Genomic DNA, 56,642 nt, shown 5'->3' with positions numbered 1-56,642 from the left:
CTCGGTGCTCCAGCGCGCCCACTTCGACGCGCTGCTCGCCCAGTTCGTCGAGCGGTCCCGCTCCGGCCTGGTCGGGGCCGAGATGGACCGCATCGCGGAGGCCGGCGGGGTGGAGAACCTCCACTTCGCCTGGGCCGGCGGCACCACGCTGGACAAGCCGCACTACTTCCGAATCCAGGGCCCGGTCACCCTCGTCGAGTTCGACAACGCCGAGGACGACGCCAACCACGTGCACAGCGTCTGGCGCGACCCGTCCAACGACTTCGGCGCCGACCTCCTGATCGAGCACCTCCTCGATCACGACCACGGAGGCGCGTCGGCGGAGGGCCCCGTGTAACCCGGGATGCCCGGCTTTCGCACGTCAGCAGTCAAGGAACAGCGCCCGCGGGCCGAGCACCGCGGGACACGAAAGGACACCAATGAAGATCGTGGGCGTCAGGCGACCGCACCCGCACTCCGGCGTGGAGGTCGCAGCCCTGACCGGACCGGGTGACGAAAGCGTCACCGTCATCGCGTCGGTCGAGGACTTCTGGGCCGACCCGGCGGGATGGCTCTCCCGGCCGCCCGCCGGTCCGACGCTCGCCACGGCGTCGGTCGAGCGAGTTCCTCCCGTACTTCCCGACGCCCGGGTGTTCTGCATCGGCCTCAACTACCTGAAGCACGCGGCGGAAGGCAGCTTCCGCGACCAGGAACTGCCCGCGTACCCGAGCCTGTTCGGCCGGTGGCCGCAGTCCCTCACGGTGGACGGGGCGCAGGTTCCGGTGCCCGCCAACGAGGCGGGGCTGGACTGGGAGGGCGAGGTCGTCGCCTGGGTCGGGGAGACCCTTGTCGACGCCTCTCCGGAGGAGGCCCTCGCTGCGGTCGTCGGGTACTCCGCGTTCAACGACCTCACCTCGCGCAAGGCGCAGAAACTGACCTCCCAGTGGACTCTGGGCAAGAACGGGGACAAGTCGGGGCCGCTCGGCCCGCTCGTTCCCGCCGCCGAGGTCGGCGACCTGCGGCAGGGGCTGCGGCTGCAGACCCGAGTCAATGGCGAGATCATGCAGGACGACACCACCGATCAGATGGTTTACACCGTCGGGGACACCCTGTCCTTGGTGTCGCACACCCTCACCCTGCGCCCCGGAGACCTCCTGGCCACCGGAACGCCGGCAGGCGTCGGCTACAGCCGTACGCCCCCCGTGCTGCTTCAGCCGGGAGACACCGTCGAGGTCGAGGTCGAGGGTCTGGGTGTGGTGCGCAATACCGTGGTGGGCAATGCCAACCGGTCGACCGGCACTTCTGCGAACCACCACCGCCAGCCCGAAGAGGCCGAGGCTGATCTGGCCGCGAGGCTCTGAAACAACACCGAGTGGGACAGATGTCGACATCGGGCCGACGCTTCCCCCGCGCCACGACCGCCGAGGTTCGGGCGGTCGCGGCGGCGCGGACACACCCGTCCCGATGAGGTGAGCAGACCCATCACGCAGTGCGGCAGACCATCATGCGCGGCAATCTACGGACCGACACCCCGCTGTCCCGGGTCACACTCGTCCGTCGGCTCGGGGTAGGCCGCAGGCCGCTGTGCGAAGCGCTCCGGAACCTCCGGCGGGAGGGGCTCGCACAGCAGGAATCCCAGCATCGCGATCGCGCCCGGGTCGCGAGGTTCGCCGCGTAGCCGTCCGGGTTCCCGGAGCGGCTACGGAGTACCGAAGCCTCAGACGCCGACCGGCTCCGGCTGGACGGCGGTCACACGCTCGGGAGACGTGGCGAGCGCCTTCCTCCCCCGCTGGTCGGCACGCAGGACGAGGGCGACCCCGAAGACGACCCAGGCCGAGGACGGCCAGGGCCAGCTTGCGCCGCATACCCGGCTGAGTGGCGTACTGGGTCATGGTGAAACTTTCTGAGCAGTGTGCCGCGCGGGGCGGACGACGGGGGAACGCGGAGCATGGGGCGGGCGGGAGAGGAGAAACGCAGAGCGCACGTCCGTCGTTCAGCGACGCGTACGTCGTCCAGGGCGCAGGCCCCGTGACGACCTGTCGGTCGGACGCCCGGTCGCCCGGCGTCCGACCGGGGGGTTCAGGCGCGGGCGGACGCGGCGGCGACGATCCAGTTCCGGAACTCGACGGCGTAGTGCCGCAGGTGGTGGTCCAGGACCTCGTCCGGGCAGGTGACGGGGAAGTAGACCGTCAGGTTCGAGGTGAAGCCGTCGGCGGTGTCGCCGAACTGGATCAGCGCCCGCCCGACGACGGTGCCGTCGGCCAGGAAGAGGTTCGAGGACATCTTGCGCGGGAACTCCGCCTCCGGGAGGAGCTCGGGCGCGTCCTTGGCCCAGTCCAGCGCGTCGGTTCCCCAGCCGCCCATGTAGAAGGAGGCGACGTGGGGGCCGATGTTCTCCACGACGCGCGCTCCGATCTCGTCGGTGCCCATCACGTAGTGCTCGGGGTGCGCCGCGAGAAGATCGCGCTCGTCACCCGCGAACGCCTGGTCCATCCACGCGAGAAAAGCGCCCGAGGTGAGGCCCTTCGTCGCGAGCACGGTGGTGCCCGCCTTGAAGCGGCCGTCGGAGGTGCGGGCGCTTTCACGCAGGAAGGCGTTGCCCGCCTCGATGTCAGCGGCCAGAAGGTCGAGGAGTCCCTGGCGACCCAACAGCGTTCGGAAGCGGTCCAGGGCGCGGCGGGCGTAGAAGAGCTCGAAGTCGTCGATGCTCCCGGCCCCCGCAGGTCCGGCCTCAAGTGTCACAGTCACGGGCGGCGAAGTCTGATTGTCGGTCATGGTCGAACCTCCAGTATTATGCGAATGTAAATTCACATTCGCATCGCGAGGGTACGCCGAGGACTGCACCAGTTGTCAAAACGACCTGATGAGAGGGCCACCGATACCATGCGGGACATGACGAAAGAGCCGCAGCGTCCGGCGGCCTACCGGGAGCCCCAGCAGGCCCGCAGCGCCGCCACCCTGGCCCGCGTGCTGCGGGCGGCCGAGGAGATCGCCTCCTCCTCCGGCCTGGAGGAGATGACGATCACCGGTGTCGCCACGCGCGCCGGTGTCTCCGTCGGCACCATCTACCGCCGCTTCGAGGACAAGGATCAGCTGGTCACCGCCCTGTCCGAGCGCATGCTGGAACGCCGCGAGGAGTACGTTGCCGAGCAGCTGCGCACGGCCGAGCCCTCACTCAGCGGCGTCATGGACGCATACGCACACGCCCTGCTGCAGTCCTTCGCCGACAGCAGCAACCTCCTCCCCGAACTGCTGCGCGCTCGCGGGACCAGGCCATTGGACCGCGGAGCCCGCACCATCACCGAACTCCACCGCCTCCTTCTCGAAGCAGCAGCCCCCTACACTCACCAGATCCGCCGCTCCCCACCCCAGCAGGCACTCGACACCGCTGCCCGCGCCCTCCTCGGCGCCTGCTTCCACAACTCCGTACGCCCCGACGGCTCCACCGGCGAAACAGAAAGGCTCCGGTACGCCGATGAGCTCAGCGACATGGCGACCGCCTTCCTCCTGACCCCCGAACGTGGCCGCAGCACCGACACCTGAGCCGAACGCGCCGCTCTCACACAGCAGCGGCCTCCTGCCTCTTCGTCCGTTCGTGCGTACACGCCGGTACCAAAGCCCTCCCCACCAGCGCGGGGGGACTCAGCGAGCGGGACACGGAGCCCGCTTCCCCACGCCACCGGGCCACCGGGCCACCGGGCCACCGGGCCACCGGGCCACCGGGCCACCGCGAACCCTTCAATGAAGATTCAGCATCATGATTTCTGCAGGTCGGAGGGGGTGGTATGGGTTCGGGCCGTGAACTCGGGCTGATCCGGGATGAGACCGCTACCAGGTGATCGTCGGGCAGGGGCCGGTTCGGCGGGATCCCGTCGCTCAGGGTGGCTTCTTCTCTACCGTTCGGCAGACGGATCCGGATCGGGAGGGGCTGGTCGTGCCGGACGTGGTGACGTGGACGATGGAGCGGCGGATGCTGCTGGCGGAACGCGCTGGGCTGCTGCGGAAGGAGCTCGCGGAGATCGAGGTCGAGGTGGCCAGGCTGGAGGCAGCCGCGATCGTGTACGGGCAGTGGGCCGCTACGGCCCGCTATGACGCCGGCACCCGGTCGCGGCCTGTGGCTGCGGACGGGCCGATTCCTGCAGTAACGCGAGGGCTACCGGCGGGTGTTGGGGCTTCTGAGACAAAGGACCAGCCCGCCGAGGGCGCTCAGCATGCCGTCTGTACGTCGATGAGGAGGGGGATGTGCTGGCCCCTCCGACGGAGGGCGCCCGGGGCGACCTTGCGCCACCGGGTGCCCAGCCGTCGGCGGCGGGCGAGTCGATGAACGCGGCGAACGTGTCAGTCCCGACCCGACTCAGGTACCCGAGCTATGACCACGCGTGAGGACGTCCAGATGTCATCTCGACAACTGCGGCTTCCTGCACCCACGGCGCAATCCCCCGCTGTCCGGACACAGGGGGACTTTGACACAGGGGGACTTCAGAACCGTTGGAGCGGTGAGGTTGACGGAGTGCAGCGTTCCCCTCATCGGCCGTGGGACCACGCCACGACGCTCCCTCAAGCAGCCATCGCAAATGACCAGGTCAGAGGGATCTCAAGTGATCTGACACGCTGCGACAGCGGGTCAGTACCGCACGGTGCTCGCTAGTACCGCACGGCAAACAGCCGCGAGATCCACGTTTCCGCAGGTCAGAACGTTTCCGCAGGGTAAAACTGGTGGGGCGGGTGGGACTCGAACTCAAACCGGTGACGCGTCTCACCTGCGGTTATCTCAAGGAGTCCGACATACCCACCTGTTTCCATCCGGCTGCATCCTGCTCGATCCGACTCCAGCGGGTCGCGGTGCAGCGTTCGCTGCACCGACCCGAGAGGCACATGAGGCCGCATCCGGGCCGTCCGATCACGTCCCTCTCAACCGCACTGAGCGGAAGTCTCGCTTCCGGCCGGCAGGCCGACCAGAGAATCTGAGACATCGGCCAGCCGAACGTTCGGCATAACCATCAGTAACGGTTCGTCGAACGCCACCGAAGACTGCCGCAGGCGCGGGTCGAGGAGCACGCCGCCCAACTGGGCCCGCCTCGAACGCCGCCAACTCCGCGCAGGCGAAGTCCGCAACCACCATGTCCGTAAGTGATCATTCCCGAGTTCGCGACGATCACGCTCATGGAGCGGGTCGACCGCGAAAACGACGAGGTAACCACACCAACTGAGCCGCCCGACGGGCTCTGCCACACCCCAATGTCACCGAAGGCTGAACCGCGTGGCCGTCCGGAGGCGGAGCGCGATCAGCCGCACGGGGATCTGCTCTGTACGTTATCGTGTACGTCATGAAGACGATGAGTGTCACCGAGCTACGCGCGGGCATCGCCGACGCCCTCGACGCGGTGGAGAACGACGCCGAGGAGCTGGTCATCACCCGGACTGGCCATGAGCCGATGGTCGTCGTCTCGCTCGCCGAGTACGAGGCACTGAAAGAGACCGACTACCTGCTGCGGTCGCCCGCCATGGCCGAGCGCCTGCGCAGGTCCATCGAGCAGGACCGGGCCGGCCAGAGCGCACTTCGCGAGCTGGTGGATCCCGATGACGAGGCCGGGCGGGGCGCCGCGTGAAGGTGCTGTTCGTCGACGACGGCTGGAACGATTACCTGTGGTGGCAGGGGAACGACCGCAAAATACTGAAGCGCATCAACCAGCTGATCGCCGACATCGACCGGGGCGGCCACGAAGGAGTCGGCAAGCCCGAACCACTGCGGAACGACCTCTCCGGCTACTGGTCGCGGCGCATCAACTCCGAACACCGACTGGTGTACCGCATCGATGAGAACGCCATCATCCACGTGGTGGCGTGCCGCTTCCACTACGAACGGTGAACCAGGCGCATACCCACGGGCCATGCCTCGGCTCTTGACAGCGCCCGTCAGCCTTCGCAGGACGCAGGCACGGGCTCACGATCCACGTGACCAGGGCGCGACCGTTTACTCGGGGGCGTATCGGACGCTGAGCATGGTCGTGATCCCCTGCTCCATGAAGACCTCGCGGGCATCCGCTCCTGGGAGCGAGCATCACCCCTACCCACCGCGGGGATCAGGAATTCAGGCGACGCGCGCTCAGCCAGGCGACCAACTCCGGGTCGCGGTGGTCGAAGAAGAGCTACGCGCCGGCTTCCGGGGTGGCGATGGCGTCCCTCTGGGCCTCGGTGAGCTCAAAGTCGAGGGCGTCGATGTTCTCCGGCGCCCAACGAGAACCTCCCCGTCGGCAGGAGGCGTTCGACAACCTCATGCACCAAAACCCTCACCGGTCACACCGGTGAGGTGCACTCATTGGCGGTCTCGCCTGACGGAACCCAGCTCGCCACTAGCAACATGGGGGGTGCGGCCGTGGGACCGTCCTCAACGGCCCCACACACGCCAGGGCCACAAAAGACCAGCTCACAGCCATGCAAGATCTGCCTAGAAAGACCGAAGCCTCACGTTCGCTGCACCTACGTGCGGCGAACGCTGCACGCAAAAAAAGCCCCCGAAGACGCGTTTCCCCAGGTCAGAACGATTCTGCCCGGGGACGCTAGGTGGGGCGGGTGGGACTCGAACCCAAAAGCGTGACGCCTCTCACCTGCGGAAACGCCGCAGAGGCGGACATTCGCATCCTGCTGGATCCCGCTGCATCCGGCTCGATCCCCGGTAGCGGCAGTGCGGTGCGGTACGTACCGCACGGCCGCGGCTCGGCCTTGTGCCAGGAGCGGAAGGAGATGCGCTTGAACGCATTCGCTGCTTAGGGACCAGTCACGGCCTGCCCGGAGTGCACTACACCCACTCGGTCACCACCCCTCTCCCTTGCCCGTGTCGGTCACACTCCGTGTCGATCAGGGGCATGGAGACCGTGCATCGGAGGCGCACCCTGAACCGCGCCTCCGCGAGTTCGCCGGGCCGTACCAGGCCACCGATTCCGGAGAACATCTGCTGCGCGTCCCTCAGCAACCCCCACGTCCTATCGTCGAGCTCACCCTGGGCCAGCAGAGCTCCGGCGAGGATTTCATCGACCGCTGGCGAGCAACCCGGCCAGCACGGTTTCGGTCGTTCACCTGGGTGCCCTGGGGTACGCACCCCAGGCCTGGTCCCCGCGCGGCACCACACCGGCAATCCCGGGCATCGCAGTCAGCGACGATCCCCGGCCCCTTTGACGATCCACGGTACGGAGCCCGCCAGGCAGGTCAGGACAGCAGCGCCTACGGCAAGTGGTTCGGCCAGCCTTGGATAGGCAAACGTGAGGCAGACGACGGCTCCGGTGGTGAGCAGTCCCAGCGCCATGGCCAGCAGTAGCAGGAGCGTGCGCAGCTCGCGGTAATCAGGGTTCCTAGTCATGGGTAAAGCTCTCTCCTTCATTTCGGGTGCTCCCCCCGAGCGGGGGCGGACCGGCCGGTCAGGCGCGGTGCCACACGGGGCTGGTTCTTCGCCCATTGCAGCGGACCGCTAGCACAGGGACCAGACGAAGGTGGGGGGTCTCTAAACAGGCCTGGCGGTATGGATGGTCACCGGTACGGTCTCAGGGTGAACAGCGCGAAGGTGCCCAGCCGGGCAGACCAGCAACTCATCGATCACGCCCGCGAGCATGGCTTCGCGGTGACAAGCAAGCAGTTGTCTGGGTGGAGGCGTCACGGGCTGCTCCCGGCAAACGCGCACGGTGGAGGGCTCGGTCGGGGGCAGGGCAGTACCTCGCAGCCGGTAGCCGCCAGCTTCGCCTTGGTGCTCGGTCTCGCCCGGTTTTCCGGGCGAGGGAAGCGGCCGTCGGACGTGGCGCTGCTCTTGTTCGGCGAGGGCCTGCCGGTGCCGGAACCGACAGCCCGGGCAGTATTCCAGTCCGCCGTCGACGGCGTCTGTCTTCCGGGCGGCGCCGAGCCCGGTGGGGACGTCGACGAGCATCTGGACGCCGTCGACTCCTACATCGACCGCGGTGGTCAGGTTGTGGTCATGGTGCCCGCGCGAGCGCGCCGGGTGGACGAGCAGATCGTCGCGTTCTTCGAATCAGCCGGTGTCCCCTGGCCACCGAAGGGACTTGCCCAGTTGGACGAGAATCTCAGCGCTGAGCGCATATCGCCGCAGGGCGCCGCGCTGTTCGCCGCTGATGCCCTGCTCACGGGAAACGCCCCTCTGCCCGGTATCGGCGCGCTGCTGCGAGGGATGTCGCCCGGCCTGGAGGTGAACCCGATCGCGTCTCTCGTGGAGACCACAGTGCGCGACGTGCCGCACTCCCCCGTCCTGGGCCCCGACGGCAGCCTGACGATGCTAACCGGCGACGTTCGCCGCACCCTTCGCAAACTAGCGGCAACAGCCTCAACAGAGGACCTCCGCGCCGCCTGGCACGCTGCCCGGGAAGTGCGGGCATGGGCGCTAGATTTGTGCGCGCGGACGGAAACTGAACTTGCCGCCGGGGTCCCCGGCGATGCCACCATGGAGTGGTGGATCAGCAGGCAGCTGCCGGCCGGGCTCTCTCTCCTGGACGAACTGCGCACCCGAAACGAAAGAGCCGTCGCTACGGCCCTGTCAGCCCTGGGTCTGCTTCTCCAGCGCGAACAGTTCGCCGAGCTCGACCGAGTACAGCCGGGCTGCCAATGGGACCTCGCCCAGTCGCCGGGCTTTCTGCCCCCGCCCGCCCGCGTCTTCCTCGCCCTGCGCTCCGCCGCACCAGCCTGCCTCGGCCAAGCCGCACACCAGGTAAAGGAATCGGCCTGCACCTTCTCGGCCCAAACTTTCGGACGGCGAGCATGAACCTAAACGATCCCGCCCCTGTCCGCACCACGGCAGAAAAATTCCCTGACGCTGCCCACGTACCCTCCTCTCACGATCTGTGGATCACACCCCACGTGCTGGCACACGCCCTCTTCGTCACGGGCAGAGCGCCGGGACACCGACACCGGCACGGGAGGTCCTCGACCTATGAGTTCATCCATCGAGTCGCGGCCATGCCCGCCTACCTCCATTGGACCCGCAAGGGCATCAAGCGCACCGACCTCGCACTCGAACTGGACCCCACTGAAAAGGGCATGCTGTCCTACACCCTGGGACAGGCCATGTGCCAGGTCTTCGCGGAACATCTCCTGTCCGTGCGATTCCTCATGCACGTCTCCCGCTATGCCGACGCTTACGGACTAACTTTCCCCCCAGGGCAGAGCCGGGCAGACTTCTTCGGCTCGCGGTACTCCGGAACCTGGGTCGTCGCCGAAGCCAAGGGCCGCTCGGGCCGCCTTGACAAGGAGACCCGCCAGGCGATGGAGGCGCAGAAGAGAACAGTCAAAACCGTGTCCGGCCAGGTACCGGAAATCTCCTACGCGTCCGCGGTCGACTTTCCTTCCAGGGGCGGCACCATGCGCCTCACGGCAATCGACCCGGAAGAAGCCGAGCCCGGCGCCATCGACCTGCACGTCAACCTCGATCAGTTCGCGCTGGCCTACTACACCCCGTTCCTGGACGCCTTCGCCAACCAGCAGCCGCAACTCCTGGGCGACTATGTCGTGGCGGGCTTCGAATCCGTCAGGGTCACTCTGGGATTGTTGGCCCCAGTCCTGCAAAGGATCGAGCGGGCCGTGTACCTAGACGACACAAGCGGACTGTACCGAGACGTCACCCGCCTGCTCGACCGCCACACCACCCGCTTCACGCGCGAAACCGCCACGCTCTTTACCGACGGCACCCTTTTCGCTGCCGACTGGAACCACCGCCCCGATCTACTGCGCCGCGAGAGCCCCCAGCCAGATGCTGAGCAGATGCGCAGACTGCATGAGTTCTACCAGGTGGTGGATAGGCAGGACGACCCGAGCAGTGAGGAATCGCTGCGCGAGGAGGACTGGTACGGGCGGGATCTGACGCAGGCTACGAGCGACCTACCAGGAATCTTCCCGCCCGCCGACGTTGCCGACTAGCAGGGACCGATCGCCGCCCCGAACGGGGCGGCAGAGCCGGCCGGAATGGCCCGCGACGGGCGGGATGCCGTCGACCAGGGCATAGGTCTAGGTAGCGTCGTTGGCGTTGACCCCAGTGGTGATGACTTGGAGTGGGTGCTGCGGCCGCCGCAGATCAGGTGGTGCTTGCTGCCCGATTCCCGCCGGCCGACTGGCGACGGCCCCTCTCTCCGCGTGGATTGGGGAACCCTTGAGAGCGAAATCTGGCACGCACTATTTCCGCACCATACGACGTCATCGATTTACCATCAAGCTTCAATAATCAGCTGGGTAGACGCATCTGCAGGTTTCAACGTCACCTCAGCCTCGCTCTGCTCGTTCAGATTGCCCAATCCCCCACCCAATTTTAGCGTGGAACCGGCCTCGACCTGCTGAACTGCAAGCCGAATATTCTCAGGCTTCTGCCCTTCCATGAACCGCACAGCAGAGAGGGCCGCGTACGCGGGATCCAGTTCGAACGAAAGCCAATTCCTGCCCAGGTTCTCCGCAACCCTTCCAGTCGAATTAGAGCCACCGAAGAAATCCACGACTAGATCTCCAGGCTCAGTCAACATCTCGACGAAAAACGCTGGAAGCTTGAGAGGGAACCGAGCCGGGTGCCCCTTTACGCCCATCGCCTTCAACGTACGAAGGTAAGCATCATTCGATTGGCTGTTAGAGATTTCAAGAAGATTGGAAGGGAGTGCCCCGCCGTTATCTACACCGAACGCCTTGCCAATGTTGTGCTCGGATGGCCTCTCCTTTGGCCTATAGTAGGCCGCCGGATTTTTTAGTAGCTGCTGCATAGATTTGGAATAGGGTACGCGGACCCGACCGACATCCGCCTTTGGCCGCTCGGTTTTAGAAAGCCACCAGACCGTATTGACCGCATCCTTGGCACGCCATTTTCGCTTGTTTACCCACTCAATTGGCGAAGGCAGCTTGGACGGGTTGTACCAGTAAAATTCCTCGGCCAGGAAGTAGCCAAGATCGTCAACGAATGCGAGCAAGGCACGAAACTGGTGCAGAGACCTCACCGGGACGCCCTGCTGGTACGCACCACCGATATCGATCACGAGGCTGCCGGTGGGCTTGAGGGCATCCTTCGCTAGTTTCGCGAACTGCACAAGCCAGTTGACATAGTCCTCTTGATCCTCATTCCCATACGCCTTCTTGCGTAGCAGCGGAAAGGGGGGGCTTGTCATAAAGAGATCGACACTGTTCGCCGGCAACTCGCCAAGCAGCTCCAAGCTGTCGCCTGTGAGCTGAGCACCGCGCGGTGTGGTGTAGCAAACGCGACCCGAACGCAGGCGATCTAGAACGTCCTGCATGTGGAGCCCTCCGCAGCTGATCAATGTGAGCCACTATAGCGGGCCGCCTGGCCTGCTGCCTGCCCTATGCCGCCTTGAGCCAGCGGAGCCGCTCGGGCCAGGCTGTGTCAGTGGTGTCTGAGATCGTGTTCGCGGTCAACGACCAACAGTAAGGTTGCCGACGAGGGGGAAGCGTGGGATCAACGACACCCGGCTGGCTCACGCTGCCGGAGGACGAGTTCCAGGCGCGGTATCGGCCCGCCCGGAACGCAACGAGCGGGTACCTGCATCGCACGCTGGTCCGCGCCCTGGGCCGGGCCGTTGATGGCTGGCCCTCCGATGAGGCCCTGACCCGCAAGCCGCTCGTGCTCGATCTGGCCTCGCCCCTGCCGCCCCGCCTCCGTTTCTACGTCTATCAGGCGACCCAGCATCCCTCCGAGCGCCAGCCGGGGACGTTCAAGATCCAGTTGTCCGTCGGAGTCACGCGGGATGGCCAACCCGCTTCACCGAAGGAGAAGCGGCGCTGGTTCGACCGCTCGGACAACATCCGACCTATCGCCATGGGGTACCACCCCGACTGGAACCTGTTCATTCTATGGGACGCCGATCTGCACGATATGAACACCGGATTTACGTTTTCCAGGAGCGTTCAAACACCGCCCGATATCGTCTGGAGCGCCTTGGCTAAAGATATCGCTTTTGGCCCACGTAGACTGCATGGGGGATCGACCGAGCAGATCATCGCCGTCCGCCCACATCGCCTCGAAGAAGCACTGAACCTGCGGATCGAACTGAGCAATGAAGCAATGTGCGAGGGGCTGTTCTGATGCTCAGGAACCTCGGCAGTCTGCAAACCGAATACACCACCGATATGAACGACATCCCCCGCGAATTTTACGACCCCTGCCTGCACGAGGCCTCGTCTTATGACCGGATCACCGGATTCTTTAGCTCGACTGCGTTCCATCTCATTCAGGCCGGACTAGCAACTTTCTTCACGCAAAACTCGGGATTCATGCGTATTCTGTGCTCTCCCAGATTGAGCACAGCCGACGCCGAAAGTCTCATTTATGGCTACGAAGTGCGCGATGATGCTGAGCTCGTATCGAAACTTCAAGGTGAACTCGCCCAACTCCTTCGGTCTCCCCATGCCGACACTGCCCGTCTCCTGGCGGCGTTGGTCGCCTCGGGTCGCCTGGAGGTGAAGCTTGCACGCGTCACACCTAAGACTTCAATCCAGAACAAACGGATGTTCCACGATAAAGTGGGACTATTCAGTGACGTCGAAGGAAATGTAGTCGGTTTCCGCGGATCCGCCAATGAGAGCTACCTCGGTCTCTCCCCTAGCGGTAATATTGAATCGATCGACGTGTGGCCGTCTTGGGAGGGCGGCCGTGACGCCGCGAGAGCTCGCCACGCCGTTGCTCGCTTTGAACGACTTTGGGAGGGGGTCGTTCCCGGGGTCACCGTCATCAGCCTCCCTCATGAAATCAAAGAAGAATTGGAGCACCTCGCCGAAGACACGGACCTTGCCGCCCTTCTTCGCGACGCCGCACGTACGGGGCGACCGACCAGGGACGAGTTCACACTCGGGGGCATCCGGCTACGTGAGCATCAACGGGCCGCGATCCGCGCCTGGGAAGCTAACGAGCACAACGGGCTGCTGACACACGCGACGGGCTCCGGCAAGACAATCACCGGGCTCTACTCCGCCGGCCTCGCCCTGGACCAAGGTCTGACGCCGCTGATCCTCGTACCCTCCCGTTTGCTACTGGAGCAGTGGGCGAAGCAAGTACACGAGTTGCTCGGCGCCCGCTCAGTGCTGGCTGGCGGTGGTCACGATCGTTGGAGCCGCAGTGGCGCGCTCCGCGCCGCAGTTGAGTCAAGTCGCCCCGGGCGCAAGTACGTATTGATCGCAGTCCTCAACACCGCGTCCAGTCCTGCGTTTCGGGCCCAACTTCGGCCTGTGACAGACAAGGTGTTCACCATCGCTGATGAAGCACACCGCCTGGGCAGTCCTCGGTTCCGCACCATCCTTGAGTGGCTGGATACCCCATGGCGACTCGGTCTAAGCGCTACGCCTGAAAGGGCCAACGACCCAGAAGGCACGGCCGCAGTTGACAGCTACTTCAGAGGTGTCGTCCACGAGTACACCTTGAAGAATGCACTCGACGACGGCGTACTCGCCCCGTACGTCTACAACCCGTCATGGGTCGACCTGACCGATGACGAGAGGGAACGCTGGGACCGGCTGACGAGCGAGATCCGGCAGCGATACGCCATGGCACAGGCGCCAGGCGCCACGCCCCATAGCCAAAACCAACTGCGCCGCAAGCTCATCGAGCGATCCCGAATTGCCAAAAGTGCGGCCTACAAAGTGTCCAGAGCCGCTGCGCTTGTCGCTGAGCACTATCGCCCCGAAAAGGACCAGAAGTGGCTCATCTACTGCGACAGTCAAGACCAGATGTCCCAAGTTCGCGAAGCGCTGACATCTGAGGGAATTCCAACACTGGAATACCATAGCCAGATGCGCGGCGATTCGGAAGCCACGCTAAGACTTTTCGACATGAGCGGCGGAATTATTATCGCGATCAAATGTCTAGATGAGGGTGTAGATATCCCTTCAGCCTCACATGCCCTTATTCTTGCTAGCTCACGAAACCCTCGAGAATTTATCCAACGACGAGGGCGAATCCTGCGGCGCTCACCCAACAAAACCGTTGCCACACTGATTGACGTACTAGTTCTTCCCGAAACTACACAGAGAGACGATCCGTCATGGCCACTTGTCGTCGGCGAACTATCGCGAGCTATCCAGTTCGCCGGTTGGAGCATCACGCAGAACTCCGTTTCAATCCTGGAAGACAAGTGGGTGTCAATGGGGTTGTCACTCAGTCAGCTTGATGATATTCGAACTGAGGGTATTGAAGATGATGAAGGGGGAGCAGATGCCTAGTCGAAGTGAGGAGACGGCAGACTTGTTGGCGACCGTGGAAGAGGTCCGAGAAGAACGCTATCCAGATCTAGACCCCGCACTAGTTAGTGAGATCCTCGGCGTACAGCATGAATTTGCCGAAGATCACGCCGAAGCCAGAAAGCGTACCGAACAGATCGTCAACCGCTGGGTCACCCAGCAAGCGGCTACAGAGGCGGCGAGCTAATGTTGACTCTCGATCGACTGATTGTCGAGGATTTCGGGCCCTACCGGGGGCGCCAGGAGATGAACTTCTCCAGCGATCGTGGCGTCTACATCGTCTACGGGCCGAATGGTCGCGGTAAGACGACCCTACACAATGCCTTCCGTTATGCCTTGTACGGCGAAATTCATGGGCGCCGCGGCACCGAAGACGCCTCAGAGCTCGTAAACACAGAGGCACGAAAAGAGGCTGGGGGCTCAGGAGCCTTCGAAACAGTGCTGGACTTCCATGACAATGGAGTTCCTTATCGTGTAACCCGACGCTACGACGAGGACAGCCATCCGAGCGAGATCGTGATCTTGCAACGCGATGGAGAAGTGCTATCTCCGGATGACTCCAGAAGAACTATCCAGATGATCGCCCCGGATTCGGTGAGTCAGTTCTTCCTGTTCGACGGTGAACTCCTTCGCCAGTACGAGGACCTTTTGGATCCTGGGAGCGAAAAGGGTGCTGAGCTTGAGCGAAGCATCGAACGGGTTCTCGGAATTCCGATCGTCGGAAATGCCAAGGCTGATGCCGTAGCAATTTCACGAGCAGCGTCGAAGCAATTGAGCGAGCAGTACGCCGCCAATGATGACACCAAACGTATGGGGCTGGCCCTTAAGGAGGCCCAGGATATCCGTGATCGCCTCCAGAAGGACCACAGTGATGTCGAAACTCAGATCGAAGCCGGCCACAACCGCATTTCTGAACTCGATGTTTTGATGCGGGAGCAGCAAAAAGCTCAACACATTCTGGGCAAGATTGACCAATTGCAGGTTCAGATCGCTGGCGTGGACGGTCGAGAAACAGCCTCGGTCAACGCCCTTGACGAGCTCTCCACTGACCTATGGAAAGCGGTTCTGGCGCGCTCCGCTAATCAGCATCTCGCCGAAGTCGACACCGCTGTCGCGACCGCGGAGACCGAGCTCAGCGAGGGCGCAGCAGCCATGCGAGATCTGATCCATCTGCAAACGTCGCCCGACTGCCCTGTGTGCCGCCGCGAGATTCCGCTAGTTTTGCGCGACCAACTAACCGAAAAAATCAAGCGAATCACCTCGGTCGGACATCAGGAGGACGCCCAGACCCGACTGGAGCGGCTTCGCGCCAAGCGTCGAACGTTGCAAGTCCTCGCCCGCCAAGACGTTCGCCTCATCGTCGAACGCGATGCCAGTCTTCGCCAAGTGCGGCTGGAGAAGGAGGAGCTCTACGGTGACATCGCCGAGCTGAGGCAGCAGATTGACGAAATCGGGCAGAGCGAGGAGCAAGTGCGTGCGCTGTCCACTGAGCGCGATGAGCGTCACGCCAAGCTCGAGCGCGACAAAGATCGCTTGGCTGCTGTTGACGTCCAAATTCGTAAGAAGGAGGCAGACATTGAGGACTTCAAGCGACGGCTTCGGAAGCAGGTAGCACCCGACCGCTCCATTGAGTTGAAGGACGAGGTGGCGCAAAAGCTTCGCGACCTTTTCAGTGATTCAATCGACGCATACAGGACGAAGCTTCGCCACCGTGTCGAAGCGCATGCCTCGGAAATCTTCCGCGACCTTGCATCCGAACCTGACTATGTGGGGCTGCGCATCACCGACAGCTATGGGCTTGAGATCCTCGACAAGGACGGAGAGGTGGTCAGGCGTTCTGCGGGTTACGAGCATCTCGTGGCCTTGTCGCTCATTGCCGCGCTTCAAGACAGCGCAGCAGTTCGGGGCCCGGTAGTCATGGACTACCCCTTCGGTCGCCTAGACGCCGACAACACGGCACACGTGGTGGCTGCTCTGCCTAGAATGGCGCGCCAGGTGATCCTACTTTCGTTCGACGGAGAGTTTGATCGAGGAGCTGCACTCCGTGCGTTGGGCGGCAACCTGGTGGCCGAGTACGAATTGGACCGACGAAGTTCCAAGCACACTGTGATCGAACGCCGGAGGGTAGCTGTCTGATGGCCGATCTGAAAAACATCGCGCTTACCATCGAATCGACGCAGGCAGCAGCGGACCTCATCCACTGGCTGGGGATCTCAGAAAAGACCCCGCTGGCAGACCGAGTACGCCTGGGTTTCGCCTATGCGATCGAAAACCAACTCGACCTCACTCGTGCCTCTGGCACCCGCGGTGGGAGCAACTACGACACCGGTGGCCTGGATCCCGACGGCCTGATGGCTGAGACGGTCAAGATCTATTTTCCGCAGCCCCAAGTCATCGCGGAGCCCTACCGAGCAGTCGAGGTCCTGATGAACAAAGGGCTCCTATTGCTCAGCGAACATTGGTCGGCAGGGGAAGTCGGCAGCATGGGGGACCTCGTGGACGGGCCCCCAGGCTGACGCGAACTCATACCAGGGGATTTTGCAGCAGCGCCCAGCGCGGGCAGCACCTCGCCGATGTAGCGGAGGAAGGCCGGGTTGGGGCCCACCGCCAGGACCGCGCGCTTGGCCAGGAGCTCCCGGTGTTCGTACAGCAGGAAGGCCGCCCGGTGCAGGGCGACCGCCGTCTTGCCGGTGCCCGGCCCTCTCTCGACCACGAGGACGCCCCGGTGCGGCGCGGGCATGATGCAGTCCTGCTCGGCCTGGATGGTCCGCACGATGTCTCCCATGCGGCCGGTGCGGGCCGAGCTCAGGGCGGCGAGCAGCACGGCGTCGCCGCTCGGGTCCTCGAAGCCGGAGCGCTCGCGGTCCCCCAGGTCCAGGATCTCATCGTGCAGCTCGGTCACCGTGCGGCCCTCGGTAGTGAGGTGCCTGCGCCGGCGCAGCCGGTAGGACCCCGACGACTCCCTAGATCAAGGCGTGCGAGCTCGTCGCCCCAGTTGGCCGTACCCACACAGGGGGTTTCGCGCCCGTAGGAAACCGCAGGTGTGGGAGCCGGAGGGTGCGGTGCTCTGGGCGAACCGCGCCGGGCTTGGCTGCGAGAAGAAGTGCGCGAGCGCTGGCCTTAGCTGTGTGGGCTCTCGGAGCGAATTGGATAAGTAAGCTCGTCGGCTGTGCCGGAGTGCGGAAGACCGAGGTCCGTCAAGGGCTGGGTGCTGGTCACTACAGCGAGGTAATGGGATCGTGCGTAGGAGGCCAGTGCCAGGGAGAGCTTCGGCTCGCTGGCCATCCCCTGTGCCGCTGTGACTAGATAGTGCAGCAGTCGCGGCGTCACTCTCATCCGGCCTTGAAGGAGTCGGAGGTTGGCGATGCCGCACTCCGCCTCCAGGCGAATCGTCTCGTCTCGGTCGGGTTTCTCGACCAGCCCCACCATCCTCTGCACCGGACCCTCACCAGTACAGACGATCACTCCGTGGCTGCTTGCCGCGCCGGCGTCGAACGGTGCCGCCAGAACCGCCGGAATGGCCTGCGGAGTCGCTGTGACGAGCGCAGACAGCGCTGTATGGGTGGGGTCGACGTTGTCAGCGAAGACCACGTAGAACTCCCCCGTGCGCAGGTGTTCGGAACCGTTCAACACGGACGTGACATCGGCGTATCGGCCGTGCTGGGCGATGAAGTCGACTTGCAGATGGTCGGCGGCTCGGGGCTGCGCTGGAAGCTGGTTCGTAAGACTCTGGTAGCGGGCCAAAGCCCCTGGAGCAAGGACCTGGCGGGTCCAGTCGATCAGCGGCGTGTAATACGGGTGGTGGACGACTACGGCGCGATCACTCCCGATGGCGGCGGCCTCGTCCACGATGTGCGCGAGGCCCGGCCGGCCACAGACAGGTCGCAGCTCCTTGGGCAAGTACGGCGACCAACTGCCTACGCGGGTGCCCAATCCACCGGCGGCGATCACCACAGGTGGCACGACGGAGATTGACGGCCGATTCATCGCTGTCCCCTTCGGGCCGGTCCGCTGAGCGATAGCGTCGGCGGATGCATACACGTGTGACGGGCATCGTCATTGAGGACGACAAGATCTTGGTGCTCAACCAGGACACCGACGGCCCCAGGACCTGGTCCCTGCCCGGCGGCAAGGTCGAGGACGGCGAGGCTCTGGAAGAGGCGCTGATCAGGGAAATGCAGGAGGAGACCGGCGCCGAGGTTGAAGTGGGCCGACTGCTGTACCTGTGCGACAACACGAGTGCTCACGTCGTTCACATCACCTTCGAGGCCCGCATCGTGGGCGGAGAGATCGGAGCGGTCAAGGAGGGTGCGGACACGCGGCCGATCCGAGGCGTCGAGTTCGTGGCGTTGGACGACCTGCCCAGCCGAGGTTTCAGTGACGTGTTCGTGAAGCTCTGCCGGGACGGGTTCCCGGGCGCGGGTTCGTACATGGGGCCGAAGTCCGCGATCGGCCTATGAGCCCAGCGAACTGATCAGCAGCCGGTCGAGTCCGCCTGGCGTGGTCCGGGCGGACTCATTGACGGCGTCGACCCACTGATTGAGCAGGTGCGCCAGCTCCCAAGCTCCGAGCCGTGCGGCATCGGTGGTGCCAGGGTCGCGTACCAGGCGAACCCCTACGCCCCGTGAGGAGCCCAGCAGGTAGCGCGAGCGGACAGCCGACACCGCACCTTCTGTGCTTGGAGTGTTCCAGGCCGCTCCGAACAAGTACCGCTGCATGGGCTGGGGTTCAGGCAGCGCGGGGCCGTCGCCACACCAGATCTGAACGTTGCCGATCAGGTGGTGAATCTCCCGATCGCCACGGCCGGGTTCCATCACGGGACAGCTGTCGCCCACGACATAGCCGCTGTTGTACGCCCGCGCCCCCTTCGTGGCGGCCAAGGCTTCGGCCCGGCTCGGCAACCGTGCTCCGAACCATGCGGCGGCGACGGCCGCACCGATCCACGTGACCCAGTAAGCGGGATGGGACTCGTATCCGCGGCTGACCCGCCATCGCCGATCGGCCGGGTCGTGATGGAGTCGTCCACCACGTTCGTGGGGCATCGGGCACACCAGGAGATTGGTACCGAGCCGGGAGTTCACTGCCCCGCCCGCGTGCAGCATGGTCAGCAGCTCGGCCATTTCCGCGTTGGTGACCAGCAGATTGCGCCACTCGGCCTGCCCCACTGGCCTGTAGGCCGGCTTGGCCATCCGCTGTGGAGCAGATTGGGCGCAGACGCGGTGGCTGGGCCGGGGCACGGGTTCGTGCACCTCGTACTGGCTGCCACCGGCGAGCCACTTGGTGACGGTCTCGGTCACTTCGGGGGCGAGCTGTTGGCGGGCCTGGGCGATGGCCTTCTCTACCGCAGCGCTGACGAGGCCCACGACACCGGAGGACAGTTCGGCGACCAGGGTGTCCTTGCGTCCGGTGGTGGCAAAGGTGGTGTCCGTCGCAGTCGTGGCGTCAGCAGCGCTGGGCGATTCGTCGGCCGCTTCCGTCATCCCGATACCGAGAAACTCGGTGAGAGCCGCTTCCGTACGTGCGGGATCGCTGACGTGCTGTTCGTACGGGATGACCAGGAGAGGGCGGCGGGACGGCTGATCTCCGTCGAAGAGGGCTCGGGCGAGCAGCAGCGAGTTCACGACGATCAGCCGCCCCAGAGCGGTGGCCGGATCGGGATCGTCCTGCGGAAGGAGCGGGGCGAAGACCGTACGCCACCTGGGTGCGCGGGCCGTCGCGGCAACCTGCGCGTACCGGTCGCCGTAGCGCCATCGCTCCCAGAGCCGACCTCGGGCGAACGAGGAAGCGATCCCGATGGGTGCCCTGGTCAGGACGACGGCCGGCGACTCAGGCAGCATGCCCAGGACGGTGTCCGTGGCGAAGAAGAGATTTGTCTCCTTGACCAAGTGCTGGGGTTGCCCGTGCAGGTCGCTGAGCGCGCAGAGAAGATGGTGCCAGCCCAAGCCGCTGAGTCCGGTTCCCTGGAGACTCGGCGGCACGCGGTTACCAGGCGACAACGGGTGTTCGCGACCGAGCTGCTGGCGGAAGGGCTCGTTGTGCTGCGGCATCGCCCCCCGCAACGAGTCGGACAGCCAGTTCGATCCAACCCTCTCGAAGACGCCGAGGGCCAGCGCTGGCGGCGAGACCAGCCCTCGGCCCTGCTCTTCCAGGTGGGTTGCCAGACGCGCGACGATGCTGTGGATAGTGCCGTCGGGCAGAGCCGCGCTTAAGGCGGGATGCGGCCTCGCGGGCGGTAAGGGTGCCGCCCCGGGTTCCGTCTGTTCGTGACTTGTTGTCATGACCCGAAAACTTAGAGCCACTTCGGTCGGCCACCCCTGAGGAAAACTCAGGGCTGAGTAACGCTCAGGGTCTGCATATGCCTATGTCGTGGGTCGCTTGGCTCTACGCAGCGGCCTGGGCTATCCGAGGTCGGACACCCAAGGTCTGGCCCAGTGCTCGTTCGACCGAGACCACGATGGCCACCCGCTCGGGGTCCGGGGCCGGCGTGCGGCCGTATCGCTCTCCGTAACGGGCAACCGCATCCTCGACCACAGCCTCGTCAGTGCACACCTCTGCCACCCCTTCGAGCGTGGCCCACCGGCCGCCGTCGACCTGGCACACGGCTACGAGGGCTTCACCCCCACTCGCGAGAATGTTGGCCACCTTACGGCTCGATTTGCGAGTGATAATTCGGGCCACGCCTGCGGCGACATCCACCGTGACACCGACCGGCACGACATGCGGTCGCCCATCGGGCCGCAGCGTAGTCAGCGTGCACAGATGGCGCTCGCTCCAGAACTCTAGGTAGTTGTCCGGCTGGCCGGATATCGCGTTCGACATGACCGAAAGCGTAAACGCCACAGTTGCCCGAACTGCCCCAGAGTGACCGCCACCACACCCTTCCCGATCAGCCCTTTCGTCCATTTCGCGGACGTTTGCGAACGAGATACCTTGGTTGAAAGTCTCAGGTTGATAACGGAGTCACCCATCGGCCCGCAAAAGTTGATTCGTGCACGCCAGACAGCAAAACAGCAGTTCAGGGCCTCGTACGGAATTGAGCAAGGTTGCTTTAGGCCGCTTTGACCCGGTGAAGTTACCTGCCGTCTACATGAATCGATCATGATTTTTAGGCCATGTCTTGTCGGAACCGTCACGTACTGTCCAAAGAGGTTCCCGGGAGCTCCACGGGGCAGCCTCGCTCGGGGCGTCAGTGCGTGTTCGCGTACGTGACATACCGAGTAGACGGGAAGCCCTGGATGCCTGGCATCCCTCCCCCTCCGCGGGGGTTTAGTGGGGCGCAGGCGCCGCCGACTGCGGTCGTTTCCGGCACTGGGAACCGGACGTCATCGACCTGGGCGCGGTGTCGCCCGGCTCGGGGGAGCCATCACAGCCGGTTGGAGGGATTACTCAGTGTGGTCGGATAAGAGTGGTCGAGACGCGGAGGAACCCAAGGTTCCCGCTCAGGACGGGGTCATCAGCCGACGCCTTGGGCGCTGGCGTACGGCCACGGCCCGAACGGTGGAGAAGGATCTGCACCGACTGATTCGGCGTGAGCTGCAAGACCTCGGGGTCACTCCCCCGCTCGACGTTCACGATCTCTGCGAGAAGCTGAGCCGACGGCGCGGGCGCCCTCTGTTTCTGCGTGCAGCTCCGCTGCCCAAGCCTGGCCCATCGGGCATGTGGGCTGAGTACGACACGTACGACGTGATCCTGTACCAGCAGGAAACGACCGACCTGCACCAGGACGGGATCATCCTGCACGAGGTCGGGCACATCCTCGTGGCGGAGAACGAAGAGGCCGCTGAGACCTCCTCGGGCGAGGCCAAAGCGGACACGCCGATTGCCGACCCTGATGAAGAAGCGGCGGCCGTCGACGTGGAGGGGTGGGCCACCCTGATGCCCGTCTTCGGTACCGAGGCGGTCAAGCGTGTTGCCCAGCGTTGCTCGTACGACGACGGCGAAGAGTGCTCCGTCGAACTCGTGGCGACGATCATCCTGGAGTGGTCGACCCTGCTCGCAAGCTCCACTCCGCCGGCTGATGATCCCGCACTGCGACGGGTCGAAGCTGCTCTTGGCGACCGGCGAGGATGGCTGTAACTCGTGGAACTCCTGCTCCTGGGGCTCCTAGCCGCTCTGGTCTGGAAGCTCTACCAGTGGAAGCGAAGCCCGCATGACGCACCTCTTCGCTCGGTCACCCTCTGCCTTCTCTGTGCTGCGCTCTCGTACCCCGTAGCGATGCCCGGCGGCGCGTCCGGCGTCGACACCGTCGCCGGTCATGGGACGGCGAAGCTGATTCAGAACGTACTGCTGCTTCTCGCGGTGTACTTCCTGATGTGCTTCTACCTCTACTCCGCCGCCGACGAGGATGCGGGCCGACGTAGGGCCCGGAAGGAAGCCGTCGTTGTCGCGGTCGTCGCGGTGGCGATCACTGTCGCTGCCGTGTCTGTGCCGCACGAGGTCTTCGCCGGCTCCTTCAGCACGGCCGACATGACGACTCCGCAGATCTCGTTCTTCTACGGCGGCGCTGGCCTCTATCTGATGTACGCGCTTGGCATGGCGTGCCGGTGGACTCGCCGCTATGCCCGAATGTCCCGACGCCCGCATTCCACCGGGCTCTGGATGGCCGCCGTGGGTCTGGGGGCTATGGCGGTGGCCTGCGCGATCCGCGCCGTCATCGTCGCCTTTCGCGCGGTCGACGTAGAGGTATCCGAACCGCTGATGGCAGCCGTCGCCTTCCTCCTGGTGGCGTCCATCCTCACGTTCGCGGCGGGCATCACGTACTCCGGAGCCCGAGCCCGGATCTCATCCCTCCGCCTCTGGCTCCGCCATCGCCGCGACCACCGCCGACTTACCCCGTTGTGGGAACTGCTGGCGGAGACGTACCCGGACAACGTGCTGCGGCCGGCGTCCGCGGCGGCCCTGGACCGGTGGCGGGCCCGCGGCGTGCACCGGCGCTACCACCGTCGCATCGTGGAGTGCCGCGACGGCCTGGTGGACATCAGCCCGCACCTGCTGGATGAGAGCGACGACAGCGCAGCCCTCAACATCGACTCCGCCGAGCTTGCCGCCCGGCTCCGCCGGGCCTCCGCCCGGATCGAGAGGGGCGTCCCCGCCCCCCGCCGCGCGGTTCCCCTCGCGATGGCGCTGGGCAGCGACCGCGAGTCCGATGTGAAACAACTGATTGCGGTATCCGACGAACTGCGCGCAGCCGCATGACCTCGCACGATCAAGGAGTCACGATGCTGATTACCGGTGGACGAGTGCTTGTCGACTCGGGGACCTACCTGGAAGACGGTGCGATCCTCATCGAGGGCGAGTCGATCGCCGCCGTCGGGCCGCGCAAGGAGATCGAGGAACGGGCCGGAGCCGACGTGCCCCGTTGCGAGTTCGGCGGAACCGTTCTGCCCGGCCTCATCGACGCCCACGTGCACTTGGCCTTCGACGGCGGGGCCGACCCCGTCGCGACCCTCCAGGGCTCCACGGACGACGTCCTGTTCGAGGACATGCGTCGCCGCGCCGAGCAGCTTCTGCGCAGCGGAGTGACCACGGCCCGAGACCTCGGGGACCGGAGCGGACTCGCCCTTCGCCTGGCGTCCCAGATCAACGATCGCCGCACGGCGGGACCGCGGATCGTGTCCGCGGGCACCCCGGCCACCACTCTCGGCGGCCACTGCCACTTCCTGGGCGGCGAAGTCTCCGGGGAAGCCGAGATCCGCGACCTTGTCCGGCGCAACCTCGCGGCCGGGGCCGGGGTCATCAAGGCGATGGTCACCGGCGGGGGTCTGACAAAGGACGGCCCCAAGAGCCACCAGAGCCAGTTCTCGGACGAGGAACTTGCCGCCCTGGTGGAGGAGGCTCACGCCGCAGGCGTACCCGTCGCGGCCCATGCCCACGGTGCCGACGGCATCGCCGCCGCCGTTGAGGCCGGCGTCGACACCATCGAGCATTGCACCTGGATGTCGAGCGATGGCCTCGACTTTCGGCCCGACGTGGTCCAGCAGATCATCGCGAAGAACATCACTGTGTGCCCGGCCGTGAGCCCGCACTGGCAGATGCTCCCGCGATTCTTCGGTGAAGAGCGCGCCGCCGCCATGTTCGATCTGGTGCGGCAGATGGCCGACTCCGGTGTCCGTCTGATCGCCGGAACCGACGCGGGCGTTCAGCGGGCGGGCTTCGACGGGTTGGTTCCGGCGCTCGGGTTCTACTCGCACCTGGGCCTGCCGAACGCCTCGATCATCGACATGGCGACGTCACAGGCGGCTGAGGCCCTGGGCCTGGGCGACGTCACCGGCAAGATCGCTCCCGGCTTCCGCGCGGATCTCCTCCTGGTCGACGGTGACCCGCTCGCAGATCTCTCCGCCCTGAGCGAGGTCCGAGCGGTGTTCGCCTCGGGCCTGCGCCACAAGCCGACCGGCGCGGACCAGTAGGCGAAGAACCCAGTGCCCTGCTTCCCGTGCCCAGAGGGGTCGGGAAGCAGGGCACTAGCCTTTGCTGCCTGGATCGGTCCGTTCAACGACTTCGCCAGCAAGGTCGTTCAGGATCGACAGAACATCGGCCGGCAACCCCTCGCTGCCCATCCCGCGAGCCCGGACCCGGCCCACCTTCCCCTGCTTGGCCGCGTACATGAAGCGCAGTGCTTCATAAGCTTGCGCCGCGACAGCTTCGTTCTCCTCGAAGTACAGCTTTGAGACGTCGAAGAACTTGGCCAGACCTTCGAGAACCACGGGCAACGGGTCGTCCTTCGCCCCCGTCCGCAGACCCTCGATGTCGGCCGCCGAGACGACCGCAGAGCCCGCGTACGCATTCACCGCGTCCGCGATCTCCTGGTCCTCCGGTGACGGGCGACCGGGGTAGGAGTGCTCCAGGAGCAGGGTGATCTTCTCGGCCAGAGTCTCAGGAGCCTTCTCGGGCTGGGCCTCGCCAAAGGATCGCGCCTGCGCGCGCTTCAGCTCGTCCTCCGTCACGCCGTACGCAGCCGCCAAGGCAGGGATGTACTTGTCCTTCAAAGCGCGGACGCCCTGCTCGGCACCCGCCAAGGGGCCGTCGCTCTTAGTCCCGATGATCTCCCTGGTCTCGTACCGGTAGAGGCCAGCGTCGCATCGCAGGTCCATCAGATCGGGCAAGCCGTCGCGCGGGAACAGATCGTCCAAGTCCTGGTTCAGTGCCTTCGCGAGAGCAGGCAACTTCTCCTGGTCGGGTGTCGTCGCCCCCGACTCCCACCCCGCCACAGTCGAGTCCGCAACACCGATGGAAGACGCCACATCGGCCTGCGATACGTCGACGGCGGCTCGACGTACCGAGCGCACACGTTCTCTGTCGAACCGGCGAGCTGGCATCGGACCTCGTTTTTGGGGTGAACCGAGGAAACCTCGGACTGTTGACTTTTAATGTGAACCAAGATAGCTTCATCTTAGCGAAAAACGAGGGGGTTCGCACCTCTCTCAGCTTTCGCCCACCTGCGGTTCCCATCGTGGACCGGTCCGGTGGAGAGGGGTTGCCGCGCATCACTCGGGTGCGGCTCTTCCCCTCAAAACGCCATCGGCGTCCGAGAGTTCGCACCTCCCGGACGCCAGACAGCTCGTGATCCGCGGCCCCCGACAAGGGCGCTGGTCACTCGCACGGCCACTCCGTGTCCTTTCGCACGGCACAACGGAGCGGCATACCACATAGAGGAGTGTCGCATGTCCCCTACTACGGACTGCAACCCGAAGGTGGAGATCCCTTCGGGCCCGGCTAAACGGCTAGCTGCCCAACTGGCGTCCATGCTGCCAGAGGCCGCCGTCGTGCAGGTGCGCCTTCAGGGGCCTCGAACCCTGTGGCCCCACCTTGGCCTGACGGCCGTGACCGACCGAGGTCGTCACCTTCGCGTCCCTCGGGCGAAGGCGCTCACCATCGCCCGGTGGATCATCCGCTCATTCCCCCACGCGGGATGGGCGGCCTCGGGCCACGCCTTCGACCTGCGAACGGCTGAGCTGCGCGGGATGGAAGCGTGATGGCCGCCGTGGCACCGGCGAATGCCGGACCAGTCCTGGACGTGCAGGGACTCGTGGCCGTAGTAGACCTCTTGGCCCAGGCCGGCGGGCTGGATGCCCTGCTGGGCAGTCGGGCGACAGAGTCCCGCGACAAGCGTCTGCACATCGGATACAGCGAAGCTGCCGAACGACTGAACATTCCAGAGAAGTGGCTGCGTGAGCGCATATCGACGCTCCCGCACCGGAAGTTCGGGAAGTTCGTCCAGTTCACGGAAGACGACCTCCACGCGATTTCCGAAATGCACTTCGTCAGCCCTGGCGCACGGTCCCAGCGGGACGATGAGTCGGCCCTGATGGCGCTTCAGCCGTCAAAGCGCTCTCGTAAGCGTTCCTGATCTCCCCTCGCGCCCGATTTATTGGGGCGCTGCGAACATCGCGAGATACTTATGAGCATTGACATATCCAGCCTCATCGAGGCTGCGCACCAGGGAAACTGGGTGCCCCTCATGGAGGAGTCAAGGAAGGCTCCGGGGAAGCACTGGGCGGAGTTTGCTCGATGCACGAACTACGACATCAACATGTTCGTTCCTCTTGCAGACGGGCCACGAGAAGATCCCGACGTGGTGAAAACCAAACTGGGGTTTTCCCTCAATCGTCCTCGCAACCTCTGCGGGTCATGCCCGCTGGCCGTCTCCTCCCGATGCCTGGTCGAATCCCTCAAGGATGATGACGAATACGGAATCCGGGGCGGGCTTTTGGCTTCGGAGCGCTCAGAGTTGCGGCGCGTCTGGCAGGACCGTAACACCGAGAAAGCCGTAGAAGGCGCGCTTCGAGGAAGCACCGAGCCCTTGACCAAGCCCGCCAGGGACGCCGTGATCGCTCGCTTCGCCATCGACCCCTCCTTGGACGCCGCTGCCGTCGCACGCGGGCTCGGAGTGACGCACGAGTACCTGCTCAAGCTCGCACGACGGCACCGAAAGGCGCAGGCCGGAGAGGGTTCTCCCTCGCTCCAAGTCGTGGCCGCCTGAGTCCGCCCCCGAAGAAACGATCCTTCCGCACGGCGGCCCCTGCGTCCACGGGAGTTCTCCCCATGCTTCAGAACAATCCCTCCGGACTTCGGCCCACGAATATGTGTGCCGCGATTCGCGAGATTGCACCTTCGGCTGTACTCGTACGGGTCTATCCCCAGAGTCGGTCTGTTACCCACCTCTTCGAATCGGATTTCTATCGCATGTTCACCGACCACAGGACCGAAGAAGAAGTGGCCCGCGTGATCAAGCGCGAATTCGGGAAGACCGCAGACTGGCGTTACGCCCACGATTTCTACCTGCCGACGGCAACGCTGTACCTCACTCCGGAGCCGCATCAGAACGGCTACATCCCGGAGGACGACAGTTCTTTCGGCCTTTCCGGCCACCGTCGAATAGCGATAGCTGGCGGTGAGCGCGGATGAGCGCTATAGCAACCGAACTGATCTGGTCGCAATCAAAGTCTTGCAGGGGCTCACGCCTCGTCATGCTGGCGCTGGCCCGTGAGGCGGACGACGACGGCAAAGCCACGCTGACCTTGGACGAAATAGCCGGACTCACCCGCCTGACGCCTCGCTCAATAACGAAGTGCCTGGGCGAGCTCGCGAAGCTCGGGGAACTCAGCCACGAGCGGGGAGGTGGAGCCTCCAACCCCAACACCTACTCGATACTGCTGTGCCGAGCCGGCGACCACACCGGTTCGAGGGAAGAACTTCCTACTTCCCGACCTGAAGAGGGTACTAACTTCCAGGAAGTTTCATCCCAGAACTCTGCCTCAGAGGTCAAAAGTGGGAAGTTTCAGCGCACAGATTCGGAAGTTTCTTCCTCACGCGCACGTGGTGGTAATACTCCCTACGGGAGTATTACCACCACCAAAGAGCAAGCTAGCTTGCTGGGACCACGTCGAGAGAGCTCAGCCGTCAAGCAGGACTCGGTGAACGTTCCCGACGGAGCAAAGGACCTGGTAACAGCCATAACGGGAGCTGGAATGCTCGTCGGCTGGCGGTTGACCGAATCCGAATGGGATCGGGTAACAGCTCTCGCAGCGCGCTGGGGAAATGAACGTCTGGTCGAAATGGTGGCGCGTCGATGGAACGCCGACCGGCCGCCACAGTCCGCCCGCTATCTGCTGCGCATCTGGGCGGACCTCCCTTCGCACGATTCCGCAGCAGCCTCCCAAGGAAATGTCGTGCCGCTGCGCCGACAGCCTGCGGGCTGGACTCCTTTCCAGAACACCGCTGCCCCCAGCACCTACCAGAACGGATTTTGAGCATGTCTGAGCCGGAACGCGCGGGCAGCGCAAGGTCAATGCACGCCATGGAACGAATACTCGCTGCGAAGGGACTTCAGGTCGTGCCGGACTCCGACCTCGCCGACGACGTACCGGAAGAGAACCCCGGAGACCTCGAATGGCACAGCCGGGCCCGTGCCGACTACGCCCTGACGCGATGGAGGCGGGCAACCCCTCCGCGGTTCCGTGACGCGGAAGCGACGTTGCCGGAGGTCGTCCAGTGGGCCGACCGCGCCCTTGCGGACAACGCCGCCGCTGGTGCTCTGCTCCTCACCGGCCTCACGGGGACAGGCAAAACGCACCAGGCGTACGGGGCCCTGCGACGGATCGCGGCCGGCTCGCCTCACCGCTTCGAGCTGATCGCCGTGAACTCAGCCGACATGTACGGCAACCTGCGCCCTTCGCAGGTCATGGGCGCCTCGGAACACGAGCTGCAACGGCTCAGCCGGGTCCAGTACCTGTTTCTCGATGACCTCGGTACGGCGAAAACGTCGGAATGGACCGAAGAGGTCACGTACCGGCTGATCAACTACAGGTACAACCACTGCCTGCCGACGATCATCACGTCCAATCTTCCGGCCCGGGACGAGAACGGGCCCGACCTGAGCGACTTCGTAGGGGCCCGCGTGGCGAGCCGCCTGGCGGAGATGGTCACGACCCTCGTGCCGATGATCGGCGCCGACCGGCGTCGTGGCGGGAGGGCTGCCTGATGCCCGTCCGCCTTCGCGGAGCCTCCCTCGACGCCGCCGCACTGTCCACAGCCTGTGCATACGTCGGCCCGCACAGCCGGTACGCGAATCCGTTCACGGCCGGGATGCGCTCCCCGCTCGGTTCTCCGATGGACGGGGCCGAGGCGGTGGGTCTCTTCGCCGCCACGCTCCGGGGCCCGGTGGGCAGCCTCTACGCCGCTCGCTTCGCCCGAGCCCTGCACTGGCTCGACCTGATGTGCACATGCCCCCTTGATGCTCCGTGCCACGCGGACGTCCTTCTCCATCTCGCCAACGAGTCCGGCGACGCAACCGCACTCCGCACCACAGATCTTCTGGAAGGCCCCCCGATGAGTCACCCGATCATGTTCGCTGCGGCCAAGCACCTCACCACCGCGGAGGAGAGGCGCAAGGCCGCTCGGGAGGCGGCGTTCCGTACCTGGGGCCCACGGTCGATCACGGCCGCGTCGAAGTACGCCCGCATCCTCCTGGGGGACGCAGCAGTCACGCTCGACTGGGAGGTACTGGGTCTCCTCAGCTTTGAGGAGCACCTGCAAGCCTTCGCCTCGCTCGACACGACCGGGGGCCAGCACCTGGAGCTCTACTACACCGACCAAGGCGGCACGGAACGGCTCTCGCTGCGGATCTCGTGTGTGAGCTGCCCGAGTCAGCACGTGTACGACGTGACGTCTCTGGAACAGCTCGGACAGCTCCTCTCGCAGACTCCGGCCTGGTCGGACATCGCACCCCGCGAAGGGGGCAACCTCTGATGTCGCACACGCACATAGACACGGCGGCGGGAACCGACCGGCAGGGCTACAGCCTGCGGGGCATGACGGCCTGGGACCGCAGTGCGATCATCCTTCTCGGCGCGGCTGGGTTCGCCTTCTCCTACGACGCGCTGCGTCAGATCGCCCTCGCCATCCACGCCAGAGAGAACCTGACGTACTTGTTCCCGGTGTTCATCGACGGGTTCATTGCCTACGGCGTACGGGCCATCGTTCTCCTGCGCCACGAGCGGTTCGCCGCACGTTTCTACGCGTGGGTCCTGTTCCTTTCGGCGACCGGGGCGAGCCTCGGCGCGAACGCTCTGCACGCGATCACGCTGAACGATTCGCCGGAGGCCGGACGGTCCGCGCTGCATCTGGCGGACGGCGTCGTGGGGGTGCTTTCGATGCTCGCGCCGCTCGCGCTGGCGGGGTCGGTCCACCTCTACATCCTGATGGCGCGGACGGCTGAGCGGGCGGTCCCGGACGGGACGGAGACCGGTCCCGGACCGGTCCAGGAGGAGGCTCCGACTCTCGAACGCGTCGCGGTCGAGCCGGGTCCTAGTCCGCTGGAATCACCCGTGCAGACGGCTCCACGTCCGCTGTCCAGCGGTCCGTCCGCACCGGCACAGTGCACCGCGACCGCCGTTGACCTGCGCAAAGTCGCGGTTCAGTCCGAGGACCATGCGCACGCTGCCGGTAGGGATGTCTCCACGTCCGCGGTGGCGGACGGTGGGGTGACGGACGGCGGGACTGCGGACGGACCGGTTCCTGGCTCGCCGGGCCAGGGGCCGGTCACCGCGTCTTCGTCGGCAGCCGATCCGTCCGCTCCCGCGACGGTCCGTGACGCTGCGGACGGGGAAAAGTCGTCCGTCCCGGACGGCCCGGAGGGCTCGCAGGAGCGGGAGGCAGACGACAACTGGCTGACGGAGCTGCTGCCGATTGCACGGGCCGCCACCAAGCAGGCCGGACGGATCAGTCGTGAGGTTGTCGGCGACGCCGTCCGCAAACAACAGGCGATCAGCAACGACCGCCTTGGGCTGCTGCTCGGCCGGTTGAAGGAAGAGGACGACGAGGGGGCCAAGACACCCGCCGCCGCCTCCAGCTCCCTCTGGTGATTGCATCTCATGACGGGCCCGGGACCTGTGCGGCTCGCACCGTGCAGGTCCCGGTTGGCCCGCTTGATCAGGAAGGAATGACGATGTGGTCTCGCCGACGCGACCGGGCAGAGGACGGCGTCCGCGCCGATGCCGAACAGGCAGCATCCGCGCTCACGCTGCACCTCCAGGACGGAGGCGGTCTTTTGCCAGTCCAGGTGAACGGCCTTGCCCTTGCGGCCGGTGAAGTCGCCTTCGCGGACGTGTCGTGTTCCGCCGCCCGCCTCTACGGGACAGACGTCGACTATCCGACCTCGACCGGGTACTTCGAGCACCACCCGACCTTCGGCCGGCGGTGGGTGACCAACCGGCGCCTCGACGCCCGTCGGCGGCAGGAAGCGGAGGACGCCGCCCTTCCCCAGTGGCGTGACCACACCGCGGCCCGAGTGGTGCTCACCTCGGCCGGGGTGCGGCTCCTGCCACAGGGCGCCCGTGAGTGGATGCCCTTCGACCACGCCCTCCTGACCGGCGTCACCGCTGAACCGTCCGCCGTCGTGCTCGCGTACAGCACGTGCGCGCCCGTGCTCCTGTCCGGCCCGGCCGTGCCGTGGCTCGGTGTAGCGATCGAGCACCTTCGTCACGGGCCCGCATAGGGCCGCAAAGCAGCTGCCTAAACGAAAGCCGGAACTTAATTCCTGGAATTAAGTTCCGGCTTTTTACGTGATTCGAGTTGTCCGCGAACCCCTGCAAGGATTCAGGCACGGCCAACGCCACAAGGCACTTTCCGGCCGCAGAGATCACCCACGATCTCGCCCGAGTCACGGAAGGGGCTGATGGCCTTGATATGAGTAACGCGCCCGGCAGCTCAACCGTCTCGCAGATGCGAAACACGATCGAACCCTTCCGCAGATGAGACAGGCAGATAGAGCTACACGCTCCGGCCTGTTCTGCGAATTCTCCGGCATTCGCCAGTAAAGCCCGCGGGAAGAATCCCCCTTCTTCCCGCGAAGGAGCGGTGCGGCCCTCCGCCCCCGCAGGGCCGCACCGCTCGCTCTTCCAAATCCCATGCACCAAGGTTGTGGTCCCCGCATGCCTCGATCCACCCGTTTCATACCTATATCAGCAGCTATAGGAGTGGCTGGTTCTCTGGCCTTCCTGTCGACCGGTTGCTCCAGCTCGACCAACGACACCTCCGCAGCCCCGGCCGCGTCGGCGCAGCCGCACTCCGTCTCGGCGGGCATACCCGACACGGCGACGCCGCACAGCGGCACTACCGCCTCCGCATCAGCCACCGGACTGCCAAGCGACGTTGAGCGGACCGCGCGGTCCTTCACCGTGGCGTACGCGGAGCACGACGCCCGCGACGGCGCAGACAGCTCGTACGCGGATGCCGGCGCTCGGGCCGCCCGGCTCGCCTCGGGGGAACTCGCGGGCGTGCTCGCCCAGAAGCGCCCCGGCCAGGATGCCGCCTGGGCCGCCCTGCGAGCCGAGAAGGCTCGCCAGACGGCCAAGATCACGGCCGCCGTGGTCCCCGACGGCGCACCCGCGGTGACTGCCTCCTCCGCTCTCGTCCGTGTGAGCTACACCCTCACGACCACCCCCAAGTCCGGGCATCCGCGCAGCAGTAGCGAGCAGTTGGCGCTCCGCCTGGAGCACACCTCCAAGGGCTGGCGTGTCACCGCCTTGCCCTGGGCGTGACGGGGCCGCGATGAACAAGGGCACGCAAGCGGGCCTGGGGCTCGTCACGGCCGGGCTCATCACCGGTGTCGCCATGCTGACCACGTTCGGAGGGGCCGACAGCGCCTCCGCGCAGGAGGCTGGTCCGGGTGGCGGCATCACGACGGACGCCCCCGTGCCGGGCTGGGTCCGTGAGCTGATCAACAAGCACGCGGGCAAGTGCCCGCAGGTCACAGCCTCGCTCCTGGCAGCTCAGCTCTACACGGAGAGCCACTTCAACTCGGGCGCGACCTCGCCCGTCGGCGCACTCGGGATCGCTCAGTTCATGCCGGGGACCTGGGCCCAGCACGGCAAGGACGGCGACGGCGACGGGATCAAGGACGTCCGCAACCCCGCAGACGCCATCGCCGCGCAGGCGGCCTACGACTGCACCTTGGCCGCCGAGGTCAAGGAGGTGCCGGGCGACTCGACGGACAACATGCTGGCAGCGTACAACGCGGGCGGCGGCGCGGTGATCAAGTACGGCGGCATCCCCCCGTACCCCGAGACCCGCGACTACGTCCGCAACATCCGCTCCCTGGCCTCGAAGTGGGCCGACGCCGTCCGTCCGGACGCTCCGGCCGGCAAGGGGGCCGCTCGCGCGATCACGGCCGCGAAGACCGCTCTGGGTAGCTGGTACCAGTGGGGCGGCAGCTGCGCCATGCCGTTCAAGGGCATGGGCGGCTGCGACTGCTCCTCGCTCACCAAGATGGCCTGGTCAGCGGCCGGAGTAAACCTGCCGCGTACCACGTACGACCAGGTCCACGCGGGGACCGCCGTCAAGGCCGTTTCTCAACTCGCGCCGGGCGACCTGCTGTTCTCCGTCCCCGGCTCCGCCGGACCTGAGCACGTCGGCATGTACATCGGCGGCGGCCAGGTCATCGACGCCCCGCACACCGGCGCTCAGGTGCGGATCAAGCCGCTCTCGTACTGGAAGCCACAGATCATCGCGATGCGGCACGTCGGCTAATCAAGCCAAAACATCCCAAACCATTACTTACGCCACCAAGGGGCTGAACATGCACAACCTCCTTTCTGCCGCTGCCGATCCCTCCCTGCACACGACCCTCGCCGCCGGTGCCGACGTCGTCAGCGGGGTGAAGCCCGACTGGGGCCCCTTCGGGAAGCTCGGCGGAACGGCGAAGGTGATCCTCGGCGTCATCGCGGCCGTCGTCCTCGTCGTCGGCGCCGGCGCCTTCCTCGCCGGTGTCGGCAAAAGCAAGGGATGGTTCGGCGAGGGCCACTCCACGATGGACAGCTCGCGCGGCAAGGGCATGATGGTCGGCGGCCTGACCTGCGTCTTCCTCGTGGCCAGCTTCGGCACCATCTTCGCCATCACCTACGGCATGGGTGTGTGACCTATGGCTGCCCGATCCCGGAGGAACGTTTCCTCCTCGAAGACCAGCGGCGCACGCCGCCCGTCGGCCAAGCTCTGGGGCATCGCGGCCGGCGGTGCTGCGGTGGTCACCGCGGCCGGAGTGGTCGTCAGCATGGCGACCGGTGCCCCTCCGGCCACGGCCCCCTCCGCGTCCGCACCCGCCCACTCGGCTCCGCACGCCAGCAGCGAAGGTGTGCGCGAGCTGCACGGCGTCCCCATCGGCTACCCGCACACCCGCTCCGGCGCGAAAGCGGCAGCGGCCAACTACACCACCATTGCCGGAAGTTCGCGGTTCCTCACGGACAAGGACGCCCGGCACGCTGCGGTGGCCGTCATGGCTGCCAAGGGCACGACTGAAGCGGCAGCGAAGAAGGCCGACCACACGGCCGGTGACGCGGTCGGCTCTCTGCGGGGGGACAACTCCAAGGTCTCCGCCAAGAAGGCCGTCGCCCGTAACGGCGTCCTCTCCGCTCACGTCCTCAGCGCCGACGCCCACGGCGCGATGGTGCGGCTGTGGACGACGACGGTTCGCGGCAGCGCGGCCGGGCACGCGACGCCGAAGGCGGGCTTCCAGTCGGTGACGGTCACGCTCACCTGGGAGTCGAACGACTGGAAGCTGAAGGACAGTTCAGCCTCCTCGGGGCTGGTCGCCCCGATCGACGTACGGCAGGCGTCCAACGTGCCGGGCGACTTCTCGGACTACGTTCCGGCCGCTGCAGAAGACCCCGTGCTCAGCGGCACCGAGGACCAGAGCGGGTTCCCGGCCCGGTACGGACACGATGAGCGCGGCGCTCGTGCCGCCGCCGTCAGCGCCACCATGCTCTACGGCGACCCGCGGTTCTTCACCGATGAGGACTGGCGACACCGGATGCTGACGGCCACCGCCGCGTCGAGCGTATTGCACTCGGTCACCTCGGACAGCGACTCGACAGCTCGCCTGGTCACGGAGAACCGCGGGGTCGGTGCCGACGGCAAGGCGGCCGACGGCAGCGAGCTGATCACGCGGACCGCGGCGCTCGCCACCCGCTCGATCTCCTACTCCGACCAGGCCGCGAGCATCGAGCTGTGGACGGCGTCGGTGGGCGGCGTCGCCGGGAAGGACGAGACGCAGCGCCCGCAGGTCGCCTTCCTGCGGATGACCGTGGATCTCGTCTGGGAGGACGGCACCTGGAAGACGACGGCCGTAACGCCGTCCGAACCGCTCGTGCCGTCGCCGCCGGCCATGCAGGAAGCCGACCCGGCAGACAGCTTCGCGAACATGGGAGGTGTCGGCAATGCGCCTGCGACTGCGTGAGGACGCACCCGGCCTGCTGACCATCGAGCGGGGAACCCCAGGCCGCTGGCGCCGCCGCCTCCAGACGGTGGCGATGGTCAACGTGATCATCGGGTTCGTGTTCGTGCCCTCGGCGGTGGCGAATCCGTTCTGCTACATCCCGATGGTGTGCGAGGCGAAGGCGGCCATCGACTTCGTCAAGGACCCGCTGGGGTTCCTGCTCCAGAAGCTGACCGAGGCCAACATCTGGTTTTTGAGGAAGATGTTGGAGTTGATCCAGAACACCACGAAGATTGATCTCACGAGCTCCGGCTTCCTGAAGCAGTACGCGATCATCTTCGCGGCCTCCAGCCTGCTCACCGTAGCCCTGTGGCTGATCGCCGTGGCCAAACGGGCGGTCCGCGGAGTCGCCCTGACCACCGCCGTGTCCGAGGCGGTTGGCTTCCTGCTCCTCCAGTTCGTGGTCAACGCCATGACACCGGGCGCAATCGCACTGCTGATGAAGGCCATTGACGAAGTCACGGCCATCTTCGAGCCGTATGCGACATCGAACTTCAAGCCATTCCTGGAGAACATTCTCAAGGTCATGGCAGCCAACCCCACCGAGGGCGTGGGACAGCTGCTGGTCGTCAATCTCATCATGATGTGCGGCGCCCTGCTGATGTGGATCGAGCTCCTGATCCGCAGCGCGGCCATCTACGTGGCCGTTGCGCTCGGGCCGATCGTCAACGCCGGGCTGGTCGACCGCGACCTGTGGGGCAAGTCGAAGAAGTGGTTCGGGGCCATCTTCGCCATCGGCCTGAGTAAGCCGATCTTGTTCGCTCTGCTGGGCCTCGGCGGCGCGATCCTCAGCGACACCTCGGGGAGCATGTCCGACTCGGTCTCCAAGACCCTGGTCGGCGCGTTGATCCTCCTGCTTGCCGTCTTCGCGTCCGCCACGCTCTACAAGTGGGTGCCAGCCTTCGGCGACGAGATGGCCAGTCTCCACCACGACCGGAAGAGTGCACAGTCCTCCGGCCCGGCCGCCGCGGTCGACGGCCCCGCCCAGCACGCCAACAGGGCGATGGGCGCTCGTGTCCAGGACTCCTTGGTCGGCGGCTCCAAGTCCGCTGGCGCCAAGTCCGCTGGCGCGAAGATGGGCGGCGGAACTGCTGTGGCCGGACCGGTCGCGGTCGGTGCCGCCATTGCTAAGGCCGGCGTCGACGTGGCGAAGAACAAGGCCACCACTTCCCCAGGCGCGCAGGGCACCGACGCCGCAGGCGGCGGCAAGGCCGAACAGCCCGAGAGCCAGCAGGGCGGCGAGGACACCGCCGGTACGTCCGGTGCACCGGCCGCCGCTAGTCCCCAGGGAGCGACCTCCGACCCGGTCGTCGGCTCTTCTCCGGACTGGTCCTCGGCCGGTGGGCACGCCTCGGCGGGGCGCCCACCGGGAGCCAATGGGGCACCGAGCACAGCACAGCCGTCCTCCCCGCCGTCAACCGGCACGGGAACCTCGGGCCCGACACCGCCCGCCTCCCCCTCCTCCGCATCAGGAACCACCTCGGGCTCCGGGCCCTCCGTCACGCCCCCGCCGCCGTCGCGGCCCTCGGGCGGCCAGGCACCCGGACGACCGAACCCCAGCAAGGATCAGTGACCCTCCATGTCGACTCGTACGTATCAGTTCGGAAAGCACCGCCCCACAGGATTGGTCGGCCGCCGAGACCTCGGCGAACAGGTCGTCCTCGGCGGCGGCGCCGTCACCGGCATCCTCTTCGGCTACCTCTTCAACGGCGTGACGGCCATCGCCGCAACGTGCCTGGTCCTGCCGATCCTGCTCGCCCTGGTTATCGTGTACGCCCCGTACCGGCCCAAGGGCACGTCCCAGCGGCGCACCCTTTACCGCTGGTGGCGGATCAACCGCTACCACCGCAAGGCGCTCCGCCGTACCGGCGGCGTGTGGGTGTCCCCGGCCGTCGAGGCCGGCGTGCGCACCAACGGCACTCCGCCGGACGCCGCTCTGGCGGAGCCGGAAGGCGTCACGGGCATGACGTGGGTGCCGGTCACGGTCCGCGGGCAGCAGGCCGTCGTGGTCCTCCAGCCGGAGGCCGGGTGCGTCACGGCCACGCTGGAGATCGCCTCGCCCGGCCTCGGCGGCAAGGAAGTCGGTGAACAGGTCGTCGCACTGGAGCGTTGGGGCGAGCTCCTCGACGCGTTCGGCAACGTCGAAGAGCACCCGGTGAAGCGGATTCAGGTCCTCGCCCGGCAGATGAAGTCCGACCCCTACGCCCACCAGCGTTACATCGCGCAGCGCGACGAGTCGGCCGCGACGACGGCCGCCCCGCAGTGGCTGAAGGACTCGTACGACGTACTGGCCAACGCCGTATCTACCAGCGCCGAGGAACACCGCTACTACATCACCATCCACGCCCGGTTCACCCGCGACCTGGCGGCCGAGGGCGCCGCCCGCGGAACCGGAGACGAAGGGATCGCCGCCGCCATGTCCGCGTACCTGGATGAGCTGTGGTCCCGCGCGGAGGACGCCGACCTCTCCGTGATCGCGCCCCTGGACGAAGGGCGGATGACTGCGTTCATCCGCAACAGCTACGACCCGGACCACGCCATCTGGGACACCGACCTTCGACAGGCGCACGCCTTCCCCCGCAACGTCGATGTCCGCGACGGCGCCCACGTTGCCACCCGCGCGGCAGGCTCCACCGACAGCTGGTACCACGCCACGGCCTCGGTCATCGGATGGCCCACCACCCCGGTCGGCCCCGATTTCCTGAGCCCCCTGCTGATCGGGATGCCCGATGTCATCCGCACCATCTCGATCACGCAGCAGCTCGAACCCAACGACAAGGCTGTGGAGCGGATGCTCGCGGAGGACACGAACAACCAGGCGGAGATGACCCGCGACCGCCAGCGCGGTAAAAACATCGACCCGCGCGACCAGATCGCCGCCAGCGCTACCGGATCACGCGGCATGAATCTGGCTTCCTCTGGCGCGGCTGGCTCCGCCGTCGTCGGCTACATCACCATCTCCTCGCGCAGCGCCGAAGAGCTGGAGCGCACCAAGCGCACCACCGCCTCCCGCGCCCGCAACGCTCACCTGCGGATCGAATGGCTCGACCTCGAACACGCGAGGGCCTTCGCCACGACCCTCCCCCTCGCCGGAGGCATCAAGTGACAGACCTGCTCGACCTCACCCCGCTGTCGCCGATGCACGAGACGGTGCGCCGTCCCCTCTACACCGAGACGACCACCAGCCAGGCCCTCTATCTCCCCATCGCACCGCCCACCCTCGGCACGGCGGGCGCGATCATCGGCCGGGAGCTCTACTCCGGCAAGGCGTTCATCTACTGTCCGTTCAGCGCCTTCGGCGACGGCCTGCCCGGCGGCAACATGATCGTGATGGGCGACACCGGCCGGGGAAAGTCCGCCCTGACCAAGACCTACGCCGCGCGACAGATCCGTCTCGGACGTCAGGTCGTGGTCCTCGACACCAAGGAACAGAAAGAGCGCGAAGAGGGCGAATGGGCCGCGCTCGGCCGCTCGCTCACCGGCAAGGCCCCGGTGAAGTTCGCCCCCGGCGGCAGCCGGGGCGCCTCGTGCATCAACCCGATGGACCCCGCCATCGCGGGCAAACGGCAAGTCGAGCTGGTCCGCACAATCGTTGAACTCGGGCTGGGCAAGGCCCTGGACGAATTCGCCGGCTCCGCCCTGCGGATCGCGATCCGCAGGGCCCACCAGCGGGCGGGAGACCTCGGCCGCACCCCGGTCCTGGCCGACGTCGCCGCCGCGTTGCGGTCACCGGAAGAGTCCGACGCGACGGCCAAGAAGCGTACGCGGGACGACCTTCTCGGTGACGGCCTGGAGGCGTCCTACGTCCTGGACCGGCTCTGCGGCAGCGAGCAGGACGCGACCGGCGACCTGACGGGGATGCTCGACGGCCCGACCAGCCTCGGGGTGGATCTCGACGCTGACATGATCGTCTTCGACCTGACCAAGGTCCCGTCCGGCGGGGTCGCCATGACCATCCTCGTCGCCGTGATCTCGGTTTTCCTCGAAGAGGTGTGGCTGCGCCCGCTGTGCGAATGCGGGACGGAGCCGGGGCAGCACGACCGCGTAGTGGTTGACGCGAACTCCGGAGCATGGGAGCTGGGACCGAACCAGCGCTCAGGCTGCCGCCGCTACACGCAGCGCAAGCGCATCCTCGTCTGCGAGGAAGCGTGGCACATCCTCGGAACGCCCCAACTCGCCTCGCTGCTTGAGAAGTTCCTCAAGTTCGCGAGGGGGTACGGCCTGTCCTGCATCTTCATCGTCCACCACCTGTCGGACATCGACGACAGCCCGGAGACCCAAGCAGCGCTGAAGATGGCCGACACCATCGTGATCTACAGCCAGAAGAAGGCCGAGGCGGAAGCGACGGTGGCCCGGCTGGGCCTGCCGTCCTGGACGGCCGAGCACATCATGCGTCTGCGCCGCGGGATCGCGCTGTGGAAGGTCGGCGAAGTGATCTACCCCGGCGTCCAGCACTTGTTGGTGGAAGCCGAACAACATCTGTGCTTCTCGTCCGGCTCGATGACCGACTTGACCAGTACCTCCCCGGACTCCGAATGAGCGGACACTGCCACCTCTCCGCCGCCGACACCTTCCACGCAGATTCGGAACGAGCCCTCACCATGACCGTCACCACCGCCAACCCCACGCTTCCCGCCGCCGAGCGCGCGGTACGACAGGACCTCGACCAGCTGCACGCCGAAGCACTCGACCTCGCCCGGCGCACGAAGGAACTGGCCGTCGTACTCGACCACGGCGACTACTCCGCCGCCGGAGGACGCGTGCGTACGGCCGTCACCCACATCTGGCGAGCCGCCGAGGACCTGCACAGCGCCTTCCACACCGCGCCCCCACGCTGCGCCGGACCCGACGCGTCGATGTCGCGGCTGTGCGGCCGGCGTATGCGCTACCTGGCGGCTCGCGTCGCCCGGAGGGCCGACTAGTGGACGTCATGCCCGATGGAATGTCACTGGCCCTGTACGCCGTGACGGCCGTGCTGGCGCTGGCCCTGGTGACGCTCTGGTTCCTGCTGAACCGCGGACGGCGCAACGCCGGATTCGCGAGCAAGGGACAGCTCAAGCGCCAGATGTCGGCCAAAGCAGTCCTGAAGGCCACCGAGATCAGGCCCTCCCTCACCAGCGACGACAGCCAGCCCAACCGCGCAGCCGGGGTGAGCTTCGCGAAGAAGCGCCCCACCGCTCGCTGACCTTCTCGCCTCGTTGCCCACCTCGCTCCGGAGTACGTCATGCACCACCCCCTCGATCCTCACGATTTCGGCTACTCGCTGGGCACCTCGCAACGCCCGAAGGGCGTCGAGCTGTGGTCCCGCGCCGACAAGGCATGCCGGGTCATCGGCCCGATGGGCAGCGGGAAGACTCTGCGGTTCTTCGCCCCGCTCGTCCGCAACTGGGCCGGTCCAGTCCTGGCCACATCGACCAAGCCCGATCTGGTCGAACTGACCCTCGACGCGCGGCAGCGGGAGGGCCGCCCTGTTGCGGTCTTCGACCCGCAGAACATCGCGCCGAGCCTCCCGAAATTCCGGTGGACGCCGATCAACGGCGCAGCCGACACCGAAGTTGCGATGATGAGGGGCAAGGCGTTCGTCGCTGGTTCGCGCACTCCCAACGGCGCAGCGCAGTCCAGTGAGGGCAGTGCCTTCTACAAGGGACAGGCTTCCAAGATCCTCGCTGCCTTCTTCCACGCCGCCGCCCTCGACGGCGCGTCCCTCGACTGGGTACTCCGGTGGGCCCGCAAGCTGACCGACCCGGCACCCCTCGGCATCCTCAACGCACACCCCGGCGCCGGCCCCGGCTGGGCGGACATGCTCCGCACCGCCACCACCGGCGACAGCCGCACAGTCGGCAACACCGCATCGACCCTCGATGCGGCGCTGGAGCCCTTCATGCACCAGTCGGTGATCAACGCCCTCCAAGGAGATGGAGAGGACCCCACAGACTTCGGCGCGTTCCTCGACTCCGGGGGCACCCTCTACCTTCTCGGCAAGGACAGCGAGGTGAACAGCGTTGCACCCCTGACTACCGCGATAGCAGAAGACCTCTTGGACTTCGGGGAAGCGCACGCCCTCGTCTCCCCGGCCGGGCGGCTCGACCCCGCTCTCCTCGCGGCCCTGGACGAAGCGCCGAACATCGCGCCCATCCCCTCCCTCCGCCAACGCGTCGCCGACGGCCGGGGTCGCGGCATCACGGTCGTCTACGGCCTCCAGGCGTGGGCGTCCGCCCGCGCCCGCTTCGGCGAGGACACCGCGAAGGAACTGGCGGCCTTCACCAACAACGTCATCGTCCTGCCCGGAGATAAGGACCCCGACTTCCTCAAGGACATGTCCGACCTGTGCGGTCAGGTCGAGCGAGAGCGCAAGACGAAGACCACTTCCGGCGGGGACCGCGGCGGCCACTCGACGGCCACGCACATGGCGCTCGAACCCGTCCTTCGAGGAGACGAGATCAGGCGCCTGGCCGAGGGCCACGCCCTGGTCCTCGCGGACAACCTGCCGCCGATCGTCACCCGGCTCGACGGCATGTGGACCTGGGACTCCTGGGCCGAGATCGAGGGGTACGTGCGTGACCTTCGGGCCGCCAACGAAGCCGAGCGGACCGAGCGGGCCACTGAGAAGAAGAAGCGGGCCAAGGCCCACGCGGAGGCGTGGGCCGGCCGTGAAGGAGCGGCTGCCGCATGACCGAGATCCTGACCCACTTCGAGCCCTTCCCCGAGCCGCCCGCGCTGATCCTGGAGTACATCGCGGAGCGGAGCACGGAGGAGTCCGTTGCCGCCGACGGTCCCGCCCCGTGGGACCTCGGCGCCCTGTCAGCCGAGTTGATCGCGCCGATGCCCGCGTGGCTCGATTCTGTGTGCCGCTGGCTGAACCGGACGTACGCCTGGCAGCCGCAGGATGTCATCCCTCCCTGCTGGGTGAAGCACGAGGGACTGGCGTACGAGATCGCGGCCCTGGCCTTCGCCCGGGGAGACGCGTATGCGGAGGCGGGTTCATCCGTGATCTGGCACGAGCAGTACGACCGGTTCCTCACCCGCATGAACAAGACGTTGGGCAAGGCGGGCGACGAGTGCCGCGTCGGCAGGCACGACGAGCGTCCGGCGCGCTTTCAGCTCGCGGCCTGGCCCACCGCCAAGGGCGAGGAGACGGGATCTGTGGGGCGAGTCGAGGAGATGGCCGGATGATGGCGGACCCGAACATGGTCTTCTCGACGGACCCACGTCACGGACTGGTGGCGCGAAGCGGCTGGGAGCAGGAGGAAGCCCGAACCGTGCTCCGTGATCTCGGTTGGGAGTGGGCGGAGGAACTGCACGCCCTCGTCCCACCGGACGACGTGCCGGAGGTCGACGCCGGCCTTCAGGCGGTGGAGGAACTGCACCTGCACGGGCACCGGACCGGGTACGCCGTGGGTCCTTACGGCACGATGCGGTTGACCCTGGATCGCGCGGAGCAGGTGTTCACGAAGGTCGCCGCTCAGGAGCCTGGTAAGGCCACCGCCGGAGTGGACGCGAAAGATGATCAGCCTGCAAGAGCGGAGGCCAGGCGGCCTAGGTACGGGGGCGTACCCGCTTCAGAAGGTCCGGGCGAGCCCGATGGGCCGGAGCCCCCGGCGATCTAGAACGCTCACCAGCAAGAGCCCATGGCCGTCCTTCAGCGTTCGAGGAGCCCTAGAGGTTCCTCGAACGCTGCTGTCGTTCAGGCGGGGGCGGGGTCGAGGAGAAGTGAGGCGAGGATGGCAGCTGTGCCGGTGGGATCGGTCGTGTGGTGCACGGTGCGGATGCCCAGGGTCTCGGCGGGCGGCAGGTTCTCCGCGTGGTCATCAACGAAGACGCATTCCGGACCGGTCAGGTCTAGGGCGTCAAGCGCGCGCTGGTAGATGAGCGGCGACGGCTTCCGTACGCCTTCCAGCTCCGACAAGATCACGGCGTCGAAGAAGTCCGTCCACATGCCCTTGTCCTCGTACGGGTTGTAGGGCTCGATCCCGAACGAGTTGCTGAGCATGGCCACCTTGATCCCGGCCGCGCGAGCGCGCTTCGCGGCGGCGACGATCTGAGGCTCCGGGTGAAGGTTCGCCAGAGCGCGCCGCATCAGGTCGGTGGAGTCGATGCCGAGGATGCCGCCGATGACACGGTTCCAGTCTTCCTGGGTCGCCTCACCGACCTCCAGTGCTGCGTAGATCGCGACGCCTTCAGGATGCTCATTCAGTGCCGCGAAATACGCGCCTGGAGTCAATCCCTCCGTCCTCTCGAACGCCTGCCCGTTCAGTCGCATCCGAGTGGTGAGCACACCACCGAAGTCGAGAATCAGGCCACGGTATGGGGCTGGCAAAGCGTCCTCCTTGCCGATCTTGCGTACGTGTACGCGGTCCCCCGGCCGCAGGGCGACAGGGGGACCGTTGAGTGCCCTCCCCAGAGGGAGAGACCCCCAGTATCGCCTCTCCCCGACGCACGTGGGCCTACGCTTGACACGAGTGCCCTGTCCACTACGGCGAACGGTCAACCCATGGTGTATGACGGAGAGTTGTTCAGCATCGGCCAACGGATCAAGTGGTGGCGTGAGCGCCGGGGCTTGTCCCAAAGGATGCTGGGAGACCTAATCGGCAGGTCAGAGAACTGGGTCTACAAGATTGAGAACGATCGGATGCCGCTGGACCGGCTTCCGATCCTGATCGCGCTGAGTAAGCAGCTGCGATGCAGTCTGGAGGACCTGACGGGCGGATACGTGTCCGGAATCGTTACGGCGGGCACGGAGCACGAGCACGTTCCGCTCATCCGACAGGCCCTGTCGCTGCCCGCCTCTCTCCTTCCGCAGCGAATCGGGTCGGTCACCTCCGACGACTTCGAGTCGTCGGTTACGGATGCCTGGAAGGTCTACGAGACGCAGGCTGAGGACCGGTACCGCGACGTCGGCGAGCGGCTGCCCACCCTCCTGCGGCAGGGACACGCCGCTCTGCGCGACGCCTCACCTGAGCACGAGGGCACCGTCCTCCGGCAGCTCATCAGCCTCTACAGCCTGCACCAGATCTGGCTTCGTCGCGTCGGTGAACCGACCCTCGCCCGCATTGCGGCGGACCGCAGCCTCTCCCTCGCGGACAACGCCGGTGACCCGGCCCTTCTCGCGGCTGCGGCCTGGAGCCTGGCCTGTGTCCTCACTTCCGCTGGAGATGTGGAAGACAGCTACGAACTCGCTCGGCAGACCATCGCCCAGTGCCGGCCGAATGACGACTCCGCCCCTGAGCACTGGTCCGCGTACGGCGCGCTGCACCTGCAAGGTGCTGTAGCCGCCGTACGCGCCACAAAGGGCCCGAGGGCGTGGGACCTGTACAACGGAGCGAAGCGGGCCGTGGACCGAGTCGGCGCAGACCTCAACCATTGGCACACGTGCTTCGGGCCGACCAACTTTGCCATGCACGAGGTGCACTTGAAGGCAGAGGAAGGCGACACCAGCGAAGCTCTTCGCGCCGCCGATCACGTCGCTGTCAACGAAGAGGTCCCGCTCGAACGTCGGACCCGGTACCTGATCGAGGTAATGAACCTCAACCGCATCCAGCGGGACGACTACGCGACGGTGCACATTCTCGGCAAGCTGTTGAAGCAGTCGCCGGAGGAGATCGTGTTCTCTCCCCTGGTCAGGGAGGCAGTGGCAGACCTGCTGAAGCGCGAGAAGCCGATGTGGCGCGACGACCTGCGTGCGGTAGCGAAGCACATCGGGCTCGCCGCTTAGGCATATGCCAACCCTGAGCGTTACTCAGCCCTGATTTTTTCTCAGGGGTGGGCATCTGAAGTGGCCCTACGTTTACGGGTCATGACGACAAGTCACGCTCAGACGGAAGCTGGCGCGGCGCCCTTACCGCCCGCCAAGCGCCACCTCCGCCTTGCTCGTGAGGCCGAGGTCGCGCACACGGAGGCCGGTCGTTTCGCGGTCCCTCTCGACCTGTACGAGGGGACCGCGGAGCCCGCGCCCCTTCCGCTGGTCCTGACGGCCGATGAAGTGGTTGACCTTCACGGCAAGCTCGGGGCGCTCTTCCCCATTGCGGAAGGGAAGGCGCGATGACCGCGCGAACCCCCGGCGATCGAGCACGCCGCCGCAATCTCGCCGACGCATCCATTACCCCCATGCCCGCCTTCGCCGGTCTGCTCCGGCGCATCCCGGGCCAGCGGCACCGGACCAACCCCATCGCCTCGCTCGAAGCCCCCGCTCCTGGGCACGAGGGCGGATCACGGATCGGAACGGAGCGGTGAACGGCCCGGCGCCGCAGTGCCCGACCGCGCCTCGCCCCAACGGCTTGGTGGAGGAGAACTTCCCCATCACCAAGCGCTCTCCTGGCGAACTCCCCCCACCCGTAGACGAATCCCGCGTTCGAGCCATGAGGCACGTGACCCGGGAACGCCTCACCTCTCGCGGTCTGACCTGCGTCGCCGACGATGCAACCCTCATCGTCTCTGAGCTGATCACCAACGCCATCCTGCACAGCGGCGGAATGCAGATCCAGCTCACTCTTGACCTTCGCGATGGCGTCCTGTGCATCCGCGTCCACGATGGCGTGACAGGTCCCCGCCCCACGGCACAGACCCCCGACGACGACGAACACGGTCGCGGGCTGGTCCTCGTGCAGGAGATCGCCCGAAGCAGACGGGGCGCGTGGGGTGTCAGCGACAACGGCGCCACCACGTGGTGCGAGCTGAGTTTGGTGGCGTGCTGATGACGAACACCGCATTACGCGACTGGGCGACGAGCCCGGAGACCATGCCGGTCCGCGTTAAGGACCCGACGGTCCCCACGACCCCTTGGACTCCTCCACACGATGAGGAGAAGGCCCGGCGGTACCTGAGCGCAGTGCGCGAGTGGGCAAGCGTGGATTGGAACGAGGTGTTCGACGACCTCGACACCATCCTGCACGGCGAGGAAGAGATCAGCCACCACGCCGCGGGCCCGTCCGGCAGAGCACCATTACCCAACTACAACGACGATGCCCGTACTCAGCGCTTCCTCATGGCGCTCAAGCTGCTTGTAGCCCGTGCCTTGCGAGACCAAGCCGACAAGAAGCACCCGGACATCGCCGCTCTGATCGGACAGGCCCGCACACTGCGTGCCGAGGTAGTGGCCGGCGACGCGGGACAGACCATCGGACTCGTTCGGAAGCTGGCGCGGCTCACCCTCGATCTCGCCGAGCTTTTGGAAGAGGCCGGGATCGTCAGGGGGCTGGTCGAGTGCTAACGACCACTAAGGCTTCGACGCGTTCGTTCGGCCCTTCGCTCTGCTCTGCCGAGGAGGCGTACGACTTCGAGCACTTCCGGGACCGCCTTGCCCGGCCCGAGGTCCTTGCTCACGCCGTCGCGGTACGCGTCTTCCGGGCACCGCTGCTTGCCGTGCCGGTCGGTGGCCCGCGTCGCGGCGGATACATGTCCTTCGATCTGCTGTCCCTGGCAATAGGGGCACGCGGCCTTCTCACGAACCGACCGGGGTTTCCGAACCTCCGCGTCCGGTGGTCGCCGCACCGCGATACCTGCCACACCGTCGAGTGGGGCGATCCGGCTCCCGAGTGGTGGGAAGACGACGCGGTCTTCGGCCGGTTCTACGGCTACAGCGAGGCAGCCATCACCACCTTCTTACGCCAGCACCCCGGGCCTTCTCCGGCGGTCTCCGTTCCGTGTTCCCCCACGGCCCCGTAGTCGCCGAGGGAGAGCCCTCTTCCCGCACCGCACCCGAGAGGACGACGAGCACCATGTGCAAGCACAACCCGCCGTGTCCCACGGCCGACGCCTCCGACCGAGAGGCAGCGCGGCCCGCTGCGGCCCACCCCGAACAGGGTTGGGGGTTGCTGTGCAACGGCGTCCTGATCTTCGATGACACCGGCCAACTCCTGCCGGACGGACGAATCGTCAAACCGCATCGGTCCCTGCTCGCCCTCCAGACGATGCGGAGGCCCGGATGAGCGTCATCGATGCCAGCCGCCGACCCGCGCTCCAGGTCCCCGAAGCAGCCTCCGCACGGTTGCGCGTCGGGTCCTACAACGTAATGGACGGCGGACAGGATCGCTGGTCCGGACAGCTGAGGCTTCTGGCGTCCCTGAACCTGGACCTTCTCGGTATCCAGGAGGCCAAGCACTGGGACCGGACGGACTACGCCCGAGTCCACGAAACTGCTGAGGCATTGGGGATGCAGCCGCTGTTCGCTCCCTCCCGGAGTCACGGCTGCCACCTCGTCCTCTTCTATCGCTGGCCTCGGATACAGTGCCGCCGGTTTCGGGCCGACATCTCCTGCGGGCGCTTTCATCACGCCGCATCAAGAGCGCAGTTCACGGTCGACGGCGTCGATGAACCTCTCTGGGTCCTCCATACACACCTGCACCCCTTCAGCCCGGCGGTTCGCTTGACGGAGGCCGGGTGGCTGACGGAGTACGCCAATCCCGACCGGCTCGCGGTGATCATCGGGGACCTCAACACCGGTGGACTCATGGACAAGGACCCGGACGACTGGGATCAAGTCCCCGCGCACCTCCACTCCCGCCACCGGCTCGTACTGCCTGACGGCAGTTACGGCGGCAGCGACCGTCGTGCGATGAGTGCGCTGACGAAAGCGGGGTTCGTTGACCCGCCGGAACAGCTGGGCATGGAGCCACCGCGTACCGCCGGCCACTGGGGTCGCGGTAGTGAGCCGTACGACCGCCGGTCTGACTTTGTGCTGCTGTCACGCCGCCTCGCTCCAGCTGTCCACGATCACCGAGTAGTGGACACGGCCGAAACCCAGCGTCTCGGCGACCACCTCCCGGTGATCACCTCGGTAGACCTCGTCAGGAGGAAGCCACGACTCCTGTAAGAGGCGCCACATAGACCACCGCCCGGCGGCCCGGATGTAACGGGCCGGATCGTCGGGCGGTTACAACCCCGGCGCGGGGCTGTCGCCTCGTCCCTGACTCACGAGCCCCTGCGGCTCCGCGCCGGTCCATAGATCCGCTCAACCATGCTCGGCACAACTCGCCGAGGAGGAGACTCCGCGTGGATAACGCCCCCGATTTGACGACCAGCACGGAACAAGGCGCCGCCACCGAGCAGCAGCTACGCGACACGATGGTGCAGAAGCTCATCGAGGCCGGGGCCGCCCGCAGCCCTCGCGTCGTGGCCGCGTTCCGCACCGTTCCCCGGCACTTGGCCACCCCCGAGGTGGAACCCGCCAAGACGTACGAGGTCGAGACGGCCACCATCACCAAGACCGACGAGCACGGCGTGGACATCAGCTCCGTGTCCGCCCCGCGGATTCAGGCGATGCAGATCGAGCAAGCCGCGATCGAGCCGGGGATGACGGTTCTGGAGATCGGCTCAGGCGGTCCGAACGCTGCGTACCTCGCGGAGATGGCCGGCGAGAACGGGCGAGTGGTCACCGTGGACATCGACGCTGATGTCACCGCTCGCGCCGAACGGTTCGTGGCTGCCACCGGCTACCGGAACATCTCCGTCGTCACAGGCGATGCCGAGCACGGCGTTCCCGAACACGGGCCGTATGACCGCATCGTGGTCACCGTGCAGGCTGCCGACATCCCGTCGGCCTGGGTTGACCAGCTCACGAACGGCGGACGGCTCGTCGTTCCGCTGCGTATGCGCAGCATGACCCGCACGGTCGCCTTCGTCCGCGACGGCGACCGACTGGTGAGCGACGGGTTCGAGCAGTGCGGATTCGTGCCGATGCGCGGAGCCGGGGAGAACCGGATGCGCCTGGCCGTTCTGCACGACGAGGAGGGCGCGGAAGTCGCTCTCCGCCTGGACTCGGGCCACGCCGAGCCGGACACAGAAGCGCTGCGAGCCGCGCTGCGCTCCCCGCGGTCCGAAGCGTGGTCCGGAGTGACGGTCGGCGGCGAGGAGTCGAAGGAACACCTGGACCTGTGGCTCACGACCGCTCTGGACAACCTCCCCATCATGGCGGCCAAGGTCGGAGCCCGGCAGCGCGGCATCGTCGCTGCCGCTTCCCCGATCGGCCTCCCGGCGCTCGTCGACGGCGGCAGCTTCGCGTACCGCACGACCCGGCCCACCGATCTGGAGAACCGCTACGAGCTGGGCGCCATCGGGCACGGACCCGACGGCCGAAAGGTCGCTGAGCGCCTGGTCGAAGAGATCCAGGCGTGGAACGACGGGCACCGCAGCGACCGTGCACACATTGAGGTCTACCCGGCGGGCACGCCCGACGACCGACTTCCCGCAGGCCGGGTCATCGACCGGCCGCACACGCGGGTCATCATCTCCTGGCCGTGACGCCTTCAGCGTTGCCGTCAGGTGGCACCACCAGCACGTTCCGCACAGTCCACTGATCCCTCAACCCCGAGGAGACGCACGATGGCACCGCAGATCACCAAGTCCCTGCCGCAGACCGGAACGCCGTTCTCGGCCGAGTCCGGGTCGGACTTCGACCTGAGCATCGAGACCGTCTCGGCACTGCCCGTGGTCGGAGCCCTGCTGAACGACACCGGCGACGGCTGCACGTCCACCTGCCAGTCCGCCTGCTCGAACAGCACCTGCGGCTGACCGCAGCACCCCTATCCGGGGCGGGTGGGCCAGTCGGCTGGTCCGCCCGCCCCGGGCACCGCACCTGTGAAGGAGGGCATTGACATGTATCGAGCAGTTGACGCGAGCATGATTAGAACATCGGTGTTTCCGCTGGTGGGTCTGCTGCCCTCCTGCCCCGCGCCCGTCGCGGACGGGGCCGCCGACGCGGAGAATTGCCGCCAGTGGATCAAACAGGTGTGGGCGGACGACACAGTCGTCAGCGCCGTCGAAATCGCCGCCCCGGTCCTGGCCGCCGCCGTTCGCAAGGTCATCGACGGCAAGGCTCGTCGGTCGCGCATCCGCCGGACCGCCCATTCGGTGACCCGCTACCTCTTGCGCATGCAGTTCCGCGCAACGCCCTTCGGCACGTTCGCCGGCCCCACCTCGGTACGCCTGGGTCCGCGCACCAGCATCCGTTGGGGAACTCAGCACACGGCATTCGCCAGAGCCGATGCAACCTGGCTACACGACTTCGTCACCACCCTGGAGCAAGACCCGGAGATACTGCGTCACCTTCACATCGTTGCCGACCCCACGACCACCGTGCGCGGGGCGACGATATCCGTCTCCTGCCAGCCCGGAGCTGATGGCCCAACGGAGACGACCCTCCGCCGCACCAAGGCCGCAGAGCTTGTTCTGTCCCTCGCGCAGGCTCCCACGCTGGTCAAAGACGTCGTGGCGAAGATCAAAGCGGACTACCCCGACACGGCGGTGACGACGATCGAGGGGATGGTGCGCACCCTTGTGGCGCACCGCGTGCTTCTCACCAACCTTCCCGCTCCGATGACCCGTGATGATGCCCTCGGTCACCTGGTCGATCAGCTCGACCGGACCTCCCGCGCGGGAGCCCCCGACTCGGCCGTACGGGTCCGGGCGGAGAAACTGCGCCACGTCCACCAGCTTCTTCACCAGCACGATCACGCTCATCCCGACGAGCAGCCCACTCTTCGCGTCCAGGCCACCACGGCGATGAACCAGCTCACCGGGGTCACCGAGGGCAGCCTTGCCGTACACCTGCGGCCGGACTGCAACATCGTCTTGCCCCATCAGGTCGCCGCCGAGGCGAGCCGCGCCTTGGACGTGATCGGCCGTATCACGCCGTACCCGAACGGCTCCCCGGCATGGCGCGACTACCTCACCCGCTTTCTGGAGCGCTACAGCACGGGCACCGTAGTGCCGGTACGGGAACTCACCGATCCCGACACCGGACTGGGCTTCCCCGTCGGATACCGCAACACCGTGCTTCCGCGGCCCGTCCTTGCAACGACGCCTCGCGACGAACACCTTCTGGCACTGGTTCAGGAAGCCGCCCTGACCGACCGCCGCGAGATCGTGCTCACCGAGGACGACATCGAGGTCCTGTCCACCGGCAAGCCCAGCCAGGTTCCTGCGCACATCGAGTTCACGTTCACCGTTCTCGGTCAGTCCCAGAGCGCCTTGGATGAGGGACGCTTCACCCTCTCCGTAGTCGGCCTGTCGCTCGCGGCCGGCATCACGACCGGGCGCTTCCTCCCCACCCTCGAACCGTCGGACCTCGACCGGGTGAAGGCCGTTCACGCCGCGCTGCCCACCCTGACCGAGGGTGCTGTCCGCGGGCAGGTGTCGGGCCCACCGTTGAAGGTGCCGATCAACAACGTCAGCCGCTCGCCCCTCGTCGCCCCGGAGCTGCTGTCCATCGGCGAGTACAACCCCGACGCCACATTGGGCCTTGACGACCTCGGTGTGGTCGCAGACGCAGCCCGCTTCTACCTCGTCTCGCTGTCCACCGGCCAGATCATCGAGCCGACCGTGATGAACGCCGTCGAGTTGTCCAGCAGCACCCACCCGCTGACCCGCTTCGTCTGCGAACTGCCCCGCTCCCACACGGCGGTCCTGATGCCCTTCTTCTGGGGCGCCGCGAGTCAGCTTCCGTTCCTGCCCGAGGTTCGAGTTGGCCGTACCGTGCTGTCCGCCGCCCTGTGGCGGCTGCGTCACCGTGACTTCGGAGACGGGGACGACTGGAACGAGCGGTTCGTCAACTGGCGTTGCACGTACGGCCTTCCGCGCACCGTGTACCTCGGCGCCAGTGACCAGCGCCTCCGCCTCGACCTTGACGAACCCGTCCACCAAGAACTGCTGCGCGCGGAACTGAAGCGGCACGGAAAGGCCGTCCTGCACGAGGCTCCGGAGGAAAGTGCCTTCGGATGGCTCGACCGAGCGCACGAAGTGGCCATGACGTTCGCCGCCGACCAAGAACGCCGTCCCGCTCCCACGATTCGGTCCTCCACGGTCCGGGAGGTGGGCAGGATGCCCGGCTCCTCACACTGGGTGTACGTGAAGCTGTACGGCAGCACAGCCCGAGTACCAGAAGTGGTGACCGGCCATCTTCCCCGGCTTCTGCGGGATGGATGGGGTACTCCGCCGTCCACCTGGTTCATCCGGTACGCCGACCCTGAACCCCATATTCGCCTTCGTCTACGCCTCCCCGGACCGGGAGCGTTCGGTTCCGCAGCACAAGCCGTTGCCCAGTGGGCCGCTGACCTGCGGCGGGAGGGTCTGCTCCACCGGGTGCAGTGGGACACCGACCACCCCGAGACAGGCCGCTACGGCACCGGCCGCGCGCTGGAGGCTGCGGAAGGCTACTTCGTGGCCGACTCCGCGGCCGCCGTCGCTCAGCTGGCCCTCGCGGTGCCCGCCGAACTCCGTCCCGCCGTCACTGCGGCCTCGTTCGTAGACATCACCTCGGGATTCCTCGGCTCCAGCAAGGACGCCTTCACCTGGCTCACCCAACATCTCCGGCGGAGCGACGGAGGACTCGTCCCCCGCAACATTCAGGCCCTCGCGCTGCGTCTGTCCGAACCCGACGCACGCAACGTCCTGGCCGACTTCGACGGCGGTGATGCAGTGGCCGATGCCTGGGAGATGCGCAGGCACGAGCTCGACCGCTACCGCCAGACGCTGACGGGGGACGCACCGGATGCCGTGCTGCCCTCCCTGCTGCACATGCACCACAACCGGGCCGCAGGCATTGATCCGGCAGCGGAAGCGACCTGCCGACGGATAGCGCGAGCTGCGGCCCATTCCCGGACTCTCATCCCCGAAGGAGACGAGGCGTGACCACCGCCCCGCCGGCCACCGATACCTCCACCCGACAGTCCCTCGCACATGGCCCACTCGGCATCGCGATGCTCCATATCGAGCGAGCCCGAAGCGGGGCGGGCGACTGGCGCGACGTTCACCGCATCCTCGCCGGGACCGGCCCGTTGATAGACGGCGCGGAGGCCAACCTCTTCCTCGGCGCCCCTGCAATGGCCTTCGTTCTGCACCTGGCCGCCGACGGCACCGACCGGTACGCCGGTGCACTGCACACCCTCGACGGCGTCGTGGCCTCGCACACTCAGCAGCGGCTCGCCGCCGCGCACGCACGTATCGACGCAGGCCGCCGTGCGACGTTCGCCGAGTACGACCTCTTCCGCGGCTTGACCGGCGTAGGTGCGCTGTTGCTCCGCCGTCAGCCGCACGGCGCGGAAATGAAGGGTGTCCTGGAGTACCTGGTACGTCTGGTCGGACCCGTCCCGGATGAGTCAGGTGCGGCCCTGCCGGGCTGGTGGGTCGGCCACGCACCGGCCAGTGACAAGACCGCCACCCCCGGCGGCCACGCGAACGCCGGACTGGCACACGGCATCACCGGCCCCCTTGCCCTCCTCTCACTGGCCATGCGCGCTGGCATCACCGTTGACGGACACGAGGCCGCGATCCGCCGCATCTGCCGGTGGCTCGATCAGATCAGGCAAAGCGACTCACACGGCCTGCGTTGGCCTCGCTGGGTCAGCCACGGTGGCGTCTCTCCCGCGCTCCCGGCGACGCCCGGTTGGTGCTACGGCACCCCGGGCCTGGTGCGCGCGCAGCAGCTCGCCGCCATCGTCCTGGAGGACGCGGATCGCAAACGGATGGTCGAGCGGGCGCTGACGTACTGCCTTGGCGACCCCCACCAGCTCGACAAGATCGCCGACCGCGGGCTGTGCCACGGCTTCGGCGGTGTTCTGCGCACCGTTCAGCGCGTAGCCGAAGACGCCGACACCCCTGCCGAGTACGGCCGCCGGTTCAGTCTGCTGGTCCAGCGGTTCCTGACGGCGGATGTCCCGGAGGACGGCGGCTTCCTGGTCGGCAAGGCTGGAGCCGCCCTCGCCTTCCACGATGCCGAAGCGGGCGGCTCGCCCCAGGGGCAGTGGGACGCCTGCCTCCTGCTGACGTGAGAGGAGCAGCCGTGCGCCATACGGATCGTATGGAGGACGCGATCCTGGCGGTTCTCGGTGGGGCCTCCGTAGAGGAAACGGCTCACGCCGCCGACACCGGGACCGCCCAGCTCTCCGAAGCCATCGAGCGGTACAAGGACGCCGGCCGGGCTGCGCTCGACGCCGAACCGTCCGGCTGGCACCAGATGAACATCCGCTTCGCGGACTATCCCAGCGCCGATCGCACATTCCGTGCGTACCTCACGCCCGCCCTGCGGAGTGATCCAATCGGCACCTGGTGGTTCGTGCGCAAGTACCCCCATTGGCGATTGCGCTTCTATCCAGCCTCGAACGCGTCGCCCGAGGACGCTCTCCGCCACGTCACCGAAGCGCTCGACAGCTCGGTCTCCTGGAGCGTGACCACGGAGTGGACCGCGACCCCCTACGAGCCGGAGGCCATCGCCTTCGGGGGCCCGGTTGGGATGCCGCTCGCACACGAGCTGTTTCACGCCGACAGTGTCGGCGTGCTCGGCTATCTCGGCGTCGCGGCCGACGGAAGTGCAAGATCACTGGATGCCAAGGCGACTTCCCTCGTGGCCATGACGTTGCTGATGCGCGCCGCTGGCCTGGAGTTCGGTGAGCAGGGGGACGTGTGGGGACGGGTCGAAGAACACCGTCCGCTCGCTGAGGACGTGTCCCCAGAACAGGTCAGCAGCATGGTCGAACCCATGCGCCGCCTCCTCCTCTCGGATGCCCGTCCCCTGCTCAACGCCGGAGACCTCGCCTGTGTACGGCCCTGGATCGAGGGGCTGGAGCAAGGCGGGGAGGCGCTGGCGGAGGCGGTCGGCAGCGGCAACATCGGCCTTGGGAAGCGAGGCATCCTCGCACGCCACGTCCTCTTCCACTGGAACCGAATGGGCTTCACCGTCCGCCAACAATCCATCTGGTCCCGTGCAGCGCGGGAGGCCGTCCTTGGCCAATGAACTGGCCGGAGAACCACACCCGGACGACGCTATCGCCCCTGGCAATCCGATCAGGACACACGAGAGAGGGCATGCCATGACCACCCCTTCACAGCCGAGACGATGGGTGAGCCTCGGGTTGGTGTTCGGGGGCGCCACCCCGGTCTACTCGATCCCGCAGCCCGCTCCCAGCCCCTCGCGTTCCCCCGTGCCGCCCCTCGGTGAACCCGATGACGAGGACGCCGAGGAGCTGATGCGTGAAGCGCGCTACAGGCCGAAGGTGCCGTACCCCGGTGCTCGCTCGATGCCTTGGGACAGCGAGTGCATGGACTGCGGGGCACGTCGCAGGCCCTCGCTTCAGGATGTCGAGCGCGGTGTTCGGTGCAAGCACATCCGGCGTAGGCCCGGCGCATGATGCGGGCCCCCGTGACCGCGCAGGGCGCGGTGTTCCAGTGCAAGTTGCGCCCGAACAAGGGGACGGACCGGGAGATCCGAGGTGTCGGTGCGCGGATGGCTGCATATCGGGTGTGCAGCTCGTGTGACTTCTGGCTGATGTGCCTGGGCTACGCGATGCTCGGCGACCAAGACCCGGACGGCCGGCGTGCCCTCCGGATCGATGGCGTCCATTACCTGTCATGGACCGAGGAGCAGGGGTTCCCGCCGGAGATCGGCTACGTCGGGGACGAGGAGTCCCGCTACGTCCTGCTCGACGATCCGGCGGGCACCGAGCACGTGACGCGGCGCCTCTGGCTCATGGGCACCATCCCGGATGCGTTCCGCGACCGGATGCCGGACAACGCGGTCTTCGCTCCGCCGTCCTAGGAGGGCACGGGGCCCTCCTACACAGGCGGTGCGTCGTGAGTGCTGTCCGGCGGTACGGGCTGCGTGTGGTCCACCGCGGTTCGCTTGGCGTACGTGGACTCCGGTTTCGGAGACGAGGGCACCTCGGACTCATCGGCATCGACGTGCTGACGCCCGTGTTGGGCTCGCAGCCTCGTCTCATTCTGGAGGCCGGAGACGCGGTGGTCTGCGCCGCGAGCCGTGCTGCGAGCCTTGATGGCCTCGGCCCGGAGCTGTTTGGCTGCTTCGTCGTCCTTGACCTTGGCCCGCCGAAGCAGCGTGGCCTTCTCCTGCTGCGGCATGTCAGCTTCCGTCAGCACGGCTTCGTACTCGTTGACGGGTCCGGCCTGCCGGGTGACGTCCTGGAGCCGCGCGTCCATCTGCTCCAGCTCCTGGACGGTCTCCTCACGGGTACGCAGAAGAGCTTCGCGGTCTGACTCGACCGCAGCACGCTCGTCGCCGCGGAGTGCTGTCCGTCCGAATCGGCCCGTCGCGGCTAGCTGCTGGTCAAGCCCCTCGATTCGGGCCTCGGTGCTGTTCAGTCGGGTGGTGTGTTCCGCGATCGTGCCGTCCAGCGACCGGACTTCCCGGATGGCCACGGCTCGCTCGGCAACGTCCTCATGCCGGCGTTGAAGCGCG

The 56,642-nt window shown here is 66.5% G+C and carries 56 protein-coding genes and 3 pseudogenes (2 of these 59 only partly in view); 49 read left to right on the top strand and 10 right to left on the bottom strand.

What is annotated here, in order from left to right; translation table 11 throughout:
* The 3 genes and pseudogenes from ACIREO_RS05360 to ACIREO_RS05350 all read left to right on the top strand — a co-directional run.
* A protein-coding gene (locus tag ACIREO_RS05360) for a DUF3500 domain-containing protein (RefSeq protein ID WP_404105302.1) crosses the window boundary here: on the top strand, positions 1–337 show its 3' end. Its footprint begins 824 nt before the window's first position; only the last 337 of its 1,161 coding nucleotides appear in the window; the start codon falls outside the window, past its left edge; it ends in the stop codon at positions 335–337.
* 82 nt (positions 338–419) lie between these two features.
* Positions 420–1,340, top strand: a complete 921-nt coding sequence (locus ACIREO_RS05355) for a fumarylacetoacetate hydrolase family protein (protein ID WP_404105299.1) — start codon at positions 420–422, stop codon at positions 1,338–1,340.
* Between the two features lie 122 nt (positions 1,341–1,462).
* Positions 1,463–1,657, top strand: a pseudogene (locus tag ACIREO_RS05350) (GntR family transcriptional regulator); the annotation flags it as partial.
* A gap of 401 nt (positions 1,658–2,058) precedes the next feature.
* Here ACIREO_RS05350 and ACIREO_RS05345 read toward each other — a convergent pair.
* The gene (locus ACIREO_RS05345) at positions 2,059–2,727 is read right to left on the bottom strand and encodes a hypothetical protein (RefSeq protein ID WP_404105297.1); all 669 of its coding nucleotides are present in this window, start codon (positions 2,725–2,727) and stop codon (positions 2,059–2,061) included.
* Positions 2,728–2,871: 144 nt separating this feature from the next.
* Between ACIREO_RS05345 and ACIREO_RS05340 the strand changes: the two genes are divergently transcribed.
* The 4 genes and pseudogenes from ACIREO_RS05340 to ACIREO_RS05325 all read left to right on the top strand — a co-directional run.
* Positions 2,872–3,522 (top strand): TetR/AcrR family transcriptional regulator, encoded by a 651-nt coding sequence (locus tag ACIREO_RS05340; protein WP_404105294.1) that lies wholly within the window; start codon positions 2,872–2,874, stop codon positions 3,520–3,522.
* Between the two features lie 1,784 nt (positions 3,523–5,306).
* Positions 5,307–5,588, top strand: coding sequence for a type II toxin-antitoxin system prevent-host-death family antitoxin (locus tag ACIREO_RS05335; RefSeq protein ID WP_358967472.1), 282 nt, complete (start codon positions 5,307–5,309; stop codon positions 5,586–5,588).
* Positions 5,585–5,848 carry a Txe/YoeB family addiction module toxin gene (locus ACIREO_RS05330; protein ID WP_404105291.1) on the top strand — a complete coding sequence of 88 codons (264 nt, stop codon included), beginning with the start codon at positions 5,585–5,587 and terminating at the stop codon, positions 5,846–5,848. The genes ACIREO_RS05335 and ACIREO_RS05330 overlap by 4 nt, the downstream gene beginning before the upstream one ends.
* Positions 5,849–6,265: 417 nt before the next feature.
* Positions 6,266–6,577, top strand: a pseudogene (locus ACIREO_RS05325) (hypothetical protein); the annotation flags it as partial.
* A gap of 552 nt (positions 6,578–7,129) precedes the next feature.
* On the opposite strand, the gene ACIREO_RS05320 reads toward ACIREO_RS05325, so the two are convergent.
* Positions 7,130–7,336 (bottom strand): hypothetical protein, encoded by a 207-nt coding sequence (locus ACIREO_RS05320; RefSeq protein ID WP_404105289.1) that lies wholly within the window; start codon positions 7,334–7,336, stop codon positions 7,130–7,132.
* Positions 7,337–7,522: 186 nt separating this feature from the next.
* On the opposite strand from ACIREO_RS05320, the gene ACIREO_RS05315 reads away from it, so the two are divergent.
* The gene (locus ACIREO_RS05315; RefSeq protein ID WP_404105286.1) at positions 7,523–8,740 is read left to right on the top strand and encodes a hypothetical protein; all 1,218 of its coding nucleotides are present in this window, start codon (positions 7,523–7,525) and stop codon (positions 8,738–8,740) included.
* A gap of 194 nt (positions 8,741–8,934) precedes the next feature.
* Positions 8,935–9,891, top strand: a complete 957-nt coding sequence (locus ACIREO_RS05310) for a hypothetical protein (RefSeq protein ID WP_404105284.1) — start codon at positions 8,935–8,937, stop codon at positions 9,889–9,891.
* A gap of 287 nt (positions 9,892–10,178) precedes the next feature.
* Here the strand turns inward: ACIREO_RS05310 and ACIREO_RS05305 are convergent, their stop codons facing one another.
* The gene (locus ACIREO_RS05305; RefSeq protein WP_404105281.1) at positions 10,179–11,240 is read right to left on the bottom strand and encodes a DNA-methyltransferase; all 1,062 of its coding nucleotides are present in this window, start codon (positions 11,238–11,240) and stop codon (positions 10,179–10,181) included.
* Positions 11,241–11,413: 173 nt separating this feature from the next.
* Between ACIREO_RS05305 and ACIREO_RS05300 the strand changes: the two genes are divergently transcribed.
* The 3 genes from ACIREO_RS05300 (at position 11,414) to ACIREO_RS05290 (ending at position 16,329) form a co-directional block, all read left to right on the top strand.
* The gene (locus ACIREO_RS05300; RefSeq protein WP_404105278.1) at positions 11,414–12,046 is read left to right on the top strand and encodes a hypothetical protein; all 633 of its coding nucleotides are present in this window, start codon (positions 11,414–11,416) and stop codon (positions 12,044–12,046) included.
* Positions 12,046–14,175 (top strand): DEAD/DEAH box helicase family protein, encoded by a 2,130-nt coding sequence (locus tag ACIREO_RS05295; protein WP_404105276.1) that lies wholly within the window; start codon positions 12,046–12,048, stop codon positions 14,173–14,175. Before ACIREO_RS05300 ends, ACIREO_RS05295 begins: the two co-directional genes overlap by 1 nt.
* A gap of 204 nt (positions 14,176–14,379) precedes the next feature.
* On the top strand, positions 14,380–16,329 hold the full coding sequence (locus tag ACIREO_RS05290; RefSeq protein WP_404105274.1) for an AAA family ATPase: 1,950 nt from the start codon (positions 14,380–14,382) through the stop codon (positions 16,327–16,329).
* A gap of 412 nt (positions 16,330–16,741) precedes the next feature.
* Here ACIREO_RS05290 and ACIREO_RS05285 read toward each other — a convergent pair.
* Together ACIREO_RS05285 and ACIREO_RS05280 are read right to left on the bottom strand one after the other, a co-directional pair.
* A pseudogene (locus ACIREO_RS05285) lies at positions 16,742–17,134 on the bottom strand (helicase); the annotation flags it as partial.
* 179 nt (positions 17,135–17,313) lie between these two features.
* Positions 17,314–18,180, bottom strand: coding sequence for an NTP transferase domain-containing protein (locus ACIREO_RS05280; RefSeq protein ID WP_404105271.1), 867 nt, complete (start codon positions 18,178–18,180; stop codon positions 17,314–17,316).
* 44 nt (positions 18,181–18,224) lie between these two features.
* Here ACIREO_RS05280 and ACIREO_RS05275 point away from each other — a divergent pair, with 44 nt between their 5' ends.
* Complete coding sequence (locus ACIREO_RS05275) at positions 18,225–18,653, top strand: NUDIX domain-containing protein (protein WP_404105268.1); 429 nt, start codon at positions 18,225–18,227, stop codon at positions 18,651–18,653.
* On the opposite strand, the gene ACIREO_RS05270 is transcribed toward ACIREO_RS05275, so the two are convergent.
* Together ACIREO_RS05270 and ACIREO_RS05265 are read right to left on the bottom strand one after the other, a co-directional pair.
* Positions 18,648–20,240, bottom strand: a complete 1,593-nt coding sequence (locus tag ACIREO_RS05270) for an SUMF1/EgtB/PvdO family nonheme iron enzyme (RefSeq protein WP_404105266.1) — start codon at positions 20,238–20,240, stop codon at positions 18,648–18,650. The two genes, ACIREO_RS05275 and ACIREO_RS05270, sit on opposite strands and share 6 nt — an antisense overlap.
* A 334-nt stretch (positions 20,241–20,574) precedes the next feature.
* Entirely contained in the window at positions 20,575–21,012 is a 438-nt protein-coding gene (locus ACIREO_RS05265; RefSeq protein ID WP_404105263.1) for a pyridoxamine 5'-phosphate oxidase family protein, read from the bottom strand.
* 678 nt (positions 21,013–21,690) lie between these two features.
* On the opposite strand from ACIREO_RS05265, the gene ACIREO_RS05260 reads away from it, so the two are divergent.
* The 3 genes from ACIREO_RS05260 to ACIREO_RS05250 are packed head-to-tail and all read left to right on the top strand — an operon-like array spanning position 21,691 to position 24,599.
* On the top strand, positions 21,691–22,269 hold the full coding sequence (locus ACIREO_RS05260) for a hypothetical protein (RefSeq protein WP_007447266.1): 579 nt from the start codon (positions 21,691–21,693) through the stop codon (positions 22,267–22,269).
* 3 nt (positions 22,270–22,272) lie between these two features.
* Positions 22,273–23,388 carry an MAB_1171c family putative transporter gene (locus tag ACIREO_RS05255; protein ID WP_404105261.1) on the top strand — a complete coding sequence of 372 codons (1,116 nt, stop codon included), beginning with the start codon at positions 22,273–22,275 and terminating at the stop codon, positions 23,386–23,388.
* A 23-nt stretch (positions 23,389–23,411) separates the two neighbouring features.
* Positions 23,412–24,599 carry an amidohydrolase family protein gene (locus ACIREO_RS05250; protein ID WP_404105259.1) on the top strand — a complete coding sequence of 396 codons (1,188 nt, stop codon included), beginning with the start codon at positions 23,412–23,414 and terminating at the stop codon, positions 24,597–24,599.
* A gap of 54 nt (positions 24,600–24,653) precedes the next feature.
* Here ACIREO_RS05250 and ACIREO_RS05245 read toward each other — a convergent pair whose 3' ends face one another.
* On the bottom strand, positions 24,654–25,478 hold the full coding sequence (locus ACIREO_RS05245; protein WP_404105257.1) for a helix-turn-helix transcriptional regulator: 825 nt from the start codon (positions 25,476–25,478) through the stop codon (positions 24,654–24,656).
* Between the two features lie 686 nt (positions 25,479–26,164).
* On the opposite strand from ACIREO_RS05245, the gene ACIREO_RS05240 reads away from it, so the two are divergent.
* From ACIREO_RS05240 to ACIREO_RS05145, 20 genes are all read left to right on the top strand, one after another.
* Positions 26,165–26,539, top strand: a complete 375-nt coding sequence (locus tag ACIREO_RS05240; protein WP_404105254.1) for a hypothetical protein — start codon at positions 26,165–26,167, stop codon at positions 26,537–26,539.
* 51 nt (positions 26,540–26,590) lie between these two features.
* Positions 26,591–27,172, top strand: coding sequence for a WhiB family transcriptional regulator (locus ACIREO_RS05235; protein WP_404105251.1), 582 nt, complete (start codon positions 26,591–26,593; stop codon positions 27,170–27,172).
* Positions 27,173–27,234: 62 nt separating this feature from the next.
* Complete coding sequence (locus ACIREO_RS05230; protein ID WP_404105249.1) at positions 27,235–27,597, top strand: hypothetical protein; 363 nt, start codon at positions 27,235–27,237, stop codon at positions 27,595–27,597.
* 62 nt (positions 27,598–27,659) lie between these two features.
* Complete coding sequence (locus ACIREO_RS05225; RefSeq protein ID WP_404105246.1) at positions 27,660–28,442, top strand: hypothetical protein; 783 nt, start codon at positions 27,660–27,662, stop codon at positions 28,440–28,442.
* A gap of 47 nt (positions 28,443–28,489) precedes the next feature.
* Complete coding sequence (locus ACIREO_RS05220; protein WP_404105244.1) at positions 28,490–29,173, top strand: ATP-binding protein; 684 nt, start codon at positions 28,490–28,492, stop codon at positions 29,171–29,173.
* Positions 29,173–29,940: a DUF6195 family protein gene (locus ACIREO_RS05215; protein ID WP_404105242.1), complete on the top strand. Its 768-nt coding sequence runs from the start codon at positions 29,173–29,175 to the stop codon at positions 29,938–29,940. The genes ACIREO_RS05220 and ACIREO_RS05215 overlap by 1 nt, the downstream gene beginning before the upstream one ends.
* Positions 29,940–31,055 (top strand): DUF2637 domain-containing protein, encoded by a 1,116-nt coding sequence (locus ACIREO_RS05210; protein WP_404105240.1) that lies wholly within the window; start codon positions 29,940–29,942, stop codon positions 31,053–31,055. Before ACIREO_RS05215 ends, ACIREO_RS05210 begins: the two co-directional genes overlap by 1 nt.
* Before the next feature lie 83 nt (positions 31,056–31,138).
* A complete protein-coding gene (locus tag ACIREO_RS05205) occupies positions 31,139–31,687 on the top strand; it encodes a hypothetical protein (protein ID WP_404105237.1) in 549 nt (182 codons plus the stop codon).
* A 481-nt stretch (positions 31,688–32,168) separates the two neighbouring features.
* Positions 32,169–32,732: a hypothetical protein gene (locus ACIREO_RS05200; protein ID WP_404105235.1), complete on the top strand. Its 564-nt coding sequence runs from the start codon at positions 32,169–32,171 to the stop codon at positions 32,730–32,732.
* Positions 32,733–32,742: 10 nt separating this feature from the next.
* On the top strand, positions 32,743–33,720 hold the full coding sequence (locus ACIREO_RS05195; RefSeq protein WP_404105233.1) for an NlpC/P60 family protein: 978 nt from the start codon (positions 32,743–32,745) through the stop codon (positions 33,718–33,720).
* Positions 33,721–33,769: 49 nt separating this feature from the next.
* Positions 33,770–34,108 carry a hypothetical protein gene (locus ACIREO_RS05190; protein WP_007447287.1) on the top strand — a complete coding sequence of 113 codons (339 nt, stop codon included), beginning with the start codon at positions 33,770–33,772 and terminating at the stop codon, positions 34,106–34,108.
* Positions 34,109–34,111: 3 nt separating this feature from the next.
* Positions 34,112–35,422 carry a hypothetical protein gene (locus ACIREO_RS05185; RefSeq protein WP_404105230.1) on the top strand — a complete coding sequence of 437 codons (1,311 nt, stop codon included), beginning with the start codon at positions 34,112–34,114 and terminating at the stop codon, positions 35,420–35,422.
* Entirely contained in the window at positions 35,403–37,034 is a 1,632-nt protein-coding gene (locus ACIREO_RS05180) for a hypothetical protein (protein ID WP_227025184.1), read from the top strand. The genes ACIREO_RS05185 and ACIREO_RS05180 overlap by 20 nt, the downstream gene beginning before the upstream one ends.
* Before the next feature lie 6 nt (positions 37,035–37,040).
* Positions 37,041–38,567: an SCO6880 family protein gene (locus ACIREO_RS05175; protein WP_077972430.1), complete on the top strand. Its 1,527-nt coding sequence runs from the start codon at positions 37,041–37,043 to the stop codon at positions 38,565–38,567.
* Entirely contained in the window at positions 38,564–40,000 is a 1,437-nt protein-coding gene (locus tag ACIREO_RS05170; protein WP_404105228.1) for an ATP/GTP-binding protein, read from the top strand. The genes ACIREO_RS05175 and ACIREO_RS05170 overlap by 4 nt, the downstream gene beginning before the upstream one ends.
* Before the next feature lie 62 nt (positions 40,001–40,062).
* Complete coding sequence (locus ACIREO_RS05165; RefSeq protein WP_404105225.1) at positions 40,063–40,383, top strand: DUF6238 family protein; 321 nt, start codon at positions 40,063–40,065, stop codon at positions 40,381–40,383.
* An 8-nt stretch (positions 40,384–40,391) separates the two neighbouring features.
* Positions 40,392–40,646 carry a hypothetical protein gene (locus ACIREO_RS05160; RefSeq protein WP_404105223.1) on the top strand — a complete coding sequence of 85 codons (255 nt, stop codon included), beginning with the start codon at positions 40,392–40,394 and terminating at the stop codon, positions 40,644–40,646.
* Between the two features lie 39 nt (positions 40,647–40,685).
* Entirely contained in the window at positions 40,686–42,134 is a 1,449-nt protein-coding gene (locus ACIREO_RS05155; RefSeq protein ID WP_404105220.1) for a type IV secretory system conjugative DNA transfer family protein, read from the top strand.
* Entirely contained in the window at positions 42,131–42,634 is a 504-nt protein-coding gene (locus tag ACIREO_RS05150; RefSeq protein ID WP_404105217.1) for a hypothetical protein, read from the top strand. Before ACIREO_RS05155 ends, ACIREO_RS05150 begins: the two co-directional genes overlap by 4 nt.
* Positions 42,631–43,068, top strand: a complete 438-nt coding sequence (locus ACIREO_RS05145) for a hypothetical protein (RefSeq protein WP_404105214.1) — start codon at positions 42,631–42,633, stop codon at positions 43,066–43,068. The genes ACIREO_RS05150 and ACIREO_RS05145 overlap by 4 nt, the downstream gene beginning before the upstream one ends.
* A 77-nt stretch (positions 43,069–43,145) precedes the next feature.
* Here ACIREO_RS05145 and ACIREO_RS05140 read toward each other — a convergent pair whose 3' ends face one another.
* A complete protein-coding gene (locus ACIREO_RS05140; protein WP_404105211.1) occupies positions 43,146–43,778 on the bottom strand; it encodes an HAD-IA family hydrolase in 633 nt (210 codons plus the stop codon).
* Positions 43,779–43,952: 174 nt separating this feature from the next.
* Here ACIREO_RS05140 and ACIREO_RS05135 point away from each other — a divergent pair, with 174 nt between their 5' ends.
* The 13 genes from ACIREO_RS05135 to ACIREO_RS05075 all read left to right on the top strand — a co-directional run bounded on the left by ACIREO_RS05135 (position 43,953) and on the right by ACIREO_RS05075 (position 55,985).
* Positions 43,953–45,173 (top strand): helix-turn-helix domain-containing protein, encoded by a 1,221-nt coding sequence (locus ACIREO_RS05135; protein ID WP_077972423.1) that lies wholly within the window; start codon positions 43,953–43,955, stop codon positions 45,171–45,173.
* A 326-nt stretch (positions 45,174–45,499) separates the two neighbouring features.
* Complete coding sequence (locus ACIREO_RS05130) at positions 45,500–45,691, top strand: hypothetical protein (protein WP_143621479.1); 192 nt, start codon at positions 45,500–45,502, stop codon at positions 45,689–45,691.
* Positions 45,688–46,152 carry an ATP-binding protein gene (locus ACIREO_RS05125; protein WP_404105207.1) on the top strand — a complete coding sequence of 155 codons (465 nt, stop codon included), beginning with the start codon at positions 45,688–45,690 and terminating at the stop codon, positions 46,150–46,152. Before ACIREO_RS05130 ends, ACIREO_RS05125 begins: the two co-directional genes overlap by 4 nt.
* A gap of 152 nt (positions 46,153–46,304) precedes the next feature.
* Positions 46,305–46,667, top strand: coding sequence for a hypothetical protein (locus ACIREO_RS05120; RefSeq protein WP_404105204.1), 363 nt, complete (start codon positions 46,305–46,307; stop codon positions 46,665–46,667).
* Entirely contained in the window at positions 46,661–47,122 is a 462-nt protein-coding gene (locus ACIREO_RS05115) for a DUF6302 family protein (RefSeq protein WP_404105201.1), read from the top strand. The genes ACIREO_RS05120 and ACIREO_RS05115 overlap by 7 nt, the downstream gene beginning before the upstream one ends.
* A 53-nt stretch (positions 47,123–47,175) precedes the next feature.
* Positions 47,176–47,385 (top strand): DUF5999 family protein, encoded by a 210-nt coding sequence (locus ACIREO_RS05110; protein ID WP_077972417.1) that lies wholly within the window; start codon positions 47,176–47,178, stop codon positions 47,383–47,385.
* The gene (locus tag ACIREO_RS05105) at positions 47,382–48,269 is read left to right on the top strand and encodes an endonuclease/exonuclease/phosphatase family protein (protein WP_404105199.1); all 888 of its coding nucleotides are present in this window, start codon (positions 47,382–47,384) and stop codon (positions 48,267–48,269) included. Before ACIREO_RS05110 ends, ACIREO_RS05105 begins: the two co-directional genes overlap by 4 nt.
* Positions 48,270–48,448: 179 nt before the next feature.
* Complete coding sequence (fxlM, locus tag ACIREO_RS05100; RefSeq protein ID WP_404105197.1) at positions 48,449–49,696, top strand: methyltransferase, FxLD system; 1,248 nt, start codon at positions 48,449–48,451, stop codon at positions 49,694–49,696.
* Between the two features lie 81 nt (positions 49,697–49,777).
* Positions 49,778–49,966: an FxLD family lanthipeptide gene (locus ACIREO_RS05095; RefSeq protein ID WP_404105194.1), complete on the top strand. Its 189-nt coding sequence runs from the start codon at positions 49,778–49,780 to the stop codon at positions 49,964–49,966.
* Between the two features lie 84 nt (positions 49,967–50,050).
* Entirely contained in the window at positions 50,051–53,083 is a 3,033-nt protein-coding gene (locus tag ACIREO_RS05090; protein ID WP_404105191.1) for a lantibiotic dehydratase, read from the top strand.
* Complete coding sequence (locus ACIREO_RS05085; protein ID WP_404105188.1) at positions 53,080–54,222, top strand: lanthionine synthetase C family protein; 1,143 nt, start codon at positions 53,080–53,082, stop codon at positions 54,220–54,222. Before ACIREO_RS05090 ends, ACIREO_RS05085 begins: the two co-directional genes overlap by 4 nt.
* A gap of 29 nt (positions 54,223–54,251) precedes the next feature.
* Positions 54,252–55,184 carry a thiopeptide-type bacteriocin biosynthesis protein gene (locus tag ACIREO_RS05080; protein WP_404105186.1) on the top strand — a complete coding sequence of 311 codons (933 nt, stop codon included), beginning with the start codon at positions 54,252–54,254 and terminating at the stop codon, positions 55,182–55,184.
* A gap of 489 nt (positions 55,185–55,673) precedes the next feature.
* Positions 55,674–55,985 carry a hypothetical protein gene (locus tag ACIREO_RS05075; protein WP_404105183.1) on the top strand — a complete coding sequence of 104 codons (312 nt, stop codon included), beginning with the start codon at positions 55,674–55,676 and terminating at the stop codon, positions 55,983–55,985.
* Between the two features lie 17 nt (positions 55,986–56,002).
* On the opposite strand, the gene mobF is transcribed toward ACIREO_RS05075, so the two are convergent.
* Positions 56,003–56,642, bottom strand: the final stretch of a protein-coding gene (gene mobF, locus ACIREO_RS05070; RefSeq protein WP_404105180.1) for a MobF family relaxase. It continues 3,803 nt past the right edge of the window; the window shows 640 of its 4,443 coding nt (coding positions 3,804–4,443); its start codon lies off the right edge, out of view; it ends in the stop codon at positions 56,003–56,005.

Source organism: Streptomyces sp. NPDC102441 (assembly GCF_044765585.1).
Taxonomy (GTDB): Bacteria; Actinomycetota; Actinomycetes; order Streptomycetales; family Streptomycetaceae; genus Streptomyces.
This window is presented reverse-complemented; position numbering and strand designations above follow the sequence as displayed.

Coding starts and splice junctions, on each gene's coding strand:
- ACIREO_RS05355 (WP_404105299.1), top strand. CDS start 420: ATGAAGATCGTGGGCGTCAGGCGACCGCACCCGCACTCCGGCGTGGAG.
- ACIREO_RS05340 (WP_404105294.1), top strand. CDS start 2,872: ATGACGAAAGAGCCGCAGCGTCCGGCGGCCTACCGGGAGCCCCAGCAG.
- ACIREO_RS05335 (WP_358967472.1), top strand. CDS start 5,307: ATGAAGACGATGAGTGTCACCGAGCTACGCGCGGGCATCGCCGACGCC.
- ACIREO_RS05320 (WP_404105289.1), bottom strand. CDS start 7,336: ATGACTAGGAACCCTGATTACCGCGAGCTGCGCACGCTCCTGCTACTG.
- ACIREO_RS05310 (WP_404105284.1), top strand. CDS start 8,935: ATGCCCGCCTACCTCCATTGGACCCGCAAGGGCATCAAGCGCACCGAC.
- ACIREO_RS05305 (WP_404105281.1), bottom strand. CDS start 11,240: ATGCAGGACGTTCTAGATCGCCTGCGTTCGGGTCGCGTTTGCTACACC.
- ACIREO_RS05295 (WP_404105276.1), top strand. CDS start 12,046: ATGCTCAGGAACCTCGGCAGTCTGCAAACCGAATACACCACCGATATG.
- ACIREO_RS05290 (WP_404105274.1), top strand. CDS start 14,380: ATGTTGACTCTCGATCGACTGATTGTCGAGGATTTCGGGCCCTACCGG.
- ACIREO_RS05280 (WP_404105271.1), bottom strand. CDS start 18,180: ATGAATCGGCCGTCAATCTCCGTCGTGCCACCTGTGGTGATCGCCGCC.
- ACIREO_RS05275 (WP_404105268.1), top strand. CDS start 18,225: ATGCATACACGTGTGACGGGCATCGTCATTGAGGACGACAAGATCTTG.
- ACIREO_RS05270 (WP_404105266.1), bottom strand. CDS start 20,240: ATGCCGCAGCACAACGAGCCCTTCCGCCAGCAGCTCGGTCGCGAACAC.
- ACIREO_RS05265 (WP_404105263.1), bottom strand. CDS start 21,012: ATGTCGAACGCGATATCCGGCCAGCCGGACAACTACCTAGAGTTCTGG.
- ACIREO_RS05250 (WP_404105259.1), top strand. CDS start 23,412: ATGCTGATTACCGGTGGACGAGTGCTTGTCGACTCGGGGACCTACCTG.
- ACIREO_RS05240 (WP_404105254.1), top strand. CDS start 26,165: ATGGCCGCCGTGGCACCGGCGAATGCCGGACCAGTCCTGGACGTGCAG.
- ACIREO_RS05235 (WP_404105251.1), top strand. CDS start 26,591: ATGAGCATTGACATATCCAGCCTCATCGAGGCTGCGCACCAGGGAAAC.
- ACIREO_RS05230 (WP_404105249.1), top strand. CDS start 27,235: ATGCTTCAGAACAATCCCTCCGGACTTCGGCCCACGAATATGTGTGCC.
- ACIREO_RS05225 (WP_404105246.1), top strand. CDS start 27,660: ATGCTGGCGCTGGCCCGTGAGGCGGACGACGACGGCAAAGCCACGCTG.
- ACIREO_RS05220 (WP_404105244.1), top strand. CDS start 28,490: ATGGAACGAATACTCGCTGCGAAGGGACTTCAGGTCGTGCCGGACTCC.
- ACIREO_RS05215 (WP_404105242.1), top strand. CDS start 29,173: ATGCCCGTCCGCCTTCGCGGAGCCTCCCTCGACGCCGCCGCACTGTCC.
- ACIREO_RS05210 (WP_404105240.1), top strand. CDS start 29,940: ATGTCGCACACGCACATAGACACGGCGGCGGGAACCGACCGGCAGGGC.
- ACIREO_RS05205 (WP_404105237.1), top strand. CDS start 31,139: ATGTGGTCTCGCCGACGCGACCGGGCAGAGGACGGCGTCCGCGCCGAT.
- ACIREO_RS05195 (WP_404105233.1), top strand. CDS start 32,743: ATGAACAAGGGCACGCAAGCGGGCCTGGGGCTCGTCACGGCCGGGCTC.
- ACIREO_RS05190 (WP_007447287.1), top strand. CDS start 33,770: ATGCACAACCTCCTTTCTGCCGCTGCCGATCCCTCCCTGCACACGACC.
- ACIREO_RS05185 (WP_404105230.1), top strand. CDS start 34,112: ATGGCTGCCCGATCCCGGAGGAACGTTTCCTCCTCGAAGACCAGCGGC.
- ACIREO_RS05180 (WP_227025184.1), top strand. CDS start 35,403: ATGCGCCTGCGACTGCGTGAGGACGCACCCGGCCTGCTGACCATCGAG.
- ACIREO_RS05175 (WP_077972430.1), top strand. CDS start 37,041: ATGTCGACTCGTACGTATCAGTTCGGAAAGCACCGCCCCACAGGATTG.
- ACIREO_RS05165 (WP_404105225.1), top strand. CDS start 40,063: ATGACCGTCACCACCGCCAACCCCACGCTTCCCGCCGCCGAGCGCGCG.
- ACIREO_RS05160 (WP_404105223.1), top strand. CDS start 40,392: ATGCCCGATGGAATGTCACTGGCCCTGTACGCCGTGACGGCCGTGCTG.
- ACIREO_RS05155 (WP_404105220.1), top strand. CDS start 40,686: ATGCACCACCCCCTCGATCCTCACGATTTCGGCTACTCGCTGGGCACC.
- ACIREO_RS05150 (WP_404105217.1), top strand. CDS start 42,131: ATGACCGAGATCCTGACCCACTTCGAGCCCTTCCCCGAGCCGCCCGCG.
- ACIREO_RS05145 (WP_404105214.1), top strand. CDS start 42,631: ATGATGGCGGACCCGAACATGGTCTTCTCGACGGACCCACGTCACGGA.
- ACIREO_RS05135 (WP_077972423.1), top strand. CDS start 43,953: ATGGTGTATGACGGAGAGTTGTTCAGCATCGGCCAACGGATCAAGTGG.
- ACIREO_RS05130 (WP_143621479.1), top strand. CDS start 45,500: ATGACCGCGCGAACCCCCGGCGATCGAGCACGCCGCCGCAATCTCGCC.
- ACIREO_RS05110 (WP_077972417.1), top strand. CDS start 47,176: ATGTGCAAGCACAACCCGCCGTGTCCCACGGCCGACGCCTCCGACCGA.
- ACIREO_RS05105 (WP_404105199.1), top strand. CDS start 47,382: ATGAGCGTCATCGATGCCAGCCGCCGACCCGCGCTCCAGGTCCCCGAA.
- ACIREO_RS05095 (WP_404105194.1), top strand. CDS start 49,778: ATGGCACCGCAGATCACCAAGTCCCTGCCGCAGACCGGAACGCCGTTC.
- ACIREO_RS05090 (WP_404105191.1), top strand. CDS start 50,051: ATGTATCGAGCAGTTGACGCGAGCATGATTAGAACATCGGTGTTTCCG.
- ACIREO_RS05080 (WP_404105186.1), top strand. CDS start 54,252: ATGGAGGACGCGATCCTGGCGGTTCTCGGTGGGGCCTCCGTAGAGGAA.
- ACIREO_RS05075 (WP_404105183.1), top strand. CDS start 55,674: ATGGCTGCATATCGGGTGTGCAGCTCGTGTGACTTCTGGCTGATGTGC.